The sequence below is a fragment of the Streptomyces sp. NPDC102274 genome (genome assembly GCF_044766385.1).
In the GTDB taxonomy this organism is placed as follows: Bacteria; Actinomycetota; Actinomycetes; order Streptomycetales; family Streptomycetaceae; genus Streptomyces.
The window spans coordinates 1-54,748 of record NZ_JBIWLW010000039.1 but is presented as its reverse complement, the minus strand read 5'-3'; the positions used below and the strand labels follow the sequence as shown (position 1 = coordinate 54,748).

At 68.1% G+C, this 54,748-nt stretch carries 55 protein-coding genes and 6 pseudogenes (1 of these 61 cut by a window edge); 31 read left to right on the top strand and 30 right to left on the bottom strand.

Annotated features, from left to right (window positions below):
- A protein-coding gene (locus ACIRQP_RS35555) for a LysR family transcriptional regulator (RefSeq protein ID WP_403897956.1) crosses the window boundary here: on the bottom strand, positions 1-684 show its 5' portion. It extends 186 nt beyond the left edge of the window; 684 of the gene's 870 nt are visible here — the first part of the coding sequence; it begins with the start codon at positions 682-684; the stop codon falls past the left edge of the window.
- Between the two features lie 71 nt (positions 685-755).
- On the opposite strand from ACIRQP_RS35555, the gene ACIRQP_RS35550 reads away from it, so the two are divergent.
- Both ACIRQP_RS35550 and ACIRQP_RS35545 read left to right on the top strand, forming a co-directional pair.
- Positions 756-1,172 (top strand): ester cyclase, encoded by a 417-nt coding sequence (locus tag ACIRQP_RS35550; protein ID WP_403897953.1) that lies wholly within the window; start codon positions 756-758, stop codon positions 1,170-1,172.
- Positions 1,162-1,920, top strand: coding sequence for an SDR family NAD(P)-dependent oxidoreductase (locus tag ACIRQP_RS35545; RefSeq protein ID WP_403897950.1), 759 nt, complete (start codon positions 1,162-1,164; stop codon positions 1,918-1,920). The genes ACIRQP_RS35550 and ACIRQP_RS35545 overlap by 11 nt, the downstream gene beginning before the upstream one ends.
- Positions 1,921-3,078: 1,158 nt before the next feature.
- Here the strand turns inward: ACIRQP_RS35545 and ACIRQP_RS35540 are convergent.
- Together ACIRQP_RS35540 and ACIRQP_RS35535 are read right to left on the bottom strand one after the other, a co-directional pair.
- Positions 3,079-4,029 carry an NADP-dependent oxidoreductase gene (locus ACIRQP_RS35540; protein ID WP_403897948.1) on the bottom strand — a complete coding sequence of 317 codons (951 nt, stop codon included), beginning with the start codon at positions 4,027-4,029 and terminating at the stop codon, positions 3,079-3,081.
- Positions 4,030-4,303: 274 nt separating this feature from the next.
- Positions 4,304-4,672, bottom strand: a complete 369-nt coding sequence (locus tag ACIRQP_RS35535; RefSeq protein ID WP_403897945.1) for a MerR family transcriptional regulator — start codon at positions 4,670-4,672, stop codon at positions 4,304-4,306.
- A gap of 314 nt (positions 4,673-4,986) precedes the next feature.
- On the opposite strand from ACIRQP_RS35535, the gene ACIRQP_RS35530 reads away from it, so the two are divergent.
- From ACIRQP_RS35530 to ACIRQP_RS35515, 4 genes are all read left to right on the top strand, one after another.
- Positions 4,987-5,208, top strand: a complete 222-nt coding sequence (locus tag ACIRQP_RS35530) for a hypothetical protein (RefSeq protein WP_403897943.1) — start codon at positions 4,987-4,989, stop codon at positions 5,206-5,208.
- Positions 5,209-5,237: 29 nt separating this feature from the next.
- Entirely contained in the window at positions 5,238-5,558 is a 321-nt protein-coding gene (locus ACIRQP_RS35525) for a hypothetical protein (RefSeq protein WP_403897941.1), read from the top strand.
- Positions 5,559-5,920: 362 nt separating this feature from the next.
- The gene (locus ACIRQP_RS35520) at positions 5,921-6,703 is read left to right on the top strand and encodes a DUF899 family protein (RefSeq protein ID WP_403897939.1); all 783 of its coding nucleotides are present in this window, start codon (positions 5,921-5,923) and stop codon (positions 6,701-6,703) included.
- A gap of 298 nt (positions 6,704-7,001) precedes the next feature.
- Positions 7,002-7,262, top strand: a complete 261-nt coding sequence (locus ACIRQP_RS35515) for a hypothetical protein (RefSeq protein WP_403897936.1) — start codon at positions 7,002-7,004, stop codon at positions 7,260-7,262.
- Here ACIRQP_RS35515 and ACIRQP_RS35510 read toward each other — a convergent pair.
- Positions 7,213-7,896 carry a hypothetical protein gene (locus ACIRQP_RS35510; protein WP_403897934.1) on the bottom strand — a complete coding sequence of 228 codons (684 nt, stop codon included), beginning with the start codon at positions 7,894-7,896 and terminating at the stop codon, positions 7,213-7,215. The genes ACIRQP_RS35515 and ACIRQP_RS35510 overlap by 50 nt on opposite strands.
- A gap of 2 nt (positions 7,897-7,898) precedes the next feature.
- Positions 7,899-8,267 carry a VOC family protein gene (locus tag ACIRQP_RS35505; RefSeq protein ID WP_403897931.1) on the bottom strand — a complete coding sequence of 123 codons (369 nt, stop codon included), beginning with the start codon at positions 8,265-8,267 and terminating at the stop codon, positions 7,899-7,901.
- Between the two features lie 98 nt (positions 8,268-8,365).
- Between ACIRQP_RS35505 and ACIRQP_RS35500 the strand changes: the two genes are divergently transcribed.
- Positions 8,366-8,809, top strand: a complete 444-nt coding sequence (locus ACIRQP_RS35500) for a MarR family winged helix-turn-helix transcriptional regulator (protein ID WP_403898010.1) — start codon at positions 8,366-8,368, stop codon at positions 8,807-8,809.
- A gap of 11 nt (positions 8,810-8,820) precedes the next feature.
- Here the strand turns inward: ACIRQP_RS35500 and ACIRQP_RS35495 are convergent.
- A pseudogene (locus ACIRQP_RS35495) lies at positions 8,821-9,361 on the bottom strand (Tn3 family transposase); the annotation flags it as partial.
- Positions 9,362-9,472: 111 nt separating this feature from the next.
- Positions 9,473-9,844 (bottom strand): MerR family transcriptional regulator, encoded by a 372-nt coding sequence (locus ACIRQP_RS35490; RefSeq protein ID WP_403897929.1) that lies wholly within the window; start codon positions 9,842-9,844, stop codon positions 9,473-9,475.
- A 48-nt stretch (positions 9,845-9,892) separates the two neighbouring features.
- Between ACIRQP_RS35490 and ACIRQP_RS35485 the strand changes: the two genes are divergently transcribed.
- Entirely contained in the window at positions 9,893-10,777 is an 885-nt protein-coding gene (locus ACIRQP_RS35485; RefSeq protein WP_403897927.1) for an NAD(P)H-binding protein, read from the top strand.
- 114 nt (positions 10,778-10,891) lie between these two features.
- On the opposite strand, the pseudogene ACIRQP_RS35480 reads toward ACIRQP_RS35485, so the two are convergent.
- The 3 genes and pseudogenes from ACIRQP_RS35480 to ACIRQP_RS35470 all read right to left on the bottom strand — a co-directional run.
- A pseudogene (locus ACIRQP_RS35480) lies at positions 10,892-11,155 on the bottom strand (IS982 family transposase); the annotation flags it as partial.
- Between the two features lie 86 nt (positions 11,156-11,241).
- Positions 11,242-11,973, bottom strand: a complete 732-nt coding sequence (locus ACIRQP_RS35475; protein WP_403897924.1) for a restriction endonuclease — start codon at positions 11,971-11,973, stop codon at positions 11,242-11,244.
- Positions 11,970-12,179 (bottom strand): hypothetical protein, encoded by a 210-nt coding sequence (locus ACIRQP_RS35470; protein WP_403897922.1) that lies wholly within the window; start codon positions 12,177-12,179, stop codon positions 11,970-11,972. Before ACIRQP_RS35470 ends, ACIRQP_RS35475 begins: the two co-directional genes overlap by 4 nt.
- 607 nt (positions 12,180-12,786) lie before the next feature.
- On the opposite strand from ACIRQP_RS35470, the gene ACIRQP_RS35465 reads away from it, so the two are divergent.
- Positions 12,787-13,773, top strand: coding sequence for an NAD(P)H-dependent flavin oxidoreductase (locus ACIRQP_RS35465; RefSeq protein ID WP_403897920.1), 987 nt, complete (start codon positions 12,787-12,789; stop codon positions 13,771-13,773).
- 126 nt (positions 13,774-13,899) lie between these two features.
- Here ACIRQP_RS35465 and ACIRQP_RS35460 read toward each other — a convergent pair whose 3' ends face one another.
- Entirely contained in the window at positions 13,900-14,292 is a 393-nt protein-coding gene (locus tag ACIRQP_RS35460) for a hypothetical protein (protein ID WP_403897917.1), read from the bottom strand.
- A gap of 440 nt (positions 14,293-14,732) precedes the next feature.
- Positions 14,733-15,209 (bottom strand): MarR family winged helix-turn-helix transcriptional regulator, encoded by a 477-nt coding sequence (locus ACIRQP_RS35455; RefSeq protein WP_403897914.1) that lies wholly within the window; start codon positions 15,207-15,209, stop codon positions 14,733-14,735.
- A 144-nt stretch (positions 15,210-15,353) separates the two neighbouring features.
- On the opposite strand from ACIRQP_RS35455, the gene ACIRQP_RS35450 reads away from it, so the two are divergent.
- The gene (locus ACIRQP_RS35450) at positions 15,354-16,175 is read left to right on the top strand and encodes an alpha/beta hydrolase (RefSeq protein WP_403897912.1); all 822 of its coding nucleotides are present in this window, start codon (positions 15,354-15,356) and stop codon (positions 16,173-16,175) included.
- A 342-nt stretch (positions 16,176-16,517) separates the two neighbouring features.
- Here the strand turns inward: ACIRQP_RS35450 and ACIRQP_RS35445 are convergent, their stop codons facing one another.
- On the bottom strand, positions 16,518-17,129 hold the full coding sequence (locus ACIRQP_RS35445) for a TetR/AcrR family transcriptional regulator (protein ID WP_403897909.1): 612 nt from the start codon (positions 17,127-17,129) through the stop codon (positions 16,518-16,520).
- 143 nt (positions 17,130-17,272) lie between these two features.
- Here ACIRQP_RS35445 and ACIRQP_RS35440 point away from each other — a divergent pair, with 143 nt between their 5' ends.
- Positions 17,273-18,205, top strand: a complete 933-nt coding sequence (locus ACIRQP_RS35440) for an alpha/beta hydrolase family protein (protein WP_403897907.1) — start codon at positions 17,273-17,275, stop codon at positions 18,203-18,205.
- A complete protein-coding gene (locus ACIRQP_RS35435) occupies positions 18,202-18,543 on the top strand; it encodes a hypothetical protein (RefSeq protein WP_403897904.1) in 342 nt (113 codons plus the stop codon). Before ACIRQP_RS35440 ends, ACIRQP_RS35435 begins: the two co-directional genes overlap by 4 nt.
- Positions 18,544-18,700: 157 nt before the next feature.
- Here the strand turns inward: ACIRQP_RS35435 and ACIRQP_RS35430 are convergent.
- Positions 18,701-18,907, bottom strand: a pseudogene (locus ACIRQP_RS35430) (hypothetical protein); the annotation flags it as partial.
- A 116-nt stretch (positions 18,908-19,023) separates the two neighbouring features.
- The gene (locus tag ACIRQP_RS35425; RefSeq protein WP_403898008.1) at positions 19,024-19,680 is read right to left on the bottom strand and encodes a TetR family transcriptional regulator; all 657 of its coding nucleotides are present in this window, start codon (positions 19,678-19,680) and stop codon (positions 19,024-19,026) included.
- A 122-nt stretch (positions 19,681-19,802) separates the two neighbouring features.
- Between ACIRQP_RS35425 and ACIRQP_RS35420 the strand changes: the two genes are divergently transcribed.
- The gene (locus tag ACIRQP_RS35420) at positions 19,803-20,753 is read left to right on the top strand and encodes an SDR family NAD(P)-dependent oxidoreductase (protein WP_403897901.1); all 951 of its coding nucleotides are present in this window, start codon (positions 19,803-19,805) and stop codon (positions 20,751-20,753) included.
- Between the two features lie 833 nt (positions 20,754-21,586).
- Here ACIRQP_RS35420 and ACIRQP_RS35415 read toward each other — a convergent pair.
- Complete coding sequence (locus tag ACIRQP_RS35415) at positions 21,587-24,292, bottom strand: AAA family ATPase (RefSeq protein WP_403897898.1); 2,706 nt, start codon at positions 24,290-24,292, stop codon at positions 21,587-21,589.
- Positions 24,293-24,556: 264 nt separating this feature from the next.
- Between ACIRQP_RS35415 and ACIRQP_RS35410 the strand changes: the two genes are divergently transcribed.
- Together ACIRQP_RS35410 and ACIRQP_RS35405 are read left to right on the top strand one after the other, a co-directional pair.
- Complete coding sequence (locus ACIRQP_RS35410; RefSeq protein WP_403897895.1) at positions 24,557-25,141, top strand: RICIN domain-containing protein; 585 nt, start codon at positions 24,557-24,559, stop codon at positions 25,139-25,141.
- Positions 25,142-25,147: 6 nt separating this feature from the next.
- A pseudogene (locus tag ACIRQP_RS35405) lies at positions 25,148-25,333 on the top strand (ISAzo13 family transposase); the annotation flags it as partial.
- Here ACIRQP_RS35405 and ACIRQP_RS35400 read toward each other — a convergent pair.
- Positions 25,334-25,468, bottom strand: a pseudogene (locus ACIRQP_RS35400) (transposase); the annotation flags it as partial.
- Between the two features lie 289 nt (positions 25,469-25,757).
- Between ACIRQP_RS35400 and ACIRQP_RS35395 the strand changes: the two are divergent.
- The gene (locus ACIRQP_RS35395) at positions 25,758-26,279 is read left to right on the top strand and encodes a hypothetical protein (protein ID WP_403897892.1); all 522 of its coding nucleotides are present in this window, start codon (positions 25,758-25,760) and stop codon (positions 26,277-26,279) included.
- A 107-nt stretch (positions 26,280-26,386) separates the two neighbouring features.
- Here the strand turns inward: ACIRQP_RS35395 and ACIRQP_RS35390 are convergent, their stop codons facing one another.
- From ACIRQP_RS35390 to ACIRQP_RS35360, 7 genes are all read right to left on the bottom strand, one after another.
- On the bottom strand, positions 26,387-26,824 hold the full coding sequence (locus ACIRQP_RS35390) for a glutaredoxin domain-containing protein (protein ID WP_403897890.1): 438 nt from the start codon (positions 26,822-26,824) through the stop codon (positions 26,387-26,389).
- Positions 26,825-27,092: 268 nt separating this feature from the next.
- Complete coding sequence (locus ACIRQP_RS35385) at positions 27,093-27,239, bottom strand: hypothetical protein (RefSeq protein WP_403897887.1); 147 nt, start codon at positions 27,237-27,239, stop codon at positions 27,093-27,095.
- A gap of 391 nt (positions 27,240-27,630) precedes the next feature.
- On the bottom strand, positions 27,631-28,458 hold the full coding sequence (locus ACIRQP_RS35380; RefSeq protein WP_403897885.1) for an alpha/beta fold hydrolase: 828 nt from the start codon (positions 28,456-28,458) through the stop codon (positions 27,631-27,633).
- A 144-nt stretch (positions 28,459-28,602) separates the two neighbouring features.
- The gene (locus ACIRQP_RS35375; RefSeq protein ID WP_403897882.1) at positions 28,603-28,995 is read right to left on the bottom strand and encodes a hypothetical protein; all 393 of its coding nucleotides are present in this window, start codon (positions 28,993-28,995) and stop codon (positions 28,603-28,605) included.
- Positions 28,996-29,426: 431 nt separating this feature from the next.
- Complete coding sequence (locus ACIRQP_RS35370; protein ID WP_403897879.1) at positions 29,427-30,164, bottom strand: SDR family NAD(P)-dependent oxidoreductase; 738 nt, start codon at positions 30,162-30,164, stop codon at positions 29,427-29,429.
- Between the two features lie 32 nt (positions 30,165-30,196).
- Positions 30,197-30,832 (bottom strand): class I SAM-dependent methyltransferase, encoded by a 636-nt coding sequence (locus tag ACIRQP_RS35365; RefSeq protein ID WP_403897876.1) that lies wholly within the window; start codon positions 30,830-30,832, stop codon positions 30,197-30,199.
- A gap of 29 nt (positions 30,833-30,861) precedes the next feature.
- The gene (locus tag ACIRQP_RS35360) at positions 30,862-32,322 is read right to left on the bottom strand and encodes an MFS transporter (RefSeq protein ID WP_403897874.1); all 1,461 of its coding nucleotides are present in this window, start codon (positions 32,320-32,322) and stop codon (positions 30,862-30,864) included.
- A 107-nt stretch (positions 32,323-32,429) separates the two neighbouring features.
- Between ACIRQP_RS35360 and ACIRQP_RS35355 the strand changes: the two genes are divergently transcribed.
- Positions 32,430-33,038, top strand: a complete 609-nt coding sequence (locus tag ACIRQP_RS35355) for a helix-turn-helix domain-containing protein (RefSeq protein WP_403897871.1) — start codon at positions 32,430-32,432, stop codon at positions 33,036-33,038.
- Between the two features lie 597 nt (positions 33,039-33,635).
- Here ACIRQP_RS35355 and ACIRQP_RS35350 read toward each other — a convergent pair.
- Positions 33,636-34,568 (bottom strand): GlxA family transcriptional regulator, encoded by a 933-nt coding sequence (locus ACIRQP_RS35350; RefSeq protein ID WP_403897869.1) that lies wholly within the window; start codon positions 34,566-34,568, stop codon positions 33,636-33,638.
- A gap of 72 nt (positions 34,569-34,640) precedes the next feature.
- Here ACIRQP_RS35350 and ACIRQP_RS35345 point away from each other — a divergent pair, with 72 nt between their 5' ends.
- The gene (locus ACIRQP_RS35345) at positions 34,641-35,870 is read left to right on the top strand and encodes an MFS transporter (protein ID WP_403897866.1); all 1,230 of its coding nucleotides are present in this window, start codon (positions 34,641-34,643) and stop codon (positions 35,868-35,870) included.
- A 638-nt stretch (positions 35,871-36,508) separates the two neighbouring features.
- Here ACIRQP_RS35345 and ACIRQP_RS35340 read toward each other — a convergent pair.
- The gene (locus ACIRQP_RS35340) at positions 36,509-36,910 is read right to left on the bottom strand and encodes a winged helix-turn-helix transcriptional regulator (RefSeq protein WP_403897863.1); all 402 of its coding nucleotides are present in this window, start codon (positions 36,908-36,910) and stop codon (positions 36,509-36,511) included.
- Positions 36,911-37,032: 122 nt separating this feature from the next.
- On the opposite strand from ACIRQP_RS35340, the gene ACIRQP_RS35335 reads away from it, so the two are divergent.
- Positions 37,033-37,866: an enoyl-CoA hydratase/isomerase family protein gene (locus ACIRQP_RS35335; RefSeq protein ID WP_403898005.1), complete on the top strand. Its 834-nt coding sequence runs from the start codon at positions 37,033-37,035 to the stop codon at positions 37,864-37,866.
- A gap of 146 nt (positions 37,867-38,012) precedes the next feature.
- On the opposite strand, the gene ACIRQP_RS35330 is transcribed toward ACIRQP_RS35335, so the two are convergent.
- The gene (locus tag ACIRQP_RS35330; protein WP_403897860.1) at positions 38,013-38,219 is read right to left on the bottom strand and encodes an ATP-binding cassette domain-containing protein; all 207 of its coding nucleotides are present in this window, start codon (positions 38,217-38,219) and stop codon (positions 38,013-38,015) included.
- 469 nt (positions 38,220-38,688) lie between these two features.
- Here ACIRQP_RS35330 and ACIRQP_RS35325 point away from each other — a divergent pair, with 469 nt between their 5' ends.
- Together ACIRQP_RS35325 and ACIRQP_RS35320 are read left to right on the top strand one after the other, a co-directional pair.
- Entirely contained in the window at positions 38,689-39,102 is a 414-nt protein-coding gene (locus tag ACIRQP_RS35325; protein ID WP_403898003.1) for a CoA-binding protein, read from the top strand.
- 537 nt (positions 39,103-39,639) lie between these two features.
- On the top strand, positions 39,640-39,783 hold the full coding sequence (locus tag ACIRQP_RS35320) for a hypothetical protein (RefSeq protein WP_403897857.1): 144 nt from the start codon (positions 39,640-39,642) through the stop codon (positions 39,781-39,783).
- 114 nt (positions 39,784-39,897) lie between these two features.
- Here the strand turns inward: ACIRQP_RS35320 and ACIRQP_RS35315 are convergent, their stop codons facing one another.
- Entirely contained in the window at positions 39,898-40,551 is a 654-nt protein-coding gene (locus tag ACIRQP_RS35315) for a DUF1707 domain-containing protein (protein ID WP_403897854.1), read from the bottom strand.
- A 1,176-nt stretch (positions 40,552-41,727) separates the two neighbouring features.
- On the opposite strand from ACIRQP_RS35315, the gene ACIRQP_RS35310 reads away from it, so the two are divergent.
- Positions 41,728-42,168: a Fur family transcriptional regulator gene (locus ACIRQP_RS35310; RefSeq protein WP_403897851.1), complete on the top strand. Its 441-nt coding sequence runs from the start codon at positions 41,728-41,730 to the stop codon at positions 42,166-42,168.
- A gap of 565 nt (positions 42,169-42,733) precedes the next feature.
- Positions 42,734-43,243 (top strand): Dps family protein, encoded by a 510-nt coding sequence (locus ACIRQP_RS35305; RefSeq protein WP_403897849.1) that lies wholly within the window; start codon positions 42,734-42,736, stop codon positions 43,241-43,243.
- A gap of 239 nt (positions 43,244-43,482) precedes the next feature.
- Here the strand turns inward: ACIRQP_RS35305 and ACIRQP_RS35300 are convergent.
- Positions 43,483-44,526 (bottom strand): annotated as a pseudogene (locus tag ACIRQP_RS35300) (NAD(P)-dependent alcohol dehydrogenase).
- A gap of 118 nt (positions 44,527-44,644) precedes the next feature.
- Between ACIRQP_RS35300 and ACIRQP_RS35295 the strand changes: the two are divergent.
- From ACIRQP_RS35295 to ACIRQP_RS35270, 6 genes are all read left to right on the top strand, one after another.
- Positions 44,645-45,568 (top strand): helix-turn-helix domain-containing protein, encoded by a 924-nt coding sequence (locus ACIRQP_RS35295; protein WP_403897847.1) that lies wholly within the window; start codon positions 44,645-44,647, stop codon positions 45,566-45,568.
- Between the two features lie 453 nt (positions 45,569-46,021).
- Positions 46,022-46,489 (top strand): peptidoglycan-binding domain-containing protein, encoded by a 468-nt coding sequence (locus ACIRQP_RS35290; RefSeq protein WP_403897844.1) that lies wholly within the window; start codon positions 46,022-46,024, stop codon positions 46,487-46,489.
- Between the two features lie 469 nt (positions 46,490-46,958).
- Complete coding sequence (locus ACIRQP_RS35285) at positions 46,959-47,870, top strand: helix-turn-helix domain-containing protein (RefSeq protein WP_403897841.1); 912 nt, start codon at positions 46,959-46,961, stop codon at positions 47,868-47,870.
- A 172-nt stretch (positions 47,871-48,042) separates the two neighbouring features.
- On the top strand, positions 48,043-49,080 hold the full coding sequence (locus ACIRQP_RS35280; protein WP_403897838.1) for a hypothetical protein: 1,038 nt from the start codon (positions 48,043-48,045) through the stop codon (positions 49,078-49,080).
- Between the two features lie 72 nt (positions 49,081-49,152).
- On the top strand, positions 49,153-50,052 hold the full coding sequence (locus ACIRQP_RS35275) for an MBL fold metallo-hydrolase (RefSeq protein WP_403898000.1): 900 nt from the start codon (positions 49,153-49,155) through the stop codon (positions 50,050-50,052).
- 83 nt (positions 50,053-50,135) lie between these two features.
- The gene (locus ACIRQP_RS35270) at positions 50,136-51,584 is read left to right on the top strand and encodes a carboxylesterase/lipase family protein (RefSeq protein ID WP_403897835.1); all 1,449 of its coding nucleotides are present in this window, start codon (positions 50,136-50,138) and stop codon (positions 51,582-51,584) included.
- Between the two features lie 69 nt (positions 51,585-51,653).
- Here the strand turns inward: ACIRQP_RS35270 and ACIRQP_RS35265 are convergent, their stop codons facing one another.
- Positions 51,654-52,493 (bottom strand): class I SAM-dependent methyltransferase, encoded by an 840-nt coding sequence (locus ACIRQP_RS35265; protein WP_403897832.1) that lies wholly within the window; start codon positions 52,491-52,493, stop codon positions 51,654-51,656.
- 47 nt (positions 52,494-52,540) lie between these two features.
- On the opposite strand from ACIRQP_RS35265, the gene ACIRQP_RS35260 reads away from it, so the two are divergent.
- Positions 52,541-53,116, top strand: coding sequence for a helix-turn-helix domain-containing protein (locus ACIRQP_RS35260; protein ID WP_403897829.1), 576 nt, complete (start codon positions 52,541-52,543; stop codon positions 53,114-53,116).
- 557 nt (positions 53,117-53,673) lie between these two features.
- Positions 53,674-54,474, top strand: a complete 801-nt coding sequence (locus tag ACIRQP_RS35255) for an alpha/beta fold hydrolase (protein ID WP_403897827.1) — start codon at positions 53,674-53,676, stop codon at positions 54,472-54,474.
- Positions 54,475-54,748: the final 274 nt, after the last annotated feature.

Genomic DNA, 54,748 nt, shown 5'->3' with positions numbered 1-54,748 from the left:
TATGTATTCGAGCTTGTCCTCGATGGTCTCGACAGGGGGTCCGTCGGGCGCGGGGCGGCCTCCGAGCCGCGGGTCGATGCGCCAGTACGCGTCAAACTCCCGATCCGGGAAGCGGGGGATCGGCTCATCGGCGATGTCATCGAGGATGACCGACTCCTTGCCCGCCAGCCGGTGCCCGACCGAGACGAGCAACATCTTCGGCTCGTCGTAGAGGATCGTCACGTGCAGGTCGTCGGTTTGCAGCGGCAGCCGGGTGATCGCCGCGTCGACACGCCGGTCGAGCAGCGCCTCGCGCGGCTCGTTCCACTCCAGGTGCAGCGTGCGCACGTCGGCGTCGGCGTGCTTCTGCCGCAAGTTCTGGACCGCCGGGGTGACGATCAGGCCGGCTGTGTAGCCGACGGTGATCCGGGTGGGCTGCGCGGCGGCCCGGGCGGCGGCCGCGGCCTGCTCGGACAAGCGCAACAGATCGAGTGCGCGGGGAAGGAATACCTCTCCCGCTTCGGTGAGCCGAGTGCCTTGCCGCGTGCGGTCGAGAAGCCGCGCACCCACCTGGGCCTCGAGCTGGCCGATCTGCCGGCTCAGCGATGGCTGCGCGATGTGCAGCTCGGCCGCGGCGCGGCCGTAGTGCAGGTGTGACGCGACGGTGGTGAAGTAGCGCACAAGCCGAAGGGGGAGATCCGTCATACCTGAATCGTATTACGTGTTCCGGAACAGGCCTTTGATCACCGAGGGTGTACGTCCCTACCGTGAGATCCATGCCTACAAACAACGAGATCGCGGTCCGGCGCTTCTACGAGGCTCTCGCCACCGGTGACACAGCTCTGGTCGATGAGGCCCTCGCCACCGACTGGGAGGCCGTCCCGCCCCTGCGGACCGGGAGCGGCCCGGAGGGATGGAAGGCGAGCATCGCTCACCTTCGCGGTGTCTTCAGCGAGCTGACCTTCGAGATCGAGGACGTCGTCATGAACGGGGACATGATCGCGGTGCGGGCGGTCAACCGCGCCAAGCACACCGGGGAGCTGCTAGGCGTCGAGGGTACCGGCCGCGAGGTCGAGTTCCGGGCGGCGGACTTCCACCGGGTGGTCGACGGCCGGATCGTGCGGACCTGGCATCTGGAGGACTACTTCGGGATCGCGCACCAGATCGGATTGGAGTTCACCCGTGGCGCTTGAGGGAAAGACCGCGGTGGTGACCGGGGCGGCGCGGGGCATCGGGTACGCGTACTGCCGGCGGCTCGCCGCGGAGGGCGCGAACGTGGTCGCTGTCGACATCGACGACCCGGCGGACGCTGTGGAGGAGCTGAAGGGCGGCGGTGACAAGCTGGGCCTGGTGTGCGACATCAGCGAGCCGTCGCAGGTTGACGCCGTGGTCGGCACGGTCCTCGACCGGTACGGGCGCTGCGACATCCTCGTCAACAACGCCGGCATCTTCCCGTTCACCGATCTCGACCACGTGACGATCGAACTGTGGCGCAAGGTGCAGGCGGTCAACGTCGAGGCGATCCTGCTCTTCGCCCGGGCGTTCGCGCCGGGGATGCGGGCCGCCGGGTGGGGGCGCGTCGTCAACACCGGCTCGGGCATCACCGTGACGCAGAACCGCGACCTCGCGTACATGACCAGCAAGGGCACCGTGCACGCGCTGACCCGGGCGCTCGCCAACGAGCTCGGCGAGAGCGGCATCACGGTCAACGCGATCACACCCGGCCTGGTGGCGACCGAGGGCTTCCTGGGCCGCGTCCGGACGAACGGCCCGACCGCCGACGAGGTGTTCGCGCGGATGACGGCCATGCAGACCATCAAGCGCCAGTCGGTCCCGGCGGACCTCGGCAACGCCCTCGCCTTCCTGGTCTCGAACGACGCCGACTTCATGACCGGCCAGATCCTGCACGTCGGCGGCGGCGTGACGCGCACGGGGGCCTGACCGTGCTCGAAGCGATCGCCGACCGTTTCAACACATCCCCGCGCTCGCCTGTGCCGCGCTCCCCTGCCGAGCACGGGTTGGACTTCGAAGACATCACGTTCCCCCTCCGAGGACGGCACTCCGCTCGAAGGCTGGTTCGTGCCGGCCCCGGGTTCCGACCGGATCGTGATCGTCAGTCATCCGCGGTTCTTCAGCCGCTCGGGGCTGCCGTCCCATCTGGAGACTTGGCGGTCGATCAACGGCGAGACCGGCAATGACATCGAGGTCGACCTGGTCCCGTCCCGGACATCGCGATCCTGCACACCGCCGGGGACCACGTCCTCGCATACGACCTGCGCGACTTCGGCCTCAGCGGCACCGCCAACGGCGGCGTGCCCACCGGCGGCAGGTTCGTATCCCGCAACGTCGTGGGTTCCCTGCGGTACGCGCGGTCGCGTCATGACCTGCGCGGGGCGAGGCCTGCGCGGGGCGAGGATCGCGCTGTTCAGCCGCTGCCTGGGCTCCAGCGCCACGCGCTTCGCGATGCAACAGGCTCTGCGGGAGTTCGCGGACGTCCGCTGCCTGGTCGCGTGCCAGCCGGGGGTGCCGCGCGCGCTCCTGGAGCGAACCCTCAAGCGGCGCGGCACCCCGGCCAAGCGGACGGACGAGCTGGATCGGCTGATCAGGCTCCGCACCAGCTTCAGCCTCGATGAGATGGTCCCGGGAGATGTCCCCGGTCGCGGACGGCGCGGCCGGCAGCGTCCGGGTGTCCGGGTACCGATGCTCGTTTACCAGGTCCACGACGACCTCATGACAAAACCGTCCGACGTCCAGTCCGTTTTCGAGGCCATCCCCTCGGACGGGCCGAAAGAACCGTTCTGGATCCGCGGCGCTACTCCCCGCTGGGACGGATACCTACGGGCCGGGCGCTCAACTGACCGTTGGTGCCCCGGTTCTCGGTCGTCCTGGCACCGATCTGGCCCTGGCTGGCACCTACCGCAGATTTAGACGCATGGGCCGACGGACGTCGCAGCGGTACCGCTTCCTGGCGATTGACGAGGACGATCACGTGGCGCCACGTGTTAGGAACGTGCAGGTCAGAGACGTATGTACAGCCGTATGGCACCACCATTTCACCCGAGGCTGAGCCAGTCCTCCGCTCAGTCCCAAGTCCCCCGCTCAGTCGCCGAACGTGGTCCGGTTGGTCAAGGTCATGTCGATGACGACCTTGCCGAGGGCGTGGCCGTTCTCCACGAGGGCCAGGGCTTCGGCTGCCTGCGAGAAGGGGTAGGACTTGACGATATGGGGGTCGAGGCGTCCTCGTACCATGAGTGCGGCCGCGCGTTCCAGGTCGGCCCGGTCCGCGCGGCGGCGCACCATCTCGCCGCCGAGCTCGGACACCGTCGGGTCGGCGACGGACACCACCTTCTTGGGGTCGCCGGCCAACGGTGCCACGGTGCGCAGGGATTGACCGCCAACGAGGTCCACCAGGCCGTCGACACCGACCGGTGCGAGGTCGCGCACCTGAGGGACGACGTCGCCGTCGGTGTAGTCGACGAACGTCACGCCGACAGCTTCGGCGAGCGTCCGCTTTACCGTGCTGCCCGTACCGATGACGTTCAGGCCACGATCGCGTGCGACCTGCGCGGTCGCGAGACCGACACCTCCTCCGACACCGTTGATCAGCACCGTCGCGCCACTGGGCAGGCCGAGCTGGTCCACCGCGTCGAGGGCGGACGTGGCCGCCACGGGGATGGTGGCCGCCCACTCGTCGCGGAGCCCCTCGGGCTTGCGCGCGGTATTGGCGCCGAGCAGGAGCGTGGTCCTCGCGTACGTTCCGGCTCCGGTGAGCGCCGAGCCGAATACGGTGTCGCCCACCTCCAGTCCCTCGACGTCCGCTCCCACCGCCAGCACTACACCGGCCGCTTCCGCTCCCAGTACGTGAGGGAAGGGACGTCCGGCGAAGAATGCCGGTGCCCTACCGGATCGCAGCTTGTAATCGGAGGGGTTGACACTGGCTGCCGCGACCCGCACCAGGACCTCCGCCGGATTGGGAACCGGATCGGGCCGATCGAAGAACTCCTGGACCTGCGGGCCGCCGAACGCGCGGAACCCGAACGCTTCACTCATTGTCATCTCCTGGAATACGTCACACTGGTGCCGATGCTTCGCGGCGTCGGCACCCTGCCGATGACTCCGGACGCTAAGACTTGACACCAATGTCAAGTGCAAGTTCCGCATACCGAAGCTCTCGGCTCTCCCTGCCTGATCTGTTGGATGAGATGAGGTCGACGGGCCGGATCGCGTGGCACAAGGCGGCGGACGGCGAGTCGACGGCCCCGTACCATCCGCCCGGCATTGAAAGGCAGAAGTACGTCAAGCCCCAGGACGTGAGAGCACAGGGTCAGCGTGCGGGCGGGCCGGCGCAGTCGTAGCCGGGGTGGGCTGCGGCGATCACTTCGTCCAGGCGATCGCGCACAATGAGCAGGTCGGAGATCTGCTGCTCTACGCGCCGACGTTCGGTTGCCAGGAGCTGCAGCGTTTCCAGGGTCGCCTCGCCGGACTCCACAGAGGGCAACAGCTCACGGATGGCCCGGCTCGAGAGCCCCGCGCCGTAGAACAGCTGGATGAGCCGGACCCGCTCCACAGCACTTCTCTCGTACTCGCGGTGCCCCGCCGCCGTCCGAGTCGAGGTGAGCAACTGCTGCTGCTCGTAGTAGCGAAGCACCCGGGTGCTGACTCCCGCTTCCGCGGCCACGTCACCGATTCGCATGGCCCCTCCCTCCTGCACAGATCACACGTTCCCCACTGTGACACAGCTGCTGCCGCCGCCCGCGTCCGGTGAGATGACGGAGCCTGTCATCTCCCGGAAGACCGTACATCGGCACGTCAGGGCGGCTCGCTCCGAGCAGTCGCACGAGCGGGAGCACCAGGAAGCGGGCCTTGAGGTTGGCACATCCCACATGTGCTGGTCAGTAACAACACCTGGCTGCGTCGGCTCCAGCCGATGAGGGGATGTAGACAGCTACAGCATGTGTCGAAAGCGGACCTTGATGGTGTCAGGATCAGGATCTTGGTCCGTGGTCCGTGGTCCGTGGAGATCTGACGGACGAGCAGTGGTCGGTGTTGGAGCAGAACTGCAAGGCCCGGCACACGACCAGACCGGACCTGCCCTCCAGCCTGGCCGAAACACAGGCCCTGCTCGCCCGGTACACCGGGACCAGGGACGATGCCGAGGGGTACGGCCGCGAGCTGATCGGCCTGTACAACGTCCTGGAGAACTACAACCAGCTCTCCCCGATCAAGTGACGTCCACCCCGGGCTTCCATAATGGGCACATGTGGAAATGGTCGTTGACATCCGTGGGCGTGAACCTGCTGCTGGGAATCCCGGGTGTCGTACCGGTATGGCTGATCTGGTACTTGGCAACGAACTGGCCGCTCGCGGCCGTCGGCTGGACGCAACGGAACCCGACGGAGAACGACGGCATGCTGCCATGGTTTCTGGTCGGGGGGCCTGTAGTGGTCGGGTTCACTCTGCTCTGGTGGCTTGCCAACCGCCCCGTACGGCGCCGGATTCCGCTGGAATCCCCGCTGTACTGGCCGGTCAGCGCCCTGGTGACCTTGGTGCCGACGTTCGCGCTCGTGATCGTTCTATGAGAAGGAACTGACCACATGCAGATCGGGACAACGAGGCGGGCATGGGTGAAAACCACTGCGGTGATCTGTGCTGTGCGCGAACGGTGGGCTCTTCCCGGCACAGGAACTGGTGTTGCGTGACATCCTTGCCGACTGCGAGGGCCCCTTGCGCGTTGGGGAGGTGACGACAGCACGGTGGACGAGTCGCTCTTCACGGTCGTAGAGCACGTCCGTGAACTTGTCAGCCCGACGTGATCCGTGCAGGCTCGGCCGGGGGCCGTCCCTCTGCCGCGATGAGTTCCGGCCGGGCCGCAAGTCTGTTCTGGTGACCGTCGTAGAACGTCGTACGACGCAGCCCGGCACGAGACACCACGGAGGACACCATGACGACCACGCCCGACGACCCGACCACCGCGCTGCCCGGCCGCCCGCCCATCGTCGACCTGGCCACCTGGCAGGCCGTCCGTGACGAGCTGCTGGTCCGCGAGAAAGCCCACACCCGCGAGGGCGACGCCCTCGCCGCGGTCCGCCGCCGGCTGCCGATGGTGGAGCTCGACGGGACGGTCGAGGTCGTCGGACCCGACGGCCCGGTCCCGTTCCTGGACCTGTTCCAGGGCCGCGACGAGCTCGTGGTCTACAAGCACATGTGGTACGACGGCGCGCCGCACCAGGGGCAGTGCGAAGGGTGCACCACCACGGCCTGGCACCTGAAGGACGCCGTCTACCTCAACGCCCGCGGCGTCTCGTTCGCCGTCCTGACCACGGGCCGGTGGGACGAGGTGGCCTCCTACGTCGAGTTCATGGGGTATGCCCAGCCCTGGTACTCGGTGCGCGACGTGGACGCGCCGGTCGGCGGCAGCATGGGGTACATCACCTGCTTCCTGCGCGACGGCGACCGCGTGTTCCTCACCTACTCCACGACGGGCCGTGGCAACGAGCGGATCAACGGGCCCCTCGGCCTGCTCGACATGACGCCCTACGGCCGCGGTGAGGCGTGGGAGGACAACCCCGAGGGCCGGCCCGAGGGGCGCAGCTCGTGCTGGTCCTGGCGCTCGGACGCGGACGGGAACGCCACCTGGGGCCCGACCAGCCGCCCCGTGCCACAGTGGACCCGCCCCGGCGCGACCCCCGTGGAGACCCTCGGCCGGCACGGCCACCACCACTGACGCGCCTCGTCGACGGCGTCGGCGTCAGTGTCGGCAAAGGTGTTAGGTGCCGGGCGGAACCTCCGGGCGATGCGCGGGTCCGCCCACGCGCTCGGTCGGCGGGCGGTTCGCCCAGAAGGTGAAGGACTCCTGGTAGGAGAGAGAGGCTGTCCAGGCTTGCCGGTCCTACCAGGAGTAGGAGTGCGGGGCACGTATCGTCCAGGTGCACGTATCGTCCACGTGCCAGTAGTCGTCACGCCCTGCTCATGGCCGGGGCGGTGATCGTCCCTCGCGGCGGCGCTTCTCCCCCGGTTGGGTGATGACCGACGGGCAGTGGGCGCTGCTGGCGCCGCTGCTCCCGGCGGCGGGGAGCACCGGCGGGCGCGGGGGCAGGCCCGAGAAGTGGCACCGTCGCGGGCGTGGCCCAGTGCCGACCGCGGCCGTGATCGACTCCTGGACCGTCCACCCCGCCACCAACGTCCCGACCACCGGCGGCGGGTACGACGGCGGCCTCGTACAGAAGTGCTGCGTCACATATCCGCCCACCCCTCAGAGCTGGAACAACGCGGTCCCGGTGTGACCTGGACCTGACGTTTGATGTCGGCCACGCGGCCCGCCACAGCGTGGAGGCGGCCGTCGATGTGGTCGATGCCGCACAGCGCTTCCGGGGTGGGGAAGGCGTGCAGTTGCTGTCCGGCGACGTCGATGGCCTGACCGTGGTCGCGGGCGAGGCGGGCTTTGATGGCGGCGGCCCGGGTCATGCGGACGCGGTTGCCGATGACGGTCCAGGCGGCTGCCTCGTAGGGGGAGTAGAAGCCGACGGGCCGCAGGTCCGGGTAGTCGGCCTGGAGGCCGGCGACCACGGGGTCGGCGTCGGCCAGGGCGGGAAAGCCGGTGCCCTCGACGTCCAGGGAGAGGATGCGGGCGATCTGGGCGCGCGTCGCCTTGTGGGTGGGGGTGCCTGCGGTGGTCGGGACGGCCTTGCCGTCACGGTGGACGGTGAACTCTGCCGACACGGTCGCGGGCGGGGTGTCCGCCGCCTCTTTCCGGCTGACCATGCAGCCGATGACGCTGCGGCCGTCGTCGGCGGGAAAGGCCACGCGCAGCACGCCGTCGGTCGCGTGGTCGTAGGAGGCGGGCGTGAAGCCCTCCAGGAACCGGATGGACGATGCCAGGGAGAACGGGCCCTTGGGGATGAAAGAGGCGGCGGACACGGTCAGGCTCCGTGGACGGTCAGGACGTAGCCCTCGGGGCCGACGAAGGAGAACACCGGGCCGAACGGGCTGTCGCCGATGGGGGTGAGGATCTCGATTCCGCCTGCGGTGAGCCTGTCGTGCAGTGCCTGGACGTCGGGAGTGGAGAACCACAGGGCGACGCCGAGACCGGGGCGGCCGGCATCCAGGTCGGTGCCGGGCAGCGGCTCCCGCACCGCGAGCGGACAGGGCTTGGTGTCGAACACGATCGCGCCGGGCGGGCCGGCCGAGGTACGGACGAGGCCGAGGTGCTCCTCACAGAACTTGCCGGCGGCCTCCACGTCACGGACCTGAAGGGCCACGAAGTCGGGGCCGTTGATACTGACGGACATGGGTCGTCCTCCTCGCTTCAATGTCAGGACTTTGACATAGTTGACGCTAAGACACCCCCGCGCATATGTCAAAATATTGACATGGAGAAAGGATGCCCATGGAGCCACCGCACCCGGCCAACGACGTGCTCGATCACGTGGGATACCGGCTCAAACGCGCCCACGCCGCCCTGCGCGGCGCTATGGACAAAGCCCTGCGGGAGCACGGCCTGACCGTGCCGCAGTACGCGAGCCTCGAAGTTCTTGCCGCACGGCCCGGTATGTCCAACTCCGACCTCGCCCGCGCCACCTTCGTCACCCGCCAGTCCATGAACGTCGTCATGCGCGGCCTGGAGGACGCTGGACTCATCGACCGTCCCGGCACCGTCGAGACCGGCCGCGCCCGCCCCGCCACCCTCACCGCCGAAGGCCAACGCCTGCTCCAGGCCGCACAGGAATCCGTCTACGCCATCGAAGCCCGCATGACCCGCGCCATCCCCGGCCATCGCCTGGCCGCCCTCCTGGAGGACTTCGACCGCATAGCGCAAGCCCTCGACGACTGACACGCGACGGCTCAGGCATTGCCGTCCTCGTCATCGTCAAGCTCTTGGGCATCCGGATCGCGCAGGGGCCGCAACCCCTCGCGAGGGACGGACACGGTGAAGCGATAGCGGCCGAGCACGTTGAGGTTGCGGTGCTTGAGCGGGGGCAGCCCGCCGATGTCCTCGTCCCGGATCTCGCGCCCTTACGCGCGGAGTTGGGCGACGGCGGCGTCGATGTACCGTGTCGATGTACCGCGTCGTCCAGAGAACGACGCCGTCCAGCACCAGACCGAGCGCGCCGAGCCGGTCCTCCGTCCCGTCCCGGTACGCCTGGTGGATGGTGCCGCGCTTGCCGTTGCACACGTCCCGGGCGAGCTTGTGCCGGGACTCCTACACGGTGAGCTGCCGGTTCATCTGCCTTCGGCAGGTGTTGTCGGCCGGATCCATAACACGCAGCCGGTGCAGGGCCTTGCCGATCCGGCCGTACTCGGCGAACGCCTGCCCCAGCGGGGCCAGACGTTCCTTGCGGCCGAACATCCGCAGCAGGCCATACGCGCGGACCTGCCGGGCCAACTGGCCGGACAACCGCCGCCAAGCCGCAGCACCGTTATTTCTCGTGAACACCCACTCACCGCGACGCCGAGCATCAACTGTCGGCGCACGCACTACCCGGCGGAGGGCGGCTCATTCTTCACGGACGAAATGCGCGCAGTCCGGACAGTCATCGAGATATCGATGCCGACACTCAGTGGTGTGCTGCAGGAAGGTAATGGCCTGTTGCCTGCGGACGATCTCACCTTCGAGTGCGGCTATCTTCGCCCTCACGACCGCCTGTGCTGCCCGCTTCTTCGGCGCCATGGCAGCAATGACTTCGGGCAACGAGAGCCCGACGCGCCGCAGCTTCAGCACGGTGCGCGCCTGCTCCAGAGCGTTGTCGTCGTAGACGCGGTAGCCGTTGCCATCACGGCGCACGCTGAGTGCCCCCACATCTTCCCAGTGCCGCAGCACGTGAGCTTCGATGCCGAGTTCCGCGGCTGCTTCTCCGATCGTCTGCATCACACGCGCCTTGCCTTCATGTCGACCTGAACCCTTAGCGTCTCGATCATGCCTGACACCAATCGCTCCACCGGCACCCATCACAGTGCATCAATCCTGGTCACCGGCGCGGCCGGCAACCTCGGCCGTGAGGTCGTCGACCGCCTCCAGGCACACGGCGCGCGCGTGCGATGCCTCGTGCGCCGTCAAACCGGCCCCCGCTCCGCGGTCGAGTCGGTGGTCGGCGACCTCACAGACCCCACGGTCGTCCGCGCTGCGCTCGTGGGCATCGACGCGGTCTTTCTCATTTGGCCACTGCTCGATTCCGCCCCTGCCCACAAAGTGGTCGCAGAACTCATCGCAGCGGCGCCTCGTGTCGTCTACGTGTCCTCAACAGCCATAGACGACGAGGCCGCCCACCAGAGCGATCCCATCGTTCAAGTGCACGCCGACATGGAAACCCTGCTCCGCGATGCCGGGCTGCGACCCGTGGTGCTGCGCAGCGACACACTGGCCTCCAACGCTCGTGGATGGGCGGCACAGTTGCGGGCGGGCGACGTGGTCGCAGGCTCGGACGTCGCGCGCACAGCCGTCGTCGACGAACGCGATGTCGCCGATGCGGCGGTGGCTGTGTTGCTCGCACCGCACCATGACCAACTGGGTCTCAACCCATATGTGCTGACCGGACCCGAGGTGCTCAGTCGCGCCGACCAAGTCGCTCGACTCGGTGCCGCACTCCAGCGCCGTCTGAGCTTCCAACCGCTCCCCGCTGATCTCGCTCGATCACGAATGCGCGCAGACGGTCGTCCCGAGCGACTGGTAGAGGCGCTGCTCGCTGCCTCGGTGCGCCGACCGGAGTCAACCCGCACCACCGACCATGTCGAGCGCCTTACTGGCCGACCGGCCGGCACCTTCGCGAGGTGGGCCGTCGACCACGCGGCTGAGTTCAGCTGACGGGAGAGACGCGGTACGCCCGCCAGACCCTTGCGGGCGTACTCGTACTCGTTGACGGATCCACGGCGACGCTCCCCTCTCTGCCTCTGGATGAATGAGCCGATGTTCGCATTGGTCGTAGGCGATCAGCAATCGTTTGATCTTGGCGCCGGTGTTCCAGTTGTGCCAGATGCCGGCTGGAGGGCGTTGGCCGGTGCGGGCGAAGACTCCGGCAGCGGTTCTGCCGACGTGTTGTTCGAGGCTGAGCCCGCCTTCGAGAGTGTCGATGACGGCCTCGATCCACTGGCGGACACCGGCGATCTTCCCGTGCCGGACCGGCTCGTCCTTGCGGTCCGGCCGGACCAGGTGAGCTCCCAGCCGGTCGGCGACGAAGGTCTCGTGCGCGGGCCGAGCGAGCACCCACCGTACGAGCGGGAACCGGACCCGGCCGGTGCCGGCGGTCGTCCGGCCCGGTTACGAGTTGCTCAGGACGGGGCGGTCGGTCTGCGAGGCGGCGGGACGGCCCGAAGCAGCTCCCACAAGGGGCGTGAGCCGGACGCCCATACTCCGAGGGTGTGGCGGTCGACCACATACAGCCGCTGCTGCTTGGCGAAGGTCACGGCGGGCGCGGTCACCCGGCCGTTCGTCACGATCACCGCGACGTCGGCGCCGTGGACCTGGCGGGCGGTGCCGTTGAGGACCTGAAGGTCCGGCGTGCCCACCGCGGAGCCGGCCAGACCGTTGCGGCGGTGTTTGCACTGGATCACCCAGCGCCGCCCGTAAGGGTCGGTGGCCTTCACATCGGCGCCCAGATCCCCGCCGCCCCCGACACGGACCGCGTCCCGGCAGCCGTCACGGCGCAACAGGTCCCGCACCGCGACCTCGAACCGGGAGTGGTGCAGCGCGTCCATCTGAGACAGCCCGTACCGCAGGCCCTGCGCGCGGACCGCTTCCCACCGCGCTCTCTGCTGCTTCTGGTAGAGCCGGCCGCCGCCGACCAGCATGACGAGCGTGCCGATGACGATCAGAACCCACCAATGGGCCAGCAGCCAGTTGACGCCGGCCACCATCACAGCGACGGCCAGGGCCGCGGCCACGAGGAGACCGACCAGCCGGTCGTCCGCGCGCTGCCGTCGGCTGCCCGGCCTCCGGGTACGCCGTCGCGCCGACGGGCGTCTGGTCGTCGCCGCCCGTCCTTTGCGCACGCGGGGGCTCATCGGCCGGCCTGCGTGACGCCGCTCGCAAGCTGTCCCGGGATGTTCAGGATTCTCCGGCCTGCCTGGGTGGGTGCGATCAGGACGCCCAGCGCCGGGACGATGACGACGGTCATCTTCTCGTCGAGGCGGCTGCGGGCCTCCGTACGCCGCCGCAGCCGCCGGACGACGATGACTACGAGCAGCACCGCCACGTTGATGGTCAGCAACTGTCCAGACCTCCCCCAACGACCGGCCATCCCACAAGGGGACGGCAGCGCGCCACTCCAGCCTTCTTGTGTAGCGGTGCCGACGTGACGTTGGAGGCAGGTTGCCGACGAATGGCACAAAGCAATCGGACCTGGCCGAAATACCGCGCGGCGAGTCAGTCGTGGACGTGCACGGTGACGTACGGGTCCCCCGGCGCGCCGCCATGCCTCCCGCTTCCCGGAACCACCGAGCTCTCGGCTCCGGATCCGGATCCACTGTCCGTCTCTGATGCCCGCGGGATTACGAACCTTGTAGGTGCGCTGCTCGCGGATGACCCGGCCTTCTCCCATACACGTGGCGCGGACCCCGCCGCTTTCTCGTCTTCTCTGGTGGCGCAGGCTGGGCAGGCTTTGTGGAAGGTGAAGCGCAGGGGATGATCGCGCCGTCTGCGGCTTCCGCATGGCTGACGACTACCTCGCCGGCGATGTGGGCACCACGGCTGAGCGGAGTGTCCCCGCAGTGCCGGTCGTTGACTACTCGTCGCCACACTCGGTCCGATTTTGAGCCGGCAGGCCGCACGCCGCGTTGCTGGTTTGTCAGGTTCGCTGCTTTGGCTAGCGTCGACCCATGTTGCATACGAGATTCACCGAAATGTTCGGTACCACTTACCCGGTGATGGCGGCCCCCATGAGCTTGCACAGCGGCGGAACACTCGCCGCCGCGGTTTCCGCCGCCGGCGGGCTCGGCTCCTTCGGGGGTTCGCATCCCTGGAAAGGGCCTGATTGGATCCGCGCGGAGATCGCGACCATCCGCGCCACGACGGAACGACCCTTCGGGGTCGGCTTCGTCACACCGTTCCTCCCCTTCAGCGAGCCGCTTTTCGACGCCGCGCTGGAGGAGCGACCAGAGATCATCGCGCTGTCGTTCGCCAACCCCCAGCCGTGGCTTGCTCGCGCCAAGGACGCGGGAGCCCGGGTGATGTGCCAGGTCCAGAACTACGATGACGCGGAGACGGCCGTCGCCGCGGGTACCGATGTCCTCGTGGCGCAGGGTACCGAGGCCGGTGGCCACACCGGGACATTGGGCCTGCTGCCGTTCCTGGCCGGGATCGTGAGGCGTTATCCCGATGTTGCCGTACTGGCCGCAGGGGGCATTGGTGACGGTCGAACACTCGCGGCGGTCCTCACCGCCGGTGCGGACGGCGTCTGGCTGGGCACGGCATTTCTCGCCACGCCCGAGGCGGTCGAGGTACACGATGTCCACAAGCGTCTGATCATCGAGAGTGATGGCAGCGACACCGTATGGACGCGGACCTACGACATCGTGTCGGGGCTGCCCTGGCCGGCGGCCATCGGCGCACGCGTCCGCCGTAATCGGTTCACCGAGGAGTGGTCAGGGCGTGAGGCAACGCTGCGGGACCGCAAGGAGGAGTTCGCGCCCGTGAAAGACATCAACCCCTTCGAGGCCACACCCGACCCCGACACGAGCGAGATCATCTATGGTCAGTCGGCGTTCTTCGTCGATGCCGTCCGCCCCGCCGCGGACCTGGTCCGGACGATCTGTGACGAGGCCGAGGCAATCCTGGCCTCGCGGCCTCGATCCCTGCTGCGCTGACTGAGAGTGTGTACGGCGAGGCTGGTCCGACGGGCGGCCTCGCCCGATGCGTGGGGTCACCCCGAGCGGCGGATGGTCCCTTTCATGGAACGCCATCACGGCGTCACTGGACAGCGTGTGACCGCCTCACGGAAAGCGAGCCAGAACCTTAAATGGCGGTTCGTGATTCTTTGAGAGACTCTGTCGTTGCCTCATGGTGTGGGTACGAGAGAAATCTGCTGGTCCGCAGCCCATGGTCTGCTGGGGTGGCGGGATGCGTGGACGCAAGCCGTACCCGAGCGACCTATCGGACGGGCAGAGGTCGTTGATCGAGCCGGTGATCTCGGCCTGGTCGTCGCCGTCACTGTCCTCGCCGCGAACATCCACGACAACGCTGCGGGCATCACACTGCTGGACCAGGTCGCCGAGCACACCGGCGAAGCCGTCCGCAAGGCCCTGGTCGATCAGGACTTCCAGACCCAGGTCGTCATGCACTGCACCTGCCTGGGCGATCAAGTCGGTGCCGAGGCCCGCCTGCATAGAGAGTCGATGTCGTCGTCGCGTACCGAGCCATGGATGTGGCGACCTCTGATCGCGTCGGGGAACCAGAAGTGGGGCCCAGCAGGCCCAGATTGCCCGCTTCGGAGAATTCCGCGTACGGCACGTAGTCGGTCAGCGGGTAGGCGCCGTTGCGCTGCGGGTACGCGCGGATGATGGCCCGGTTCGGGGCGAGCTCCACGGGCTTGCCGACCATGTTGCCTGCGATCCGACCGAACCACGCACCCCACACGCGGTCCGCGAGGGGCTCCGGGGCGGCGGCCTCGCGGTGGCCGGTCGGGCACTCGCGCAGGATGCCGGTCGAGGGCGGAGCCTTCGAAGTACGGCCAGCCGGCCGGGGCCCACTGGCAGTTCCAGGGCCCGCAGCGGGGCGGAGATCTCCGTGTGCCGGATGACATCGCCCGGGACCGAGGCGATGCCCGTCAGCCTGTGGGCGTGCCGATCTGGTTGCGTTCGAGCATGGAGCGCAGCTTCGAGATGGCCTGTACGGCGGCCGACGCTGAGGAGCTGTCGAGAGTGCCTCCGATCAGCTCGGCCACTCCACCGGTGAAGGTTTTCTCCGCCGCACCAACGAGCCGCGAGCCGTCATCGGTCAGGGCCAGCAGTGAGGACCGGCGATCGGATGGATTCGGCTGCCGGACGGCCCATCCCCGCTTCTCCAGACGGTCGACGCTCTTACTGGTCGCTCCGATGCCGATGGCGAACTCGGCGGCAAGGTCCGCCACGCGAGACCCGGGGTGGTCGCGCAAGTAGCGCAGGGCCTCGAACTGCGAGGTGACGATCCCGTGCCGCTCACGGAGACGGTCGTTGAGGGCGTTGTACAGACGCGTCTCGCATCGGACCAGGTCGGCGAAGAAGCCCGGGAGATCGACCGCGTCACCGCTCGATGTAGATGCCATGGAATATAGTGTAATGGAAGCTACTTACAGCGGGAGCACACCCATGAGCAAGGAACAGCGCGCGCAGGTCGACGCGATGATGCGGCAGCCGCGCCTCAAGGGCCCCCGGCCGGTCGAGGCGATCCGAGCCGGAACAAGGCGCTGATGGCCCAGATGATCGTGCCCGACGACATCCGCACGACACAGACAACGCTCGGCAACCGACCCGCACTGCATGTCGAGCCGGACAACGGGCCGCGCGCCGGGACGATCCTGTACTTCCACGGCGGCGGCTGGGTGTTCGGCTCTCCCGAGACCGCTCTCTCGCTGACGGGACACCTCGTGGCCAAGACCGGCTTCGGGGGGTACTCGCTGGACTACCGGCTTGCCCCCGAGCATCCGTTCCCGGCCGCGATCGAAGATACGCTGAGCGCCTACCGCGCCCTCCTCGACAGCGGCAAAGACCCCTCGACCATCGCGTTCGCCGGCGACTCCGCCGGTGGCGGCCTCAGCGTCACCACCTGCCTCGCAGCCCGCGACGCGGGCCTCCCGCTGCCCGCCGCCATCGTGGCGTTCTCCCCGGGCCTCGACGCCACCCGAACAGGCGAGAGCATGGACACCAAGGAAGGCATCGACCCGATCTTCACCCGCGAGGTCGTTGAACACACCGGGGCCATGTACCGCGCCGGAGCCGACCCGCGCCAGCCCCTGCTCAGTCCGGCCGTCCTCGCCGACCTGACCGGCTTCCCCCCAATGCTGATCCAGGTGGGCACCAACGAGATCCTGCTGGACGACTCCACGCGCCTGGCCGCGCGTGCGAGGGCAGCCGGAGTGGACGTCATCCTGGACATCACCGCCGACGTGCCGCACGTGTTCCAGTCGTTCGCCGGCGTCCTGGACGAGGCGGACGAGGCGCTGGACCGCGCGGCTCTCTTCCTCAGCCGGCGCATCCGCGCCGGGGACACAGCGCACACGTCAGCAGGGTAGGGCCGGCCCAGCCTCACTCGGACTGCGCGACCTCCGCCCTGGGCTTGCGGGGACGGACGACGGCCTCCCGAAGCCCGGCCGACGCACCCTGGGCCTCAGCCGAAGCACCCTCCCGTAGGGCCCCACCCGTAGGGCCCCGTCCAGTAGGCGCGCCGTCCGCTCCCGCTCGTCGGCTGTCGCCCGAGCAGTCCGGCGCGTCCGCTCCGCCCCGGAGACCTTCTGCCGCAGTGCCGCGAGTTCGGAGTGCAGACGGCTGAGGGCCGCGCCGGCCCGACTGGCCCTGCCGGATGCCTCCTTGGGTGCCGCTCAGTCCACTGAGCGGCGCGGGCGCTATTCGGGGCACTACCCGCCTGTGCCAGAGGCGGCCTGCGCAAGGCCCGCGAGGAGCAGGTCGATCACGCGGCGAGCTTGGTAGTCGGGGTAGTTCTCGACCCCGATGCACAGGTTGCCGATGCCGAGCATGAGGTCGTAAGGCCGTACGTCCGCGCGCGTCTCGCCTGCGGCGGCGGATGCTTTCAACAACTGGTCGAGCACGGGCATCAGGCGTTCGACGAACTCGGCGTGCAGGCTCTCGAACCCGGCTTGGTCTGAGTGCAGCGCCTCGGCCAGGCCGTGCTTGGTGACCAGGAAATCGGCAAACCGCGCAACCCATGACCGTAGCGCTTCGTAAGGTGTTTCGTCCGCTGCGGGGGTAGTGGTCGTGGCGTTGGCCAGCGCGTCGAGCTGGTGCCGGAAGACCGCGACCACCAGGTCGGCCCGGGTGGGGAAGTGCCGGTAGATGGTCCCCATGCCGACGCCCGCTTCGGTGGCGATGTCTCGCACGGGAGCCTCGACCCCCGCACGGACGAACACGGCGGCGGCCGCGTCCAGGAGCGTCTGCTGGTTGCGCCGGGCGTCGGACCGTTGCGGCCGGCCGGCGCTGGCGTGCGGCGGCGGCGTATCAGCCGTCGTCATTCGAGGCCCCTTCCTTCTCACTTGCTAAACGGAGCAACGCTCCATATGGTGAATCGGAGCGTCGCTCCGGTTGCCCATCATCTCAGATCGTTGCGCAGTACGGGCCATCATGCCGCGACCGCGACGAGGAAGGTATTCATCTCATGGGCAACACAACATCGGCCAATGTCGGCACCGACTCGACCACACCGATCATCTCGGTCAAACCGGTCACGCTCGCGGCCCCTGACCGCGGCCAAGACCTGCGGGTACGGGTCTCAGCGCCGACGACCGGTCACGACCTGCCGGTCGTCGTCTTCTCGCACGGCATGACCTTGTCCATGGACAACTACGCACCGCTGGTCGACTTCTGGGCCGCCCACGGGTTCGTCGTCATCCAGCCCACCCATCTCGACTCGCTCAACCTCTCCCCCGACGACCCGCGCACCCCGCGCATCTGGCGCATCCGGACCGACGACCTGGCCTGTGTCCTCGACCAGCTCGACACCGTCGAAGCCGCCGTGCCCGGGCTGGCCGGACGCGTCGACCACGGCCGCATCGCGGCCGCCGGACACTCGTGGGGTGCACAGACCGCGAGCACGCTCGCTGGCGCGCGGGTCGTCGACGCCGACGGCATGCCCGGTGAAAGCATGGCGGACCTGCGGGTCAGGGTGGCAGTGCTGCTCTGTCTGCCCGGAATCGGCGGCGCCGATCTGACCCCGTTCGCCGCCGAGCACTTCTCGTTCATGAGCCCTGATTTCGCCGAGATGAAGACGCCGAGTCTGATCGTCGCCGGCGATCAGGACGACTCCCCGCTGACGGTGCGCGGCCCGGACTGGTTCACCGACGGCTACCGCCTCAGCTCGGGCGCCACCGATCTGCTGACCCTGTTCGGCGCGGAACACGGGCTCGGCGGCATCCAGGGTTACAACGACACGCGGACGACCGACGAGAGCCCCGAGCGCGTCGCGGTCGTCCAGCAAGCCACGCTGGCGTATCTGCGCACCGCGTTGGGCGTCGACAACGACGCGTGGCCTACCGCCCGCGGAACCCTGGCCGCCACCAGCGACCCACTGGGAACAATCGACTCGAAGTGACGAACCCCCTCGCGCCGACCCGCACGCCCGGCTTCGGAGCCCTGGCCGTCCTGTCGCAGGTCGCCTACGACGACGTTCTGAGGGTCTGGCGCGAGGCGAACAGCATTCCGCAGATCGAGCACGCCCGGCTGTTCGACCATCGTTGGCGCACTTCCGCGAATGCCTATACGGCAGGATCCGCGCCGAAGTGCCGTCGGCGGCTTGCCCACCGAAGCGGTGAAGCGCCGGGTGAACGCGGTAGGCGACAGGCCGGCCAGTTCGCTGAGCCGCTGCACCTCCTGCCACGGGCCCAGTACGTGCACGAGCAGCAGGTCGACGAGCGCCGGCCGGGGTCATGATGAGCCTGCGGGGTGGTGGAGTGGAGTCCACGCTGGCCAAGGACATGTCGACCTCTTCCCCGCTGGCGGCCTCGGCGATCGCCTCTTCCGGCTGGGCCTGGAAGGCGCCCGCGTCGCGCCATCGCATGAAGCGGTTGTAGACGGTCCGCCAGGCGCAGAACCGCTTGAGCGTCTCCCTCCACTGGTTGCTGGTGCCCAACTGCCGGATCACCCCCTCAAAGTGCTCACTCAGACGCTCGGGGTACGGGCCGACCCTGCCGACCGACAGGAACGGACCGATGAACTTCCGTTCGCCGTCCGTGAGTTGCGCACGAGTCCCACCACAGTCCGTACCGGACCGGCACCCCGACCCAGGCTTGATCACAACTGAAGACAGCCCCTGGACCTCAATCACTCCGCATCACTCCGCGCGGCGGTAGGCTCCGGTATGCGGCCCGCCGGGGCGACTCCTGGCGGCGCCGCGGTTCTCGCACCAAGTCGTCAGTCGTCGTTGATGAGCCCGCGAATGGTTGCCTCGACCAGTCGTTTCGTGTCAGGGACGAAGTCCGTGGCGAAGTGTGCGAGGTCGGGTTCATCCGCGTAGACCTGTGCGAGTGCGGCCGGGGGGTGCGAAACCTGCCAGCGGATGGCCGCAAGGCAGTTCGTCGCTGTGAGCACGTCCCATGCGGCTTCGCTGGTCAGGCGCGGTTCGGAGCGAGCCACGGCAGCCGCGATGCGCCGCGCCGCGGTCATGCCCTCACGTTTGAACTCCCGGATGAAGTCGATATCGACGTCCTGCTCAATGCGCGTGGGCGCGTTCGCGAGGAGGTCGCACAGCAACGGGTCTTCCGCGAGTGTCTCGACGAGGACGGCGGCGATCCGCGCGGGACCGGGCCGTTCGTGGGCGGTGAGGGCACCGTCAACGCGGTTCGCCCAGCCGCGCCACCCCTGCGCGGCGAGTCTGAGCAGCACCTCGTTGTGTGACGTGAAGTAACGGCGGATCGCGGAGTGGTGCAGGCCGACTCGTTCCGCGATGCCGGTGAGCGTCACGCCGCGGACGCCGCTTTGCAGCGCCAGGTCCCGTGCGGCCTGCACGAGTGCGTCCGCTCGCTCCTGCTTCGCTTCGGCGCTTCGCGCCCGCTGGTACTGGGCCATCATCACTCGCCCAACTTTACGCACAGGCCGTGCGTTGGACAACGCCGACCAGTCGACCTAAGCTTTTAGCACACAGGCTGTGCGTTAACCCCTCACGCCTTGCGCCATCGACCGAAGGAAGACTCATGATCACGTCCCGTTTCTCCACTGCCGCCACCGCGGCAGACGTCGCGGAGAGCATCGATCTGTCCGGGCAGACCGCGATCATCACGGGCGGCGCGTCAGGCATTGGGCGCGAGACCGCCCGCGTCCTGGCCACCGCCGGCGCCGACGTGACGCTCGCCGTCCGCAACCTCGACCAAGGCCTCGCGGCTGCCGCCGAACTCAACGCAGCCGCAACCGGTCACGTGTCGGCCGCGCTGCTCGATCTGGCGGATCCGGCGTCGATCGCCGCCTTCGCCCGACGCGTCACCGAGCCCGTGAACATACTGATCAACAACGCCGGCGTCATGGCCGTCCCCACGCGCACCACGACGCCCGCCGGTCTGGAGATCCAGCTCGCGACCAACCACCTCGGACACTTCCTCCTGTCTCGTCGCCTCCACGGAGCACTGCTCGCCGCGGAGCAGGCGAGGGTGGTGTCGTTGAGCTCCTCGGCACATCACTTCTCCGGCATCAACTTCGATGACATCAACTTCGAACGCCGCCCCTACGACCCGTGGGCCGCATACGGACAGTCGAAGACCGCGAACGCTCTGTTTGCCGTGGAGGCACAGCGCCGCTGGCGACCGGACGGCATCACGGTGAACGCCGTCATGCCGGGCAACATCGAGACCAACCTCCAGCGCTTCGTTCCCGACGAGGTGCGGGCGGGCTGGGGCGAGATGGAGAAGTCCGGCGTGATCACAATGAAGACGATCGAACAGGGTGCAGCGACCACGGTCTGGGCGGCCACCGCCCCCGAACTTACCGGCATCGGGGGCCTTTACCTTGAGAACTGCCGGGAAGCCTCCCGTCTCGCCGGCGACGATCCCTCGCTCGACGGAGTGCATGAGTTCGCCGTTGATCCCGACGCCGCGGTGCGTCTGTGGGAGCTGTCCGAGTCGCTCGATGCCCGAGTGTCGAGCCCTCAGTAAGAGGTCGCGTTTCCCTCAGTGTTTCGTCGCGGAATACGTGGTCGACGCAGATTTGTGGAGCCGCGCCGGGAGATGATGGTCTCGCGGGTGAGGCGACGGGCCCTCAGGTCGGTCATGGCCAGGTGGATCACGGCCTCGGAGTGAGGGTGGCGATGGCCCGGGCGCCGTAACCGGAGAGGAGGAAACCCTCTTCCTTCCTGAAACCTGTACGTGTCGGGACAGGGAGACACGGATGGAGAAATCGTCACCCAAATCCACGTTGGCGAGAGCCATACCTTCGGAATCCGGAAAATTCTCGATGCAGTGACGAGTTTTCCCTCGGCCACGGTCAGCATCTCAGATGTTGTAGATCCCGACGAAGAGACGTTGCACCTACCTCGATCAGGGAAGTGGAAGGTGCCGGTATATGTGAGCGGTGATACATATGCCGACACCGTAGCTCTCGTGCTTGATGCTGCTGAATGGGAAGCGGCAGGCGGACCGAAGCTGTAATACACAGCCGCTGGACGCCTTGCCGTCAGAGGCCCCGGCAGTTTCACCTCGACTTCGCGGTCGATGACCTGGACGAGGCCGAGGCCCGGCTGCAGCGTGGTCAGACGCTGATCGCTTGTGCTCGTTCTGCTGACAGGTGGTCTTCGGTTTCATCGTCCAGGTGTGTCAACTCGACTGCTGATCAACGTTGTTGAAGTTCAGTTACTAGCCGGGTCCGCGCCGACCCTCGGAGGCCGGGGACGCCGTCCGCCGCAGGACACAGTCCTGCCGTCGACCCACGAGAAGACTCGCCCCTCGCGTCGCCCCTATCAGAGCGGTCATTCAGCGGTGGCGAGTCAGAGTTACTCAGGAGAGTCCGGAAAACCGATGGAGAGAACCTTCCGCAGTTCGCTCCTCCCACTCACACCGGTCTTGCGGTAGACCCGGTACAGGTGGTTGTCAACGGTGCGTACGGTGATACCGAGTTGCCCGGCAATGCGTTGGCTGCTCTGGCCGCTGGCGGCAAGGCGTGCGATGTCACGTTCGCGATCGGTCAGCTCGGGGGTCCAGCAGGCGAGGACGGCCGGTGTTGTGACGCCCTCGCAGCGCCGCGCGAGTTGATAGCAGCGGTCGGCGACCTGTTGGGCGTGCATCCCGTTTGAATTGCGCGACCACAGGAGCGCCGCGTGGGCTGCCGCCTCCGCGGCGTGCAGGTGCATACCGGCAGCCTCGAACGCTGCACTGACCCGCTCCACGCCGGAGGCGTCACGGGCGGCGAAGGCGGCGGCGTGTTCGGCGTAGATCCTTATATGCGGGGCGTCCGAGGCGGCGGCGAGTTCGGCGAGCCGGCCGGATACGGCTGCGGGCTGGCCCAGGCGTATCGGCAGGTGCAACAACTCCGCCTCCCAGAGCAGGGCCTGCTGCTGCCGGGCGTCGCCTGCCGCGCGTATCGCCTGCCGCGCGGCGTCACGGCCCCGGCCCTGGGTCGCCAGGATCCACGGCTGGGCCATCTGGAAGGCCGGGATGTGGAATACGCGGTAAGACTCCACGCGGGCCAGATGCGCCTGGTCGAGTAGCGCCTTCGCCTTGTCGGCGTTGCCGACCAGCGCCTCGATGGTGGCCCACTCGCCGAGGATCAACGCCTGCTGTCCCCAGGTGCTGTCGTCGCGCAGCGTGGAAGCCGCTTCCCGCATGTACCGTTGAGCGGATTTCAGACGCCCCTGGCGGGCGGCGACCCTGCCCAGGTAGAACTGCCAGGCACCCAGGTGACCGGTCCAACCGGAGTCCTGTGCCTGCCGGCACTGGTCAACGGCGGTCGCTTCGGCTTCGTCCAGCCGCCCCGAGAATGCCTGGATGATGCACAGCCAGCCCATGAGGCCGGCACGCACCATCGGTATGTCGTCGTCGCCGGAGGTCGCCGATAATTCGGATTCGATCAACTGCCGAGCTGCGACAGTCCGACCGTGACAGAAGTGATCAACGCACTCGGCGTACCGTATCCGGAGCGCTGTCCGGGGGCTCGACGGTGCGCAACCCCGGGCGCGGGTGACGGCGTGCTCGTACGCCGACCAGTCGGCGTGCACCGCGAGCAGGATGGCCTGCAGCGCGGCCAGCTCCGCTCGTGCGGCGTCATCGGTCATCACCTGTTCGGTACGGCGGAGCAATTCCAGTGCGTCAGCGGGCCGGTCGAGGGACAGGTACATGTTGGCGGCGCGCAGTTGCACCGACTGCAGATGATCGCGGCTGGACGTGATGCTCTGCGCCAGGTCGCTGTGGACCTGCTCCGCTCGCACACCGTGCCCGGCGTAGCCGAGCGTGACGGCCAGTGTTCGCCGGGCCGGCGCTCCTCCACCGGCGTCGCAGGCTGCCTGGGCCAATTGCGCCGCCAGGGTGAAGTCCATCGTCAGGACTGCGCGATCGGCCGCGGAGAGGAGCAACCGCGGATCGCTGAGATCACCGGCTTCCAGAAGCCAGCCGCCGACGCGGGCAAGGTCCTCGCGCCGCCGCAGGCCCGTGCGCTGGACCGCCGCTGCCAGTTCCTGGCAGTACCGGCGGCGCCGGTGGGGCGGCGTTTGCCCGCGCAGGACCTCGCCGTAGAGGGGATGAGCCAGCCGGAGGTGTATGCGCCGACCGTCGCCCTCGCTGACGACGAGGTTGCGGCGGTCGAGTTCGTCCATCACGGCCGCGCTGGTGAGTTCTTCGAGGACCGGCACGCCAAGCGGTTCCCCGAAGGCAAGTAATCCGGCGGCACGTTGCACCGCCGCGGGGAGCTGTCCGATGCGCTGACTCACCAGATCGACCAGCTGCGTACTGAGTTGGAACGGTCCTTGCCAGCACCACACTTCCTCGACGACCGCCAGTGCCCCGAAGGCGAGTCCGGCGTCGACGAGTTGCTGCAACCAGAGCACATTTCCGCTGCTGCACTCCCAGAGCCGACGTACGGTCGTGGTCTGCACCTGACCGCGCAGCGTCCGTTCCAACAGGTGTCTGACGGCATCGGGCTCCAGCGGCCGCAGGTCGACTCTGACGGCGTAGTTTCCGCGCACCAAAGCCTCGATCGCGTCGGGCATCGCCACACCGGAGCGTGCGGTGAGAACGATCTGCGTGCCGCCGCGTACGGCAAGGTGCAGCAGCAGGGCGGCCGAGCCTTCGTCGAGCAGATGCGCGTCGTCGACCAGCAGGATTCGCTGTCCGCCATCAGCATCGGCAAGCAGCGCGTCGGCAAGGACCCGCAGCAGGTTGGGGCGCCCGTCGACGCTGGGCCACGTCGCGGGGAGCAGGTGTGCCAGAGCCCCGAACGGGATCTGTGCGGTGCTCTCGGTGGCCGATGCCGCCATGACCTGCCCCGGGGAGGCGTCGGTCCTGGACAGCAGTTCGCGCGCCAGCCGCGTCTTGCCCACTCCCGCCGGCCCCGTGATCAGCAGGCAGGGCCCGTCGGGGTGCTCCAGCTGCGATATCAACTCGCTCAATATTTCATCTCGACCTGTCAGCGGCCAGGAGCGAGGAGATGAACCGGCCTCATGTCCCAAATGTTCCGACGGAGCCGGACGTTCATTTCGGCCATTCATCGACAGCCCTTCTGCACGGATCGGCCCCGCACACCAGGTCCGACATCATACGGAGGGTCTGAGTACCAGGCTACTCACGACATGACTCTGCCTCAACGGTAAGTTTCACAGCGCCTTGCGTGGCACCCGAGAATCGATTCGGTTCGATATCCAGGCACGCACCGACAGGATGTCGACCTGTCGCGCTTCGCCGGGTACACGGCCCCGACGATCAAGGATGCCCGCCCGCATTCAATTATCCGCGCTCGGCAACGAAAGCAGACAATGGTGAAAATTCACTTCAAGGCCGCAGGGCTGGTCGCAGCAACTGTGGCCGCGATCGGCGGCAGCGTCCTCTCGGCACCGGGTGCCTCGGCATCGAGCCCGGCGCCGGCGGGGGCGCAGGTGTCGCCCTCAACGACGGCATCGTCACGAGCGGCCGCGGAATTGGGCAACCTCTTTCTCGTGAACAACAAGAGCGGCAAGTGCCTTACTCCTGAGGGGGGTCGTTCAGACAACAATGCCGTCAATGTCATCTTCAACTGCGACACCGACCCGTCACGCACCTGGTACCTGGTGAACAAGGGCAACAACATCTACCAGATCCTGAACCTCAACAGCGGCAAGTGCCTTACTCCCGAGGGCGGTCGCTCCGACAACAACGCTCAGACCGTCATCTACAACTGCGACAACGATCCGTCGCGGCTCTGGTACTTCGTCGATAAGGGTAATCTCCGGTACCACCTCGTCAACTACAAGAGCGGCAAGTGCCTCAGCCCGGCGGGCGGAGGTGTCCTGAACAACACGCCCACGGTCATCTACAACTGCGACACCGACCCGTCGCGTCTTTGGTATCTCGCCGCGGCATAAGCATCGCTGGGACGGATCCGTCGGCCAGGTGGGGGCCGGAGGCGCGTCGTTGACCGGACCCCGTCCTACGGACCGCGCTGCTCGCCCTGGTCGAGCCGACGCGTGTGGCGATCCCGTGCCACGCGCCGGACGACCAGGTCGGCCCGCCATCTGACCGACGAGTTGACCCGAATACACCACGTCGCAGCGGCGGCAGAAGGAACGGTCCGGGCAGGTGGCCGCGTCCGGCCGCAACCAGGGCGAGACGTCGACCGCGAGGACGGGACGGCCGTCCGTAGCCCCGGGCAGCGGTATTCCAGCGATCGCCCGACGGAGCCGGTCAATGTCGCCCCGAAAGTGTGACAGCGTCGCCAACGCGTCCTTCGGGAAGTCCTGTTGCGGCACACTCGTCCCCACGGGCCTCGGTCTGATCAGTGCGTCCTTGGTCAGAACACGTGATCAGGCCGAGGCCCGTCCCGAGTCCGGCGAATACCCACGTGAGCGACCCAGTTCGAGATCCGTTTCGACCTCCTCGGATAAACGTCACGCTCAGATCCCGCTTCCGGACTAAATCGTTATTTAGTCTGCCATCACAGAAAACACGGCAGGTATCCGCGAGAAGCGAGGAATGACAAGCATGTCTCAGCACGACGCCGAACAGATCCCGGTCCGCACGTTCGGAGGCCTGAGCCCGGGCACACGGACCACCACGGCCATACGGGCAGCCCGCCGTCCCGGAGGCGAGACCTCCTGCCCATACCGGTCGGAGCCCGCCACGAAACCGGGCCCCGACCGGGCCGGGAAACACCTCTACGGCGTCCCACCCGGCGCCGGTCGTAAGTGGTCACCCGAGGACGCGGTGGCGTGGTGGACGCCGGTGCGCGGTGACTGGGACCTGGTCGCGAAGAAGTCCGGCCCGAACCGGCTCGGCTTCGTACCGACGCTGAAGTTCTTCGAACTGGAGGGCCGGCTCCCCCAGTTCATGGAGGAGTTCCCGCAGGCTCCGGTCGACTACGTGGCCGACGTGGTCAAGGTGCCGGCGGAGGACTTGGCAAAGTACGACCTGTCGTCCCGCTTGCGACCATCTCCGCGATTGTTCTCCCTGGAGGCCCACGTGCATCCCACCCGCCCCTGGCAGGTGCTCACAGGGGTCGAGTAGCGGTTCGTCCGTCTGCGTCTTACCGCGCAGACAGTAGGTTCAGAGGGAGTCGCACCGGCTGACGATCTTTCGGGACCTGCGGGCACCTCTCCTGGCACCACTCCCAATCACGCCGAAGGGGGGAGCTGTTCGCGTACCCATTCAGGATCGGGGTTGACGTGCGGCCGGCCCGCCACGACGACAGTCGGCACAGTCTCGTCGCCTTCGTTTACCGCCCTCACCACTGCTGCTCCAGCCGGGTCACGCCAGATATCGACCCAATGCAACTGGCGGGCGTTACGGCCCAATCGGATGCGCAGTCGCAGACAGTACTTGCAGCCCGACCGCCAGAAGACGACCGGCCGGCCGTCGACCGCGCTACGGCGTTGTGCCTCCAGCGCACCGATCGACCTCGGGAAGATCAGAGGCGAGTTCACGCCCGCGAGCAGAACAAACGCCAGCAAAAATGTCGCGGCTTCACCCGGACTCCCCCTGAGGATCAGCCCAGTCGCGACGGCTGAACCGCAGAGCACAAGCACCATCGGCAATATCCAAGTGCGCATCATGATGACGCAGGCTATCGGTGAGTCGGAATACTCCTCGAACCGGGCCGCTCACCAGGGCGTTCGTCGGACACCGGAGCGGCCTTCGTCCGACCATGTGCTCCGGCCAAGGACACTTTCGATGGGTGGCCGACACCGGAGGGCCGGCTGACCTGAGGTGCCCGGTCGGTCTGGTCGCTCCAGTTGGCACCAGAAGGTCGACTCTGCTGACACCGCCCCGACCAGGCCAGACCAGTGCCGTCAAGTCGGACGCCGAACGAAGCGCTCCCGTTCATCGGCCTCCCACTCCGCATACGTCGCAGGCTCCGAAGGCCGGGTAGTAGACCGACTTCGAGCGGGTGATGGTCGGCCGGTCGCGGATCCGATCTGCGGAGGTCCACTCCAGCGCGATCACGGCGTCGCTTTTGCCGCGGTCCACCGCGTCGAGAATGGCCTCGGCCTGGAACTTCGGTCCGGATGTGTCCGGCTCGGCCAGTGCGCCTCACGACGAGGTGGCCGAGGGCGCGCGGGCGGCCCCGTCCGGGTCATCCGCCCGCAGGGCGGGGCCTGCGGGCTCTGGTGCGGGGAGTACCCCCGTGCCGTTCAGGCCACGGGGGAGCATCGCAAGTCCGGAGGATCGGCGTTGTGGATGGCCCGGCCGTACGTGGACGACTCCGACAACGCGGCGAGGTGCCGTGCCCGGCGTCGCAGGCCAGGCGTGCTCCCGCACCGCATCTCCGTTACGAGGGTGAAGACCTCGCGGCACACCGATATCCGATCACGCGAAACCTCTCACTCGGCACGAAATTCCGGCCGGGCGGTAAAAGACTTCAGCTACGTGCGAAGTCGAACAGGTCTTTGTTGAACTGCTCGGCGAATACGGGGACCATTGAAAGGCCGTGGGGGGCGCCAGGGTAGACCTTGAAGATCGCGTCCTTGACCAACTTGGACGACTTATTTCCGGAAGCGACGATCGGGACGATCTGGTCGTCGTCGCCGTGTGCGATCAGGGTGGGTACGTCGAACTTCTTCAGATCTTCGGTGAGGTCGGTCTCGGAGAACGCCTTGACGCAGTCGTAGGAGCCCTTGATGCCCACCGACATCGACCAGAGCCAGAACTCGTCGCGGGTGCCCTGGGTGACGGTTGATCCATCGCGGTTCGCGCCGTAGAAAGCAGCGCTGAGGTCTTTGTAGAACTGCGAGCGGTCCTTTGCTACGCCGGCTCGGATCTCGTCGAAGACCTCAATCGGAAGTCCTTCGGGGTTCGCGTCCGTTTTGAGCATCAACGGCGGGATCGCGCTGAGCAGTACGGCTTTGGCGACCCGACTGGAGCCGTACTTGCCGATGTAGCGGGTGACCTCACCGCCACCGGTCGAGTGGCCGACCAGGATGACGTCGTGCAGGTCGAGGGTCTCGACGAGTGACGCCAGGTCATCGGCGTACGTGTCGAGGTTGTTCCCGTCCCAGGTCTGCCCGGAGCGCCCGCCCCCGCGCCGGTCGTGGGCAATCGCGCGGAAACCGTTGTCCGCCATGAGTTTCAGTTGAGGATCCCACGCATCGGCGGTCAGTGGCCAGCCGTGGGAGAACACCACGGGCTTACCGGATCCCCAGTCTTTGTAAAAGATTTCTGTTCCGTCTCTGGCGGTGACGAAGGGCATGCTGCGGTTCCTTTCTCACTGGTCCGGAACGCAGTGCGCGTGCGGATACGTCGCGCTATACGGCACACCTTCACGCGCACGGGTGCGGGCTGCCGGGCTTCCGTTCCAGGTTGACAGGCGTGCATTGGATCGGCAAACGGTGACTCAACACCCCATAGGGGTTTTTACGCGAACGGAGCGAGGTGTGTCATTCACTGCGGTGGACCTCGACCCTGGCAAGGTCGGTGCAGCCTGCACGCAGGCGTGCAGGTCGCCCAGTAGCTGCCGTCGCGCCGTGCGCTCGGCGTCCAGCATCTCCACCGCCAGTCGTTCCGCCACCTCCGCGAGGTTGGTCCCCTGCCAGCGCAGGGAGCGAACGGTGAACCACCCGGTCCACACACTGACCGCCGACGCGGTCAGGCCGATCACTATCCCCACGGGATCGACATCGCCCTGCTCGGCCCCCGGTAGCACCCATCTGCCAACTGAGACCGCGGCCCCGAACAGCACCACCGTGATCGCCCCGTAGGCGAACGCCTCCCCTCGTTTTCCCTTCATGACGGACCATCATCGCCGCTGTCATCTTCGCCGTCCTGATCGCGGCGGTGGCCCTCGCGCACCGCACCCTCGGCCTCAACGCCGTCTGGTCGCTCGGCACTTCCAGCTCCTCTCGGAGCGCGGGGACGATGAGGAAGCGGGCGGTGTGGTACTTCGTCGCGGTCTTCCCGCTCCGGGTGCGGCAGGCGCTTCCGGCCGGGGCTCGCACGTCGGACAGTCGCTTGTGAGAGTTTGCCTGCGGGCTGTCCCGTTATCCCTGGTGGATCAGTGCGCGGCGTCGGATGGAGGGGGTGCCTCCCGTGCCGTTCAGGCTACAGGGGAGCGTCGCAAGGCGGAGGGGCGCCCGCCTACTGGATGTATGCGGGCGTTCCGACAACGCGGCGAGGCGCCGTAGCCGACGCCGCGCACCCGCCGGGGATTACGGGACAGCCTCAGCCGAGGGCGGGTTGGCCGCCCATGGCGCTGAGGGTGGCGCCGTTGACGTAGCTGGCCTCCGGAGATGCCATGAAGGCGACGGTGCTGGCGATCTCCTCAGGGTCGGCGAGACGCTTGAGGGCGACCGCCTGTCCGGCGGATTCGAAGGCGTCGCCGTAGGCGGCGGTGCCTTCGGTGCGGGTGGGGCCTGCGGCGACGGCGTTGACGCGGACGCCGTCGGGGCCGTATTCGGCGGCCCACACGCGGGTGAGGGATTCGAGGGCGGCTTTGGTGGCGCCGTAGATGCCGCTGCCGAGGCCGGGGGTGGCGGCGGCGCCGCTGCTGATGTTGATGATGGCGCCGTGTCCGCGTGCGGTCATGCCCGGGGCGAGGGCCTGGACGAGGAAGTAGGGGGCGCGCAGGTTGATGGCGACGTGGGCGTCGAAGGTGGCCGGGTCGGTGTCGGCGGTGCTGGCGAAGTGGAAGATGCCCGCGTTGTTGACCAGGATGTCGACGTCGCCGACACGTTCGGCCAACGCGGTCACCTCGGCGGGGTCGGACAGGTCGGCGGGCTCGAAGCGGGCGGTGGCACCCAGGGCCTCGATCTGCTGGAGGGTGTCGACGGCGCGGTCCTTGTTGCGGCCGTGGACGATGATGTCGGCGCCGCGTGCGGCCAGGGCCAGAGCGGTGGCGCGGCCGATGCCTGCGGTGGCTCCGGTGACAAGGGCGGTCTGCTGGGCGAGGTCCCTGCTCATGATCGTGCTTCTTTCTCTGTGGTGCGGGTTGTTCAGCGGGTGTGCCGGGCGGTGAAGACGGTGTCGTGGATGGTCACCGGCGTGCCGTCGGGCGTGGTGGCAGCGCGCGGGCGCGCGGTTCGGCTGAGGACCTTCCACTCGCGTTCGGGGAGGTCGGCTGCGAGGTCGTCGGCGGTGTAGAAGAGGCCGGGCTCGGCCGGGCGGGGCATGGGGGTGTCGAGGTCGCTGGGGTGGTGGCCGACGATCACCAGATGCCCCTCGGGGGCGACTCGGCCGGCGAGGGCTGCGAAGACCGATTCTCGTAGCGGTTGGGGGAAGTGACTGAAGCATGCGGTGACCAGGTCGTAGAGGGGCCCTTCGACGGGCTGCCAGTCGCGGATGTCCGCCTGCTGCCAGGTCACGCGTCCGGCCAGGTGGGCGGGGGTGTGCCCGGCGGCCCGGTCGAGGGCCTGGGAGGAGAAGTCGACGCCGGTTACCTGCCAGCCCTGCCCAGCCAGCCAGATGGCGTCCGCGCCCTCACCGCATCCCACCTCCAGCGCCGTACCGGGCGGAAGGAACGAGACCTCCTCGACGAGCGCGGGGTTCGGCTCACCGCTCCACACCTGACCGGTGCCGCTGTAGCGCTGGTCCCAGAAGGCGGCACTGAAGCGCGGGTCGTGCTCGGTCATCACAGACTCCTTTGGACGGTAGGAAATGGTCACGCGTGTGTGGTGTCGGGGGCCGGGATGCGGCGCGCCCACACGCCGAAGAGGACCAGGCCGGCCAGCGGGAAGGCCGCGGTGGCCAAGAGGGTCGCGCCCAAGCCGCGGTCCAGGCCGCCGGTGGTGGCCAGGACGCTGGTGAGGACGGCCAGGCCCATTCCGCCGCCGAGCTGCTGCAGGCCCTGGTTGAGGCTGGCTGCGGCTCCGATGTGCTCGGTGGGGGCCTGGTGCATGATGACGGCGGTGACCGGCGCGAAGGTCGCGCCCGCGCCCGCACCGAGCAGGACCGAAGGCAGCAGCACCGTGACGATCGAGGTGTCCGGGCCGGCATCGGCGGCCACCAGCGCCATCCAGGCGATGCCCAGCACCAGGCCGGACAGACCGGAGCTGCCGATGACGCGTTCGCCCAGACGCGGCAGCAGCCGCGGGGTGACATGGTTGGTTGCGATCAGCCCGAGAGTGAAGGGCACCAACGCGAGGCCGGTCCGGACCGGGGTGAAGCCGAGGACCTGCTGGGTCAGCAGTGTGGTGAAGAACAGGAAGCCGACCTGACCGGCCGGAACGACCAGCATGGACAAAAGGGGGCCCACGCTGCGCATGGAGGCGAAGAACGCCGGCGGCATCACCGGGTGCGGATGCCTGCCCTCACCCACTACGAGCACCACGAGGGACACAACGGCGACGGCGAACGCGCCCAGTACCAAGGGGCTGGTCCATCCTCGGTCGGCGGCGGAGGTGAAAGCGAAGACCAGGGCCACCATCGCCAGGATCGAGGCAGCGGCTCCGCCGACGTCCAGCGAGGTGCGCCGGCGCTCCATCTCGGGCAGGTTGCGCAGAGCGCCGACCAGGACCAGGACACCGATCGGGGCGTTGACGAACATCACCCATGCCCATCCCAGCGTCTGCGTCAGTATCCCGCCCGCGAGCAGACCCACCCCGGCTCCGGCGCCGACGGCGAGAACGAACATCGCCATCGCGCGCGAGCGCTGCGGGCCGGGGGCGGTGATGCCGATGAGCAGCACCATCACGCTGGGCGCGGCCAGCGCAGCACCGACTCCCTGGAGGGCGCGCGCGGCCACCAGGATTCCCGCCGAGGTGGCAAGACCTCCGGCGACGGAGGCGATCACGAAGACCGATACTCCGAGGATGAGGGCGCGGCGGGGGCCGATCATGGAGCCGACCTTGCCGCTCAGGAGAACCAGCCCGCCGAAGGTCAGCGCGTAGGCGGTGACGACCCAGGACAGACCGACGCTGGAGAAGCCCAGTTCGCGGCCGATGTCGGGCAGGGCCACGTTCACGATCGAGGTGTCCACGACGAACATCAGCTGCGTCAGCACCAGGATCTCCACGGCCAGCATCACCGAGCCGCGCCGAACGGCCACCATCGCACCAGCCGCCGGCGCCGACGCGGTGTCGTGTCCACCCGCGGGGGCGGTGGGCAAACTGCCTCGGGGCATTGCACATCTCCTGTCCTGTGTCGCCCCCACATCGGGGCGCCTGCTGACACACTCAGTCCACTCGGACAGACATGCAAAGATCCTTGCTGCGGTGGCAAGGTGGGGGCATGGATGACGAGACCGCGTCGACGATGGCATCCGTCGGCCCCCGCTTGAAGGGGCTGCGCACGCAGCGCAACCTGTCGCTGACCTACCTGGCGCAGGCCACCGGGATCTCCCTGAGTACGCTCTCCCGCCTGGAATCAGGCCAGCGCCGCCCCACCCTCGAGCTCCTGCTCCCACTGGCGCGCGAGCTGCGTGTGGACATCAGCGAGCTCATCGGGGCGCCGCAGACCGGCGACCCCCGCCTGCACCTCAAACCCGTCATCCGCCACGGCATGACCATGCTGCCCCTCACCCGGCGGGCAGGAAGCCTGCAAGCCTACAAACTGATCATTTCGCCCAGGATGCGCTCACCCGAGCCCGAACAGTCCAGCCACGAGGGCTACGAGTGGATCTACGTCCTCGACGGCCGCCTGCGCCTGGTCCTGGGAGACAACGACCTGGTCATGGGTCCCGGTGAGGCGGCCGAATTCGATACCCGCACCCCCCACTGGTTCGGCAACGCCGACGAGAACCCCGTCGAAATCCTCAGCCTCCTGGGCCCCCAAGGAGAGCGCGCACACCTCCGGGCCCGGACCGTACGGCCCGAGGGCACCGCAACAGGCACCGGATGACACGCGCGTACCCGGTGGTCGCCGCTCTTGTTGCGGTGTGTGGTCTTGGATGTAGCGCCTGACGATGTCGTAGGAGATCGATGTCTCGTGCTCGTCCATGAGTCGCGCCCAGATGTCCTTGGGGCGGTGCCCCGCCTTGATCATGGCGATGAGGTGGCGGACGGGGTCGAGGGCGGTTGGCCGAGGAGGCAACGGCTTGCGGGGCGGGGTTCGAGTCCGTCCGGTGCGGCCCTGACGGTCCGCCAGGTGACCTTGTGGCGTTCTTTCCAGGGCTCTGCCCGAGAGGTCTTCTGCTTCAGCATCGTGTCGGATTCGTTGGTGGAGTTCTCGCCACTCAGCGGGACGGGGACATAGGCGCAGGACTCAAGCAATGTCGCGTACTCGGAGCCGACAAGCCGTTATCGACATCCTCTGCCCCATCGCCTCCGAGAACTGCGGGGTCGGTCAGGTATTGCCGCGCCGGCCCCGTGCCGGGACCACTCTTCACGGGTCGGTGCGGCAAGCCGTGGGTGCGGCCGGTCGTCAAACCGGTGACCACGTCGTCAGCGGCGGCCCCCACGAGTCGGGCCCACCGTGGTGTCCAAGGCACGGACGGTGTCAACGCGTGAAGGTGCGCCGGTAGGCGGTGGGAGTGGTGTCGAGTGCTCGCCGGAAGTGCAGACGCAGGTTGGCTGCTGTGCCCAGGCCGCAGTCCCGTGCCACCTGGTCCACCGAGTGGTTCGTGGTCTCCAACAGTTCACGTGCCTTGCCGAGGCGGGCGCTCAGCAGCCACTGCAAGGGGGTGGCGCCCGTCTCCGCGGCGAACCGGCGCATAAGGGTGCGTGATGAGACGCCCGCGTGCCGGGCGAGCACGCGGAGTGTGAGCGGTTCGTCGAGGTGGTGCAGGGCCCATCCACGGGTCTCAGAGAGCGACGCCTCTCCGGCCACGGTGACCGGAGCCGGTACGTACTGGGCCTGCCCGCCGTCGCGGTGCGGTGCGGCCACCAGGCCGCGGGCGATCTGGTTGGCCACGACCGCCCCCAGGTCCCGGCGCACGAGGTGCAGGCACAGGTCGATGCCGCAGCACACCCCGGCCGACGTGAGCACGTCCCCCTCGTCGACGTAGAGCACGTCGCGGTCGACCCGGACGGCCGGGAAGTCCTGTTCGAGCTCGTCAATGTGCTGCCAGTGGGTCGTGGCGTGCAGCCCGTCCAGCACGCCCGCCGCGGCCAGTGCGAAGGTGCCCGTGCAGATCGACACCACCCGCCGGCCCCGGTCGCGTGTTTCGGCCAGCACGTCGAGCACGTCCTCCGGCGGCCGTATCAGCGGCTCGTGTCCCGGCACGATCACGGTGTCGGCGGCGCGTACCTGGTCCAGGCCCCCATTGGTGACCAGAGAGAAGCCCGCGGTGGTCGCCACCTTGGAGCCGAGCCCGCACACGGTCACCTCATAGGGGGTCTCCGGGCGGGCGTTGAAGATCTGTGCCGGGATCGCCAGATCGAGCGGCGTGACGCCGTCCAGTGCCAGGACCGCGACTCGATGCATCGTCATGGCAATATTCTAGTGATAGTGGTCAGGATTGCCACTCACCTGGTCAGGGCGGTGAATGCCAGTCTGGAGGACATGACCACGAAGTCTTCGACTCGACCGGGCGACGTTCCCCTGACCGCCCGGCGTTCAGGCGGTCCCGCCGGGCTGGCGCTGCCGGCGTCGATCATCGTCTCGTTCCTTGCCTCGTCGAGCGCACCGACGCCGGTCTACGCCCTTTACTCGGCTCGGTGGCACTTCTCCCCGCTCACCACCACCGTCATCTTCGGCACATACGCCATCGTCGTCCTGACCGCCCTGCTCGTGCTGGGCAGGGCGTCCGACCACCTCGGCCGCAAGCCGGTGCTGCTGGCCGCGCTGGCCCTGCAGACCATCGCCATGGTGGTGTTCAGCACGGCCGACGGCGTCGGCGCCCTGGTCACCGGGCGGGTGTTGCAGGGCGTCGCCACCGGCGGCGCGCTGGGTGCGCTGGGCGCGGCGATGCTGGACATCGACCGCAACCGCGGCACACGTGCCAACGCCATCGCCCCAGGGCTGGGTACCGGGGTCGGCGCACTGTTGTCCGGTCTGGTCGTCCAGTACCTGCCAGAGCCCACGCACCTCGTCTACCTCGTGTTCATCGGAATCTTCGCCGTGCAAGCCGCCGGGGTGGCGGTGCTGCCGGAAACCGGCGTCCGGGCGCCCGGGCTGCGCTCCTCCTTCGTGCCGGAACTCGCGGTGCCACGACGCCTACGCGGTCCCCTACTCGCGGTGGCCCCGGTGTTGTTCGCGGTGTGGTCGCTCGGTGGTTTCTACGGCTCGCTCGCCCCTGCCCTCGCTCGTCAGCTGTCGGGCTCGACCTCCGCGGTGATCGGCGGCGTCGGCCTGTTCGTACTGACCGTGGTCTCGTCCGCCACCGCTGTCGCACTCGGGCGCACGCCGCGCAGGACGGTGATGTTCCTCGGCGTCGCACTGCTCGTGCTGGGCTCACTCGGGACCCTCGTGGCCGTCGACTTCTCGTCGTTCGCCGGATTCTTCGCCGGTACCTTCGTGTCTGGGGTCGGTTTCGGAGCCGGGTTCCAGGGAGGGATGCGCACCGTCGTGCCCCTGGTCGCGGAGCACGAGCGTGCCGGTGTGCTGTCCGCCGTCTACGTGATCTGCTACCTCGGCATGGGTCTGCCCGCCGTCATCGCCGGGGTCCTTGTCGTGTACGGGGGCGGGTTGGCGGCCGCGACACGGGACTACTCGTGGTTCGTGGTGGTTTTCGCCGTCGTGACACTGACCGCACTCCTGCGCAGCAAAGGGCCGACCACAAGCATGAACTAACTGGCTTTTCTCTGTCTGCGCGCGTGATCGGTTCGTCTCGAACAGGGTTCTGGATCGAGTAGGTTGGCCGGTGCGGAGGCATGAAGGAAGGGCCTCTTGGTAGCTCGCGGTTGTCGAGTCCAGCGAGAAGCAAGACGCCCCGTTGTCGCGATCTGGTGTTGCGTTCCAGGTGGAAGTCATAGAAGGTCCGCAGCACCGTCTCGCAGCGGCCATACGCTCGGTGACCTGGCCGAGGTAACGGCGGATGTGGTCACGCTGGCTCCGGCTCGCAAGCAGGCTGGTGGCCGGCGAGTGCCGGGCCGAGTGCCGGGCCTGGTGGGGCACCCACCGGTCGATGTCGAGATCGTTGATCCATGCTTTGAAGCCCCGGTGAAACCACTGTTAGGACAGTGGCCGACGGCTGTCGCTGTTGCGCTGGTTGTGCTGGGGAACAGCGCCAGATGGGCGCGTTCCTCCGGGGTGGGCGGGCGGTTGTGGCGAGCGGTGAACAACGCCAGGGTCTTGGCTGTCGGACTTCCAGCCGCTGGTGGAGCTGTTCAGGGATGCGAATCGTGGCGTCGTAGTTGCCGACCTTCGTCTGGTCGTGCCGGAGCATGGGGAGCCCGCCGTAGCGGCCCAGGCAATCCAGACGCAGTGTCTCAGCCCTGAACGCGTCGGTCGTAGTCCATTTGGTGTGCCCGGATTTCGTCCGCGTTGTTGACCGTCCAGTCGTACAACCGGCCGAACGGCTCCCGCAGGGATTCGCCGAGCGGGGTGAGGGAGTACTCGACCCCGACCGGCGAGGTTGGCAGCACGCGGCGCACGACCATCCCGTTGCGTTCCAGGCGGCGCAGGGTCTGGGTCAAGACCCGCTGGGTCACGCCCTCAAGGCGACGTCTGATCTCGTTGAACCGATGGGGCTTGTCGAGGACTGCCATCACCATCATCGACCACTTGTCGGCGATCTGGTCGAGGATGGGGCGGCTGGGGCAATCGGACCGGTAGACGACGTCGATGCCAGCGCCGGCGCCGGTTTCAGCGCCGGTTTCAGAAATAGCCATATCGGTATCCTTCGCGATCCTTGAGATGCCGAAAGTGCGTTATTGACGCCGGTCGCCCACCACCGCACTGTAAGTATGCATCAGGAACCTAGATGCATACCAGGTACCGATCGGAGATCTCCATGAACCACGACGCCTACGCGACCCTGCGGGTGAGTCGCGAGGACGGCATCACCCGCGTCACCCTCGACAACCCACCCGTCAACGTCCTGAACGTCGCCCTGATGGCCGACCTCCGGCACCTGCTGACCGCGCTGAGGGACGACGACTCGGTCCGTGTGATCGTGTTCGACAGCGCCAACCCTGAGTTCTTCATAGCGCACGTCGACATGTCGCTCGTCGACACGCCAGACGCCTTCGACAAGCTCGCGGCCGACCTTCCCGACGGTGTCAACGTCTTCCAGGCTCTGGGGGAACTGCTCCGGCACCAGCCCCAGGTGACCATCGTCAAGCTTGCCGGGATGACGCGCGGCGGAGGAGCGGAGTTCGTCACGGCCGCGGACATGGCGTTCGCGGCGATCGGTCGCGCCGGGATCGGCCAGATCGAGGCTCTCATGGGCATCGTCCCCGGTGGAGGAGGCACGCAGTACCTCGCCGGCCGGGTCGGCCGCAGTCGCGCCCTGGAGGTGGTGCTGGGTGCCGAGCTGTACGACGCCGAAACCGCAGAGCGCTACGGCTGGGTCAACCGAGCCGTCCCTGCCGGCGAGCTCGACGACATCGTCGACCGCCTCGCCCGTAACATCGCCGCCCTGCCCGAGGGTGTGATCGCGGCGGCCAAGCGCGCCATCGCCCCCGAGGATCTGGCCGAGGGTCTCCTGCGGGAGCACGACGCCTGGACGGGCCAGTTCGTTCGTCCCGCGGCCGAGCGGTTGATCCGCGGCGGACTGGCCCACGGTGCCCAGACCCGCGACGGCGAGCGCGACCTGGAGGGCCTGCTCCGGGGACTCGCCGTATAGGACCCGGACAAAGGCCCCACGCACTCACCGGCGTCCAGTCGACCGCGAGAGCGTACGGGCTCGCCCACCTCGTCGGATGCCAACGTGGTCGACTGTCACGTCGCCTCGCAGACCGCCGATGAGGTGGTGCGTGACCACCTGAGAGGTCAGCCTGCCTCCGCGGGCGCTTCGGCGCGGGCGCGGGTGGTGGCGAGGCGGCAGGACGGGGCGCCGTCGAGGGGGAGGCGTTCGCCGCCGGCGGGTTGGAGCCCGGCCAGGACGCGCAGGAGGCTGGTCTTGCCGGATCCGGAGGGTCCCATGATGGCTGCGGCCGATCCGGGGGCTGCCGCGAAGCCGACGCCGGTCAGCGGCACGGCGTGCTTGGCTCCTCGGAGGCGCTGCGGCGAGCGGCGGGAACAACCTGGGCCACTGATCCGCCAAGTAGCCGGTGCGGACAGCGTCCAGTCATCGAGCGCCCGGACAGTGGTCGGCCGGTCCGCTGACCTTCTCGGCCGGCTCGCGCCGCACGTCTTCTTCGGCGTCGTCGGCGGATCGAGCACGCCAGGCGGTTCACCACCGGCCCTCGCGATCACACGCATCGAGCGCGGGAACTCTCCCCGGAGCGGGGCCGACCCAACGCTGTCTCTATGAGGCCGAGGTGGTCAGTTGGCCGCAGCTTACTGTTCTGCGCGGAGCCGATGGCACTATTGCATACAGTATTCAAACTGGCTAACGTCTACCCATGCGGCTGACGAAGTCCACAGACCTGACACTCCCCGTGATCATGCAGTTGGCGCTAACGGGTGCGGAACTCACCACCGCACGGCGGTGCCGGGCATGACAATTTATGGCGATGACGCGACAATAAGGCAGATTCTCACCGCTTCCGGAGACACCTGGGCCGTGGTGGGTCTGTCCGGCAACCCCGAACGGGCCGCTTACCGCGTGGCCGAGAAGCTGCAGCGCCTCGGCAAGAGGGTGGTGCCCGTGCACCCAAAGGCGGAGACGGTGCACGGTGAGCAGGGCTATCCCTCCCTTGCGGAGATCCCTTTCCCGGTGGATGTGGTGAACGTGTTCGTCAACTCCGCCCACGCCGGAGGCATCGCCGACCAGGCTGTGGCGATCGGCGCCAAGGCGGTCTGGTTCCAGCTGGACGTCATCGACGAGGCCGCCTACGACAGGACTCGCGAGGCCGGCCTGCTGATGGTGATGGACCGCTCTGCGGGAAGGGAGATACCCCGGCTCGGGCTGGGCTGACGCTCCCCGGCCGGCCACTGCGCGATCACACATCGCTCACGTTCCCCGGAACCGGGAGAGTCAAGGCGGCGGCGGGGGTTCCCAGTTGGTGGCGTGGCATGCCGGTCAGTGCGTTGTGGCAAACCGGATCTCGTTCGAGGTGCGCGGCGCGGGTGATCGTTCGGACAGAGGTGCCGGTGGGGTCGTGGGCATGAAGAAACGGGCCTCCCGGTAGTGACGTGGTTGTTGAAGCCCGTCACGGTCAAGGAGACCCGTTGTCCGGACAGTTGACCATTTCCGCTGCGCTCGCGTCCATCACGGCCACTCCGGAGTGTGACTGCTACGTGCACAGGTTCGGTTCGATCGCTCCGGGGCGGCGGGCGCGGTGCTATCCGAGTGACATGACGGACGCGGAATGGGCCGAGGTCCGCTCCGCGATGCCGGTACCGGCCTGGCTGCTCAAACGGGGTGGGCGCCCGGCCCGCTCTCTCCGGCCGATCAACTTGACAGATCATCACGAACCGGACGCCCGGCGGCTACGCCGTGACCAGGATCATCATGAAATTCGAGGTGCCCGGCACCATCGCCTCGATTCCGGGCAGCGGCACAGAGCTGCCCGCGACGTATATCCAACACTGCCACATCCTCGAACACGAGGACAACGACCTGATGCGCCCCCGGACAATCGTCCGGGATCGCTGAGCACCCCAGGCCACCGCCCCGGGGACTCCGGCCACGACCGGCCGCTGCCGGGGCCGCGGCCGGCCCTAAGGAGACGTCAGCGACTGCCCCGCCGGACGGTTCACAACGATGAAGTCAATCGCCTGCAGAAAGGGACGTGGGCCTGCGCAGCAGCCACTGCCCGAACGTCCGGCGTGGGGGCCGCACTACGACACGGCCAAAGCTCTTCTTCCCCACCAGCTCCACTCGCAGAGTGATCGGCATATCCGCGTGAGGAGCCCGACGGAATTTGACCCTGCTGTGTTCCAGGCTCAGGGCATCCGCATCGACCACGATGCCCGGCCTTGTGACCAGCGTCAGGGTCTTACCGCGCATATCCATGTCGATCCGCAAGGTGTCCTGCGTGATCACGGCCTGAGTGAAGTCGAGCGTCACCTCGCACCACTCTGTGGCGAGCTCCAGCTTCCGCGGCACCACCCAGCGCCCCATACGTGTAACCGGACTGAACCTCTGGTCGATCCGGACTACGTCCTTGACCTCTGCTACGGCCGCGCCGACCGTGGCCGATACGGGCGGCAAGTCAGCGGTGAGCACGGTCAGTTCGCTCACAGTCCGCGCCGACAGGGCAGCCTCCAGGCGCTCGTCCAGCTCGACCGCAGTCAGCCGGCCGTCCCCCGCCGCGACACGCAGCACATCCACCACCCGGTCCCGGTCCGCGTGAGAGGCCCGCAGCTCGGGCGACGAGCCGTGGCCAGAGCGTTTCCCCGTGGGCGCGATATCTCCCGACATGCTTCCGTCCTGGTCCTGTCGAACGTCTCCGCGCGATGCAACCAGCGGCGCGCCTAGGGGACTAACGCTATATCGCGACATGGATCCGGCCAAGCCCCATCGAGGAGAGGCGATGGTCAGCACCGATTCACGGCATGCGGCATCCGTCACGCCGAGGCCCGGTCGCGACAACAACTGCACCCAGGGGGCCGGCTCATGCCGTTCCCCGGGGCCACTTCAGAGCGTCCGGAATGAACAGACCGCCACAAAACAGGGCCACCGCAGACCAACACGCATGCCGGGGCCGCTGAACAACGTCAGAGTCGATCCACGTCGACTACAGGCGCGGCCGAGGGGCACCGAGAGGGCCCCTAGATTTGACTCAGTCCAATCTGACGGGTAGCTTGGTGGATATCGGAACTCGGGCCGGCTTCTGAGCCGCCTCCCCAAGGAGTTCCCCGCGACACTCACTGCCGAGTGGGACCCATCACGGCCATGCGCCGAGCTTCAACATTGGAGAAAACCATGACGTGCCATGACTGCGCCCAGGAGGACCGCAGGGACACGACCGTTGTTGGCGTCTGCACGCGCTGTGGCCTGGCGTCATGCCAGGACCACGGACGCGTCTTCGGCGCCCCGGTCCACCACGCCAACGGTTTGGGGCACTCGATGGGCTCACTGAAGGCGCGGCGATTCCTCTGCAACGTCTGCCACACCGCAGAAAACACGCGCTGAACCGTCCAACCGCACATGGCCGCCCCGCCCGATGCGCCGAATACGGCAATCGTGCCTCCGTTCCGGGTTCCACTCGGGCCAAAGCGGTCCTGCCTCACCCGGCCCGGCGGCATCGGACCGGGTGAGGCGGACCCGCGTTCGGCCCGCCGGGCGGACCCGCACCGGGGCAGCCAAGAACGGTAACTGCCGCTGCGAACACTCCAGTTGGGCTTCAGTCCGACACAGAAGAGGTACGCCCCGGGGCGCCGCGAACGGGTACGGTTCCAGCGCCGTGATTTGACTCTGTCAAATCACGGCGCTAGCATGCCTGGATCGCCAACACTGCAGACCGGCAGACGCGCCACTTTTCAGCGGGCCTACGCAGACGCAGATTCCCCAGGAGCGGGCCGATACAGCCCTTTGATATCGCGGCCTCGCCGCACCGTTGGTCGGGTACCCGACACCGAAGGAGTTGATATCGACATGGACCAGCTTGTCGGAGACCTGCTCAAGCGCAAGGGACTGCGCAGCACGACGCAGCGCCGCGCCGTGTTGACGGCACTACAGGGACAGCCCCACTCGACCGCCGCCGACCTGGAGGCGCGGATCGGCGAAGGCACGGGAGGCGCTGCCGCAAACCTGTCCCGGCAGGGGCTTTACAACGTCCTGGAAGACCTCACCAACGCCCAGTTGGTCCGCTGCATCGAACCGGCCGGGTCGGCCGCTCGCTACGAACTGCGGGTCGGAGACAACCACCACCACCTGGTCTGCCGCACGTGTGGGCGCATCGAAGACGTGGACTGCGGCATCGGGGTGGCCCCCTGCCTCGACCCCGTCGAGGACAAGGGTTTCGCCATCGACGAAGCCGAGATCACCTGGTGGGGGTTGTGCCGCGGCTGCCAAAACACCGAGAAGAACGCCTGATTCCCCTTCGGAGGCGGATTGCCGCCATCCGTGCCCATGCAGCGGCGGACCGTACCCTGTTCTCTGTGGCTGGTGTGGCCGGTGCCGCGGTGGCGCCCGCACTTCCAAGGGCAACGTCGAGCGACAGAGCCACAGCTTTCTGTCCAGTCATCCCGGAATAAGTAGGGACCCAGACCCAAGCTGCACTCGTGGTAATCCCCGGAGTACGCCTCACCGCCTTTTTGAATTCGTCGGCGCGAATCACCCATCTATTTGCTCGCTAAAAGACGGCGTGACACCCCTCCCCCACTATGGCCGCCCGTGGGGTCATTGCCAGAATTGCTTGGCTCTGGGGACCGCCGTTGCGTTTGATGCGCACCACATCCTGATCACCTCGCCAGTGAGATCTACTTTCGAAACAGACCTCACCCAAGGGCCAAGCGGCATCCAAGCAAGCGGCATCCAAGGAAGTAATACGGCTCCAGCTGCGAGATCTGGAGTCTGCGGCGAGGATGGAGATGACATGGCCGCACGTTTCCCCTGTGCTCAGTACCTGGGGAAGGCGCTCTCTCTAAGGAGCAGAGACATGACGTCGCACACTGTCCCATCCAATGCTCGTCTCTCCGAGCGGGAAGCTGCCGTGGGATTCACGGCATCCCGGCACTTGTCAGATGCCCTGCAGGCAATACTTGTCGAGCTTGTCGAATTGCATCTGCAGGGCAAGCAGGCCCATTGGAACCTGGTTGGCCACAACTTTCGGGACCTGCACAAACAGCTCGACCACATCGTGGATGACGCCCGCGACGCAAGCGACACGGTTGCCGAGCGCATGAGGAGCCTCCACGCTGTTCCGGACGGACGCTCCGACACCGTCACTGCCACCACGACCCTGCCCAAGTTCCCCGATGGTGAGCTGAGCGTGGCAGCCGTGGTGGATCTCATCACAACGCGTTTGCACACGGCGACAGCGACCATGCGGCGCCTGCACGATGGTGTGGACGCAGAGGACCCATCCACGGCCGACATCCTCCACGCGATCATCGATACCCTCGAAGAGCACGCGTGGATGGTCAGCGCCGAGAACCGTAAGGTGTGAAGCAACCAGAGGTCCTACCAGGGGGATCCCCGCGAGTCGTACGGCTCGAAGGTGCCCTGCACGCTCGATGTACTCCAGGACGTCGGCGTGCACCGGGAGCGTGGGACGCGGAACGGCTATGACCTGGGCGGTCATGGGCGAGCCCTCCCCGGATCCGGTGGATGGGTGATCCTGCCGGAGCCCGGGAGGGCGTCGATACCCGCTTGGCGTCGATTACCCGCTTGGTAGAGCCGCGCGGCTCAGATCGTCGCCGTGTCGATCACGAAGCGATAGCGCACGTCCGAGGCAAGCACACGCTCGTACGCCTCGTTGATCCTGCTCGCCTCGATCAGCTCGATCTCGGCACCGAGGTGGTGCTCGGCACAGAAGTCGAGCATCTCCTGGGTCTCGGCGATGCCGCCGATCGCCGAACCGGCGAGGGTCTTGTTGCCGCCGATCAAGGAGAACAGGTTCAGGGCGATGGGCTCCTCAGGGGCGCCTACGTTCACCAGTGCGCCGCCCGTCTTCAGCAGGCTCAGGTACGCGCCGAAATCCAGGGGCGCCGACACCGTGGAGACGATGATGTCGAAGGCGCCGGCCAGGTTCTCGAAGGTGGCCGGGTCGCTGGTTGCGTAGTAGTGGTCGGCGCCCAACTTCAGGCCGTCGTCCTTCTTGCGCAGCGACTGGGAGAGGACCGTGACCTCGGCGCCGAGGGCATGCGCGATCTTGACGGCCATGTGCCCGAGGCCGCCCAGGCCGATCACGGCGACCTTCTTGCCGGGAGCCGCGCCCCAGTGCTTGAGCGGGGAGTATGTGGTGATGCCGGCGCAGAGGAGCGGGGCAGCCACGTCCAGAGACAGCCCGTCCGGGATACGGACGGTGAAGTTCTCGTCGACGACGACCTTCTGTGAGTAGCCGCCGTAAGTGGGCTCGCCGTCGCGGCCGATGGCGTTGTACGTGCCGACGTTGCCGCGCACGCAGTGCTGCTCCTGCCCGGCCTTGCAGTTCTCTCACTCGCGGCAGGAGTCGACCATGCAGCCGACGCCCACCCGGTCGCCGACCTTGAACTTCGTCACGCCGGAGCCGACCTCGGCGACGACACCGGCGATCTCGTGACCGGGCACCATCGGGAAGATGGCCTCGCCCCAGCCCTCGCGGGCCTGGTGAATGTCGGAGTGGCAGATACCGGCGAACTTGACGTCGATCAGAACGTCGAACTCGCCGACCGCACGGCGCTCAATCGTGGTGCGCTCCAGCGGTGCCTTGGCGCCGGGAGCGGCGTATGCAGCAACAGTCGTGGTCATGTTCTCCAGCGTGCCTCCTCACAGCCTGTTCACCCAGACCACCGCTTTGCGTACGTCCAGTGGTCCTACTACTGGCGGGGTCAGGCTCCCGGTCGTACGACCGGGAATACTTGGAGACATGAACGACACCCCCGCCGCGGACAACGGACAGGCAGCCCGCCCCGACAGCCTCGACCGCCGGGCCGAGCTCAGCGAATTCCTGCGCACCCGGCGGGCTCGGCTCAAGCCGGAAGACGTGGAAATTCCCTCGCACGGGCGGCACAGGCGGGTGCCGGGACTGCGGCGCGAGGAGCTGGCACAGCTGGCCGGGGTCTCGGTGGCCTACTACACACGCCTGGAGCAGGGCAACGGGCGCAATGTGTCGGCGGAGGTGCTCGACTCGATCGCGCGCGCCCTGCGCCTGACCGACGCCGAGCATGCGCACCTCACCCACCTCGCCGCGCCGAAGCACCAGCGCAGGAGAAGCGGGGCGCCCAGGCGGCAGCAGGTGCGGGTGGCGCTGCAGCAGCTGCTCGAGTCGATGGAGGGCGTGCCCGCGTACGTCAGCGGGGCGCGCTCGGAGATCCTTGCCTGGAACCGAATGGCGGCGGCGCTGTTCGGCGACTGGGGCAAGCTACCGCCCGCGGAGCGCAACTGGGCGCGGCTGACCTTCCTCTCGCCCGACTACCGCGAGCTGTTCCTGGACTGGGACTCCAAGGCGTCCGACATCGTCAGCTATCTGCGGCTGTACGCGGGCCAGCACCCGCAGGACCCGGACCTGTCGGCGCTCGTGGGCGAACTCTCCGTCAAGAGCGAGGAGTTCAGGCGGCTGTGGGCCACCCACGACGTGAAGGAGAAGGGCCACGGCGTGAAGCGGATGCGGCATCCGCTGGTCGGCGACCTCACCCTCGCGTACGAGACGATGCAGCTCCCGGACGACCACGAACAGTTCCTGTGCGTGTACCACGCGGAGCCGGGCACCGCGTCGGCGGAGTCTCTGCGCCTCCTCGCGAGCTGGGGCACGGACACGGTCCGGGCGGGCAGCCAGACACCACACCCCTGAAGCCCCGCCGCCGCCACCTGGGAGAACAGGCGTCGCCCTGGTCCTCGTCTCGTGCTCGCCCATGTCTTTGTCATGCTCCGATTCGGCGCACCGGGCCAGGGCGTGGGAAACACGGGCGCGAGCTCCGTCTCACCCGCCGCCCATGGGGGGCGTGCCTCCGAAGAGGGCGCTGTGTGCACGGTGTCCCACCGCGTCCCACAGGGTCCCATTCGGGACGGTGTACCCGCAGGCCAGGGCGTGAGATGTCCCAGCATCCCGGTATTTACCGGCTGACCCTGGCAGGTTCCTCGGCCGGACCACATTCTCGTATTGCTGCCCCGGAGGCATGGCACACGGCACCGCGAGCTGCTCCGGCACTCCGCATTCACCGCCCGCCGTGCCCGCCGGCAGTACGAACCACCACCCGAGCATCGACCGTGCCGGGTGTCGTCCATGATCCACAAGGGGGAAGAGATGCGACCGAACATGGTGACGAGGACCCTCGTCAGCCTCGCAGCAGTTGCCGGCCTGGCCGCCGGCGGCTTGGTGGGCGCGGGCTCGGCGTTTGCCCAGCCCGCGTCGAACTCGCCGACCGTCGCGGTGAGCACCAAGGATGTCGCGCCGCTCGCGGTGAACAACCTTGGCCTGAGCACCACGGAGGCCAGGTACGTCCAGTGCTGGCTCCAGGACTACCACGGCTACAACGGCGCTCTGGACGGGCTGCTGGGCTCGGACAGTTGGAAGGCGATGCAGCGCAGCCTCAAGGCCTACTGGGGCTACACGGGCGGCATCGACGGAATCGTGGGCAGCGGCACCATCAAGGGGCTGCAGCGCTCGATGAAGAAGCACCAGGGTTACAACGGCGGGATCGACGGCATCGCCGGACCGGCAACCAAGGCCGCGTTCAAGCGATTCGCCGCCGACTCCAAGCCTTACTGCTGAGCAAGCCTGGCGCAGTTCCGGCCGAGCGGCGCGTCCCGGAGGCGCGCCGCTCGGCGCACTGTCCTTGTCGGCAGCGCCGGAGGCCGTCCGCCCGCCTTCAACGGGGAAGACGGCATAGGGCGTGTCTTCAAAGTCCCGCCTGCCCGGCGACGCCCGGCACGCACGCTCGCCGCGTTGTCGGGATCACCCCAGTACGTCCCCATCCAGTACTGGGGAGACCCTCCGCCTTGCGATCGCGCTCGGCATCCGCAGGACAGTTCCCTGTGCCGAGACGGAGCGAGCGAAGCGAGTGCAGTGCACCGGCCGCCGCCGGGCCCGCCCCTCGGGCGGACGGCGCTACTGTGAAGACACGCCCTGAGGGCTGCCACGGCCAGCCACCTGAAGCGGAACTGGGAGGCTGACGCGACCGCGATTGCCTATCCACAGCTGGGTCAGGCTGCGTGTCCCGAGTCGGCGCATACTCGCATCCATGAACGGAAAATCGCAGCTCGGGGACTTCCTGCAGACGCGGCGCTCGCAGCTTCGCCCGGAGGACGTCGGTGTCCCCACCTACGGGGAGCGCCGGCGTGTGCCGGGGCTGCGGCGTGAGGAACTGGCGCTGCTGGCGGGGGTGAGCGCCTCCTACTACACGCGGCTGGAGCAGGGACACTCACTGAGCGCCTCCGCGGAGGTTCTGGATGCGATCGCCGGGGCTCTGCGGCTGGACGAGTCCGAGCGGCGGTACCTGCACGACCTGGCCCGGGTGGACAGGCAGCGCACCAGGGGCCGGCGGTCCGCGCCGGAACGGGTCTCGGAGGCGACCCGCCAGTTGCTGGACGTGCTGGCGGACGTTCCCGCGATCGTGCTCGGTCGTCGGAGTGATGTGCTGGCATGGAACCGCATGGGCCACGCGCTGTTCGCCGGGCACCTGGACCCCGGTGCCCCCGACCGGCCGGCGCAGCGTCCCAACATGGCCAAACTGGTGTTCCTCGACTGCCATACCCGCGACCTGTACACGGCCTGGCAGACCAAGGCCAGGGCTGTGGTCGGGAACCTGCGCCTGGTGGCGGCCCAGCAGCCGCACGATGCGGCTCTCCACGCGCTGCTGGGTGAACTGTCCGCCAAGAGCGCGGAGTTCGCATCCATGTGGGCCGACCATCGGGTCAAGGCCTGCACCGTCGCCGGCTACGAGATGCGGCACCCGCTGGTCGGCCCGCTCACCGTCATCCAGCAGACCCTGCACAACGGGCCGGGCCCCGACGTCGTGGTCGCCACCACGGAAGCGGACTCGGCCTCGCGGGCCGCGCTGGCCCTGCTCGCCCAGGCCACCGGCCGGGCCGCCCGGCAAGCCGGCTTCTCCCCCGGTCCGGCGCCGACGCGGTCCCACGTCGACAAGGGCTGACCCCGCACAACGTCACCGGGCGCGCGGCCGAAACGAGCCCGCGCCCGTCCCGCCCGGCACGGCCGGCCACTGCCGCACGCGGCGGCGGGCTGTGCCCTCCGAGAAGAACCCGTGTATCCCAAGCCATGCGTCGGTGTGTTGCTGCCGCATGCCCGAAAACAGAAAAGAAACCATGACCAAGAAGCTCACCGCGTCCGCTGTATCGGCGTCCGTGCTCGTCGCCGCCATTGCCGCGGTGCTCGGTACGACTCCGGCCTCGGCCGTCTCCGCGCCGCTGAACAGCACGCGGATCGCCGTGCACTTCGACCTGGCCAAGGGTCAGGCACCGGAGAACATCACCCTGGCACCGGGCGGCGCCGCGTACGTCACCTTCGCCGCAAGCCGCCAGGTCGCCGAAATCACTCCCCGGGGCACCACTCGGATCCTCGCCACCCTGCCCGAGCCCGCCGACCGAGGCATCCACACCCCGGCCATGGGCTTCCCGCTGACCGTCGGCATCGTCCGTGCCCACGACGGCACCCTGTACTTCCTCTACGCCACTGGCACCCCGGACCTCACCGGCGTGTGGCGCCTGCGCCCCGGCGGCGTACCGCAGCGGATCTCCGCGCTTCCGTCCAACGGGCTGCCCAACGGCCTCGCGCTGGACGCACGCACCAACACCCTTTACGCCACCGACTCCGTACTCGGCACCATCTGGAGCGTGCCCACCTCCGGTGGCGCCCCCACCGCCTGGTCCGCCGCCCCCCAACTCGCCTCCACCGGCTTCCTCGGCGCCAACGGCCTGAAGATCCACAACGGTGCGGTGTGGGCCACCAACCTCGACAAGGGCACCATCCTGCGCATCCCCATCCTCCGGGACGGCCGCGCCGGTGAGGTCAGCACCGAGGCCACCGGTCTGCCGGGTATAGACGACCTGGCCTTCACCGGCCGCGGCGACCAACTGCTGGCCGCCCTCAACGGCCCGAGCGAAGTCGCGCTGGTACAGCCCGACGGCAGCCACTCCATCGTACTGACCGCGTCCGACGGCCTGCAGAATCCCACGTCCATCGCCCTGCGCGGCGACACCGCCTACGTGCTGAGCGCCGCCTATGTCACTGCCAAGGATCCCAACCTGGTCGTCGCTCACCTCAACGACCAGCGCCGCGGGCACGGCACACAGACCCGAGGCTGGGCACACCACCCCTCCTCGCACCGAACTGACGGCCGGTAACCCCCGGCCGACCCCGTCGCCGCTCCAAGCCCCCCGAGAACCCGCACCGTACGGAGAAACCCCATGCAGGACATGAACGACATCACTTTGGGCGATGTCACCATCACCCGGATCGAGGAGATGCACGGCCCGATCATGCCCGCGGACCAGTTCTTCCCGGACCTGCCCGAACAGGCATGGCAGGACCACCGCGAGACGCTCGTGCCCGACCACCTGGGCGCCGACGACGCCATGGTCCATGTCGCCATGCAGACCTGGCTGCTGCGCAGCGGCGGCAGGACCATCCTGGTCGACACCGGCGTCGGCAACGACAAGCCCCGCCCGGCCGTCGCCGCATGGGACGGTCTGCGGCTGGACTACCTCGGCAACCTCGCCCGCGCCGGTGTACGGCCCGAGGACGTCGACCTGGTGGTCAACACCCACCTGCACGTCGACCACGTCGGCTGGAACACCCGGCTGGTCGACGGCGTCTGGGTGCCCACGTTTCCGAACGCCACCTACCTGATGCCCAAGGCCGACTTCGAGTTCTGGAACCCGGCGAACAACTCGGACATCACCGGCGGCGTCAACGAGAACGTCTTCGAGGACAGCGTCGCCCCCGTGCACGCAGCTGGCCAGGTCCAGCTGTGGGAGACAAGCCACACCATCGACGCGCACCTGCGACTGGAAGCGGCCCCCGGCCACACTCCCGGATCCAGCGTCGTCAAGCTGGAGTCCGGCAGCGACCGCGCTCTGCTCGCCGGTGACCTGATGCACACCCCGCTACAGGTCACCCACCCGGACCACAGCAGCTGCTTTTGCCAGGACCCCGCACAGGCACGCACCACCCGCCGCGAACTCCTCGGCTGGGCCGCCGACATGAGCGCCCTCGTCCTGCCCGCCCACTTCAGCGGCCACAGCGCTCTGGAGGTCGTCATGGACACGGACAGCGGCTTCGCGATCAAGAAGTGGGGGCCGTTCGCCCGGTACTGACCCCAGGTCCCCCGCCGCTCCGGACCGCACACCGGTCCGGAGCGGCGGCCCAACCCGTGCAACCAACAGCAAGGAGAGGCGAGATGGCGCCCCGCGGTCTCACCACCATCACCACCACCACCTCCGGCCCGATCCGCGGCCGCCGCCACGAACACGGCACGGTCTTTCTCGGCGTGCCGTACGCCGCCCCGCCCGTGGGTCACCGACGTTTCACCGCGCCCATGCCCCACCCCGGCTGGAGCGAGGTCCGTGACGCGACACAGCCTGGACCGACCGCGCCCCAACCCGTCCGGGACGCCTTCGGCACCCTCGACATGTCGCCCTACTTCGGCCCTGGCTGGCAGCGCGGTGACGACTACCTCACCCTGAACGTCTGGGCTCCACCACCGGGCGGACCGGCGCGAGCTGTCATGGTGTTCGTGCACGGTGGAGGTTTCGTCGCCGGCTCCAACCGCGTGCCGCTCTACGACGGGATGAGCTTCGCGCGCGACGGCGTTGTCCTGGTCACCGTCAACTACCGTCTGGGCATCCCCGGTTTCCTTCATCTGCCGGACGCGCCGGACAACCGCGGTTTTCTCGATGTCCTCGCCGCTCTGCGCTGGGTCCAGGACAACATCGCCCGCTTCGGCGGCGACCCCGGCAATGTCACCCTCTTCGGCCAGTCGGCCGGAGCCATCATCGTCGGCGGCATCCTCGCCGATCCCGCCTCGTCCGGCCTCCTGCGCCGGGTGATCATCCAAAGCGGCACCGGCACCGGCGCGTTCACACCGGAGCAGGCCGGCATCGTCACCACAGAGGTCGGACGGAAGCTGGATATCGAGCCCACCGCCAAGGCCCTGGCTGGCCTGCCCGAAGAGCGTCTGGTTGCCGTCCTGCCCCGCCTGGCCGGCCTGGACCTGCGCACCCCCACCCACCACGACCCCCTGGGCGGCATCACCTCCTTCAGCCTCGTTGGCGAGCGGCAGCCCGCCGCCATCGTCGCCGCCGCTCGGGACAGCGCCATCGACCTGCTGATCGGCTCCAACCTCGACGAGGGCAGCCTGTACCTGGCCCCCCTGGGTATCCTCGCCGACAGCACCGAGACCGATGTCCGGGAGACCGCGGCACGGTTCCACTCCGACCCCGACGACGCTGTCCGTGCCTACCGGGCACAGCACCCCTTCGCCACCGCCGCCGGACTACGCACCATCATCCTCGGCGACGGGCTGTTCAAGGCGGGCACCCAGCAGATGGCTGCCGCACACGCGAGCGCCACGCCTGGACGGACGTACTGCTACGAATTCGCCTGGCGCTCCGACGCGATCGACGGACAACTCGGTGCCAGCCATGTGATGGAACTGCCCTTCGTCTTCGACCACCTGTCGCTGCCCTCGCTGCGAGGTCCGCGAAGGCTGCTCGGCAGCGCGGAACCGCCTGCCGGGCTGGCCACCCGGATCCACCGTGCGTGGATCACGTTCGCCGAGACCGGCAACCCCGGCTGGCGTATCCACCAACCGGCCGGGGGATACATCGAGCACTTGCGCGCCACCTGACAAACGCTCTCGTTCGATGCCACCACCATGCGGACGGGTCCGGCCGGCGCCGCGCACGGCCGGAGCAGGTCAGGGGCGGCGGGCTGCCCACGTGGTGCGGGTGGTGCGGACGGTGAGGTCCTCGCGGCGCGGGATGCCGTCGGGGCCGTCGCTGTCGAGGACGGTGTCGAGCAGGGCCAGGTCGGCTTCGGGCAGCCGGCCGTCCGCGTGGGAGCGCAGCTTGCGCAGGGATATCTGCGCGTAGCGGCCGGCGGCGCCCGGCAGCGGGGCGCGCAGATCGATGACGAAGGGCCGCTTCGCTTCCAGGATGAAGCCGGCCCGGGTCAGGTTGTCGGTCCAGTCGACGGCCGGGCCCTCGTTCAGAGCGGCGTGCAGGCGGGCCTCAACGCCCCCCAGGCGGATGTCGTCGGACAGGAAGCGGGGGAAGAAGTCCATCTCGGTGACCGCCATGAGCCCACCCGGTCGTAGCGCGTCGAAGGCCCGGACCAAGAACTGGTCCGGGTCGGACATGTGGTGCAGGGAGGAGGCCGCCCACAGCAGATCGGCCGGAGCGAGGTCGGGCCACGCCGTATCCAGGTCCGCCTGAACGGTGCTGAGACGGTCGGCCAGGCCGAGCGCGTGGGCCTTCTTCGACAGATGGTGCAGCATCTGCGGGGACAGGTCCAGCGCGGTCGTCTCGGCCTGCGGGAAGGCCTCCAGCAGGGCGAGGGTACCGGTCCCCGTTCCACTGCCCAGGTCGAGAACGTGGCCGGGAGCCGGGTCGGTGAGCTTGCCCAGCCAGGAGGTCAGCTCGGCGCGATAGGTGTGCAGAACCTCGGCGTCGAGATCCAGGAGCTCCGCCATGGCGATAGTGTCGGCCCCGTCCCGCTCATGGTCCTGGTGGGTGCTGTGGATGTCCTTGGCGTTCATGTTTCGACGTTAGCGCCTGCCTGCTCATATGGCATACAGTCTTGCCTATGGCGCAAGAAAGTGATCTGGACGGCACCATCCGCCTCCGCATCAGGAGCCTGAGGAAGGCCCGCGGGTGGTCCCTCGACAACCTGGCCGAGCGTGCGTTCCTCAGCCCCTCCACGTTGAGCCGCATCGAGACCGGCCACCGGCGCATCAGCCTGGATCAGCTGACCTCACTGGCCCGCGCCCTGGGCACATCCCTGGATCAGCTGGTGGAGTCCGTCGACGACGATGTCGCGATCCGGCCGCACCGCGATGAGCAGCGCGGGATGACCACGTGGCTGCTGAGCCGCGAGTCCGGGCCGTCCGGGATCACCGTCGCCAAGATGCGCATCACCGACGAAGCGCTCGGGGGCGGCGACGACCAGCTCGGGGTCCACCCCGGCAAGGACTGGTTCACCGTCCTGTCGGGCACCGTCACACTCCTGCTCGGCGAGCGCACCAACCACGTCGAAACCGGCCAGGCAGCACAGTTCTCCACGATGATCCCCCACGCCATCAAGGCGCACGGCGGCCCGGCGGAACTCCTGTGCATCCTCGACCGGGACGGACAGTTCACCCGCCTCCGCCCCCCGGTCTGACCCCCACCGAGGTCTCGGGGCAACAGGATGCACCCAGCTCACGGAGCGTCCGGCTGGGCATCTCCGACAACTGAATTCCTCATCGCCGAGCTACAGACACGCTTCGACCCTGGGCCGGCGTCTCCCCCATCCACTACCGGTGCACACCCACACCACGAACCCGACCACGCCACGCTCATGGTGTGGGTGTTGTCAGCCCTCAGCAGGTGTGACACGAGGGTGCGTGTCCATTCGGGAGTGAGGGCCCGGTCGGTGAAGACGGCCCGGGAGGAGAGCGGGGCAAGCAGGGCGTCCCGTGGTGCGTTCGACGGTCGGGGTCCGATTGCCCCGGGCCTGTTCCCGTTCGAGTATGGCTTCGAGCTGTTGTTGACGGTCTCCGCTGCATGCGCCGGCGCCTTGCCCTCCGGCGATACCGATGGCACGCGCACCGGGTTGAGAACTGCCCCCGAGGCCTACGCGCTGGCGATCGTGGTGATCACTGCCGCCGCCCTCGCCCGAAACACATCTTCAGCCTACTCATCGATACAGAGTTCTATAATTCGGAACAAGGAGACACCGTGGCTATTGCAAGCAGGACCAGGAAGAATCTTGAGGTTCGGCGATCGGACCGCACGACGATCCGGTACACGGCCAGCGGTCCGGTTGGAGGGCCGACCCTGGCCCTCATCCACGGCTGGGCGTGCGATCGCAGCGACTTCGACGCGGTGACCGACCATCTGCCCGAGAACTACCGCGTCCTGGCCATCGACCTCGCCGAGCATGGCGAATCGCGGTCGACGCGGGACGTCTGGACCATGGAAGAGTTCGCTCGCGACGTGGCGGCGGTACTGGAAGCCGAGTCGGTGGACACGTGCGTCGTGGCCGGGCATTCCCTCGGCGGTGCGGTCGCCGTCGAAGTCGGCCGGCTGCTCCCTGACACGGTCTCGCATGTGGTCGCACTTGAGGCGCTGCACCATCTGTTCCTGTTCCCGGCGCTGAGCGAGGAACAGACCGGCGCGGCGCTGCACACGTTCGGTGAGGACTTCGCCGGAGGGGTGCGGGGCCTCGTGGAAGCAGGTTCCCTGGCAGGGACCGACACAGCTCTCAAGGATTCGTACTTCGAGAAGATGGTCGCTGTACGGCAGCCCGCGGGTCTGCGTTCCATGGAGGGCCTGGTGCACTGGGACATGGACGCAGCGCTGCGCGAGACGAAGCAGCCGATCACCGTGTTCGCGGTACGTGAGCTGGTGACGCAAGAAGCGATCGACCGCTACGGGGACCGCTTCGACATCGTGCTCGTCGACCTGGGCAGCCACCACTTCCCGGTGGAGGCACCCGAAGGCACGGCGAAGCTGCTGGCCGACGTGGGAACCGAGTAGGGACGAGCCTGGTTCGGTTCCCTCTTCCAGCACCGGAATCACCGACCCGGACCGACCCGATCGGAAGCGCCACCTGCCCTCTGACATGGCGGGTGCCGAGTGAATCCCGGCCGGGTGAGACTCCCGGGCCCCGGACCGGCGAGAGGTGTGCGGTCGTGGGCACGGGAGTCACACGGGAGCCGAAGTCCTAGCGGACGTGGACGAAGACGGGGTTCGAGTAGAACCACAGGTCGTCCCAGGGGCTCTCCAGTCCGTCCGCGAGCGGCTCGGCCTC

Excerpts from the sequence above, each read along its gene's own strand:
- ACIRQP_RS35550 (WP_403897953.1), top strand. The coding sequence starts at position 756 with ATGCCTACAAACAACGAGATCGCGGTCCGGCGCTTCTACGAGGCTCTC.
- ACIRQP_RS35540 (WP_403897948.1), bottom strand. The coding sequence starts at position 4,029 with ATGAGTGAAGCGTTCGGGTTCCGCGCGTTCGGCGGCCCGCAGGTCCAG.
- ACIRQP_RS35535 (WP_403897945.1), bottom strand. The coding sequence starts at position 4,672 with ATGCGAATCGGTGACGTGGCCGCGGAAGCGGGAGTCAGCACCCGGGTG.
- ACIRQP_RS35525 (WP_403897941.1), top strand. The coding sequence starts at position 5,238 with ATGTGGAAATGGTCGTTGACATCCGTGGGCGTGAACCTGCTGCTGGGA.
- ACIRQP_RS35520 (WP_403897939.1), top strand. The coding sequence starts at position 5,921 with ATGACGACCACGCCCGACGACCCGACCACCGCGCTGCCCGGCCGCCCG.
- ACIRQP_RS35515 (WP_403897936.1), top strand. The coding sequence starts at position 7,002 with ATGACCGACGGGCAGTGGGCGCTGCTGGCGCCGCTGCTCCCGGCGGCG.
- ACIRQP_RS35505 (WP_403897931.1), bottom strand. The coding sequence starts at position 8,267 with ATGTCCGTCAGTATCAACGGCCCCGACTTCGTGGCCCTTCAGGTCCGT.
- ACIRQP_RS35500 (WP_403898010.1), top strand. The coding sequence starts at position 8,366 with ATGGAGCCACCGCACCCGGCCAACGACGTGCTCGATCACGTGGGATAC.
- ACIRQP_RS35490 (WP_403897929.1), bottom strand. The coding sequence starts at position 9,844 with ATGCAGACGATCGGAGAAGCAGCCGCGGAACTCGGCATCGAAGCTCAC.
- ACIRQP_RS35485 (WP_403897927.1), top strand. The coding sequence starts at position 9,893 with ATGCCTGACACCAATCGCTCCACCGGCACCCATCACAGTGCATCAATC.
- ACIRQP_RS35475 (WP_403897924.1), bottom strand. The coding sequence starts at position 11,973 with ATGAGCCCCCGCGTGCGCAAAGGACGGGCGGCGACGACCAGACGCCCG.
- ACIRQP_RS35465 (WP_403897920.1), top strand. The coding sequence starts at position 12,787 with ATGTTGCATACGAGATTCACCGAAATGTTCGGTACCACTTACCCGGTG.
- ACIRQP_RS35460 (WP_403897917.1), bottom strand. The coding sequence starts at position 14,292 with ATGCAGGCGGGCCTCGGCACCGACTTGATCGCCCAGGCAGGTGCAGTG.
- ACIRQP_RS35455 (WP_403897914.1), bottom strand. The coding sequence starts at position 15,209 with ATGGCATCTACATCGAGCGGTGACGCGGTCGATCTCCCGGGCTTCTTC.
- ACIRQP_RS35450 (WP_403897912.1), top strand. The coding sequence starts at position 15,354 with ATGGCCCAGATGATCGTGCCCGACGACATCCGCACGACACAGACAACG.
- ACIRQP_RS35445 (WP_403897909.1), bottom strand. The coding sequence starts at position 17,129 with ATGACGACGGCTGATACGCCGCCGCCGCACGCCAGCGCCGGCCGGCCG.
- ACIRQP_RS35440 (WP_403897907.1), top strand. The coding sequence starts at position 17,273 with ATGGGCAACACAACATCGGCCAATGTCGGCACCGACTCGACCACACCG.
- ACIRQP_RS35425 (WP_403898008.1), bottom strand. The coding sequence starts at position 19,680 with ATGATGGCCCAGTACCAGCGGGCGCGAAGCGCCGAAGCGAAGCAGGAG.
- ACIRQP_RS35420 (WP_403897901.1), top strand. The coding sequence starts at position 19,803 with ATGATCACGTCCCGTTTCTCCACTGCCGCCACCGCGGCAGACGTCGCG.
- ACIRQP_RS35415 (WP_403897898.1), bottom strand. The coding sequence starts at position 24,292 with ATGAATGGCCGAAATGAACGTCCGGCTCCGTCGGAACATTTGGGACAT.
- ACIRQP_RS35410 (WP_403897895.1), top strand. The coding sequence starts at position 24,557 with ATGGTGAAAATTCACTTCAAGGCCGCAGGGCTGGTCGCAGCAACTGTG.
- ACIRQP_RS35395 (WP_403897892.1), top strand. The coding sequence starts at position 25,758 with ATGTCTCAGCACGACGCCGAACAGATCCCGGTCCGCACGTTCGGAGGC.
- ACIRQP_RS35390 (WP_403897890.1), bottom strand. The coding sequence starts at position 26,824 with ATGATGCGCACTTGGATATTGCCGATGGTGCTTGTGCTCTGCGGTTCA.
- ACIRQP_RS35380 (WP_403897885.1), bottom strand. The coding sequence starts at position 28,458 with ATGCCCTTCGTCACCGCCAGAGACGGAACAGAAATCTTTTACAAAGAC.
- ACIRQP_RS35375 (WP_403897882.1), bottom strand. The coding sequence starts at position 28,995 with ATGAAGGGAAAACGAGGGGAGGCGTTCGCCTACGGGGCGATCACGGTG.
- ACIRQP_RS35370 (WP_403897879.1), bottom strand. The coding sequence starts at position 30,164 with ATGAGCAGGGACCTCGCCCAGCAGACCGCCCTTGTCACCGGAGCCACC.
- ACIRQP_RS35365 (WP_403897876.1), bottom strand. The coding sequence starts at position 30,832 with ATGACCGAGCACGACCCGCGCTTCAGTGCCGCCTTCTGGGACCAGCGC.
- ACIRQP_RS35360 (WP_403897874.1), bottom strand. The coding sequence starts at position 32,322 with ATGCCCCGAGGCAGTTTGCCCACCGCCCCCGCGGGTGGACACGACACC.
- ACIRQP_RS35355 (WP_403897871.1), top strand. The coding sequence starts at position 32,430 with ATGGATGACGAGACCGCGTCGACGATGGCATCCGTCGGCCCCCGCTTG.
- ACIRQP_RS35350 (WP_403897869.1), bottom strand. The coding sequence starts at position 34,568 with ATGACGATGCATCGAGTCGCGGTCCTGGCACTGGACGGCGTCACGCCG.
- ACIRQP_RS35345 (WP_403897866.1), top strand. The coding sequence starts at position 34,641 with ATGACCACGAAGTCTTCGACTCGACCGGGCGACGTTCCCCTGACCGCC.
- ACIRQP_RS35340 (WP_403897863.1), bottom strand. The coding sequence starts at position 36,910 with ATGGCTATTTCTGAAACCGGCGCTGAAACCGGCGCCGGCGCTGGCATC.
- ACIRQP_RS35335 (WP_403898005.1), top strand. The coding sequence starts at position 37,033 with ATGAACCACGACGCCTACGCGACCCTGCGGGTGAGTCGCGAGGACGGC.
- ACIRQP_RS35320 (WP_403897857.1), top strand. The coding sequence starts at position 39,640 with ATGAAATTCGAGGTGCCCGGCACCATCGCCTCGATTCCGGGCAGCGGC.
- ACIRQP_RS35315 (WP_403897854.1), bottom strand. The coding sequence starts at position 40,551 with ATGTCGGGAGATATCGCGCCCACGGGGAAACGCTCTGGCCACGGCTCG.
- ACIRQP_RS35310 (WP_403897851.1), top strand. The coding sequence starts at position 41,728 with ATGGACCAGCTTGTCGGAGACCTGCTCAAGCGCAAGGGACTGCGCAGC.
- ACIRQP_RS35305 (WP_403897849.1), top strand. The coding sequence starts at position 42,734 with ATGACGTCGCACACTGTCCCATCCAATGCTCGTCTCTCCGAGCGGGAA.
- ACIRQP_RS35295 (WP_403897847.1), top strand. The coding sequence starts at position 44,645 with ATGAACGACACCCCCGCCGCGGACAACGGACAGGCAGCCCGCCCCGAC.
- ACIRQP_RS35290 (WP_403897844.1), top strand. The coding sequence starts at position 46,022 with ATGCGACCGAACATGGTGACGAGGACCCTCGTCAGCCTCGCAGCAGTT.
- ACIRQP_RS35285 (WP_403897841.1), top strand. The coding sequence starts at position 46,959 with ATGAACGGAAAATCGCAGCTCGGGGACTTCCTGCAGACGCGGCGCTCG.
- ACIRQP_RS35280 (WP_403897838.1), top strand. The coding sequence starts at position 48,043 with ATGACCAAGAAGCTCACCGCGTCCGCTGTATCGGCGTCCGTGCTCGTC.
- ACIRQP_RS35275 (WP_403898000.1), top strand. The coding sequence starts at position 49,153 with ATGAACGACATCACTTTGGGCGATGTCACCATCACCCGGATCGAGGAG.
- ACIRQP_RS35270 (WP_403897835.1), top strand. The coding sequence starts at position 50,136 with ATGGCGCCCCGCGGTCTCACCACCATCACCACCACCACCTCCGGCCCG.
- ACIRQP_RS35265 (WP_403897832.1), bottom strand. The coding sequence starts at position 52,493 with ATGAACGCCAAGGACATCCACAGCACCCACCAGGACCATGAGCGGGAC.
- ACIRQP_RS35260 (WP_403897829.1), top strand. The coding sequence starts at position 52,541 with ATGGCGCAAGAAAGTGATCTGGACGGCACCATCCGCCTCCGCATCAGG.